The following is a 45490-nucleotide window of genomic DNA, read 5'->3' on the forward strand; positions in this document are numbered from 1 at the left end:
CAGATCACCTGGTCGTGCCGGAGCCGTTCGATGTCGGCGGGCGACAGGCCGAGCAGCGATGCGAGCACCGCGTCGGTATGCTCGCCGAGCAGCGGCGGCGCGCGGCGGTATTCGACCGGCGTCGCCGATAGACGCATCGGGCTGGCGACTTGCGGCACGTCGCCGATCGCCGGGTGCGACATGTCGACGCGCAGGCCGCGCGCCTGCACCTGCGGGTCGGCGAAGACGTCGGCAAGGGTGTTGATCGGTCCGCAGGGCACACCGACGGCTTCCAGGCAACGGATCCACTCGTCGGTTGGCCGGCGGATCGTCAGTTTGTTGAGCAGCGGAATCAGCGTTGCACGGTTCTCCACGCGCGCCTTGTTCGTGGCGAAACGCGTGTCGCGGGCGAGCGCCGAATCGCCGGCCGCTTCGCAGAAGCGCGCGAACTGGCCGTCGTTGCCGATCGCGAGGATCATGTGGCCGTCGTCGGTGGGGAAATCCTGGTAGGGCACGATGTTCGGGTGGGCATTGCCCAGCCGCCCGGGCGCGACCCCGGTCGTCAGGTAATTCATCGCCTGGTTGGCAAGACAGGCCACCTGAACGTCGAGCAGCGCGAGGTCGATGTACTGGCCCTCGCCGCTTTTTTCGCGCCAGGCCAGTGCGGCTTGCACGGCGTTGGCCGCGTACAGGCCGGTGAGGATGTCGGTCAGCGCGACGCCGACCTTGATCGGCCCGCCGCCGGGTTCCGTGTCGGGCCGCCCGGTCAGGCTCATCAGGCCGCCGAGGCCCTGGATCAGGAAATCGTAGCCGGCGCGCGCCGCATACGGGCCGTCCTGGCCGAAACCGGTGATCGAACAGTACACGATGCGCGGATTCACCGCCTTCAGCGACGCATAGTCGAGGCCGTAGCGCGCGAGGCCGCCCTGCTTGAAATTCTCGACCACGACGTCACAGTCCTTCACCAGCTCGCGCAGCAGCTGCTGGCCTGCGGCCTGCGTCATGTCGACGGTGATCGAGCGCTTGTTGCGGTTCGCGCACAGGTAATACGCGGCGACATCGGTGTCGGCGCCGCGCTCGTCCTTGAGGAAGGGCGGGCCCCAGTGGCGCGTGTCGTCGCCCTCCCCCGGACGCTCGACCTTGATGACGTCGGCGCCGAGGTCGGCGAGGATCTGGCTGGCCCACGGGCCGGCCAGAATCCGCGACAGGTCGAGCACCCGGATATGCGACAAGGCGCCCGACATGGTGAGGCTCAGTTCGAGAAGGCGGCGATATCGGTGATCGCGCGGCCGAGGATCAACGCATGCACGTCGTGCGTGCCCTCGTACGTATTGACCACCTCGAGGTTCACCAGGTGACGCGCGACGCAGAACTCGTCCGAGATGCCGTTGCCGCCCAGCATGTCGCGCGCCATGCGCGCGATGTCGAGCGACTTGCCGCAGGAGTTGCGCTTCATGATCGACGTGATCTCGACCGCCGCCGTCCCCTCGTCCTTCATGCGGCCCAGGCGCAGGCAGCCCTGCAGGCCGAGCGTGATCTCGGTCAGCATGTCGGCGAGCTTCTTCTGGATCAGCTGGTTGGCGGCGAGCGGACGGCCGAACTGCTTGCGGTCGAGCGTGTATTGGCGCGCCGTCTCGTAGCACGCTTCGGCGGCACCCAACGCGCCCCAGGCGATGCCGTAACGTGCCGAGTTCAGGCAGGTGAACGGTCCCTTCAGGCCGCGCACCGTCGGGAAGGCATTCTCTTCCGGGCAGAACACCTCGTCCATGACGATCTCGCCGGTGATCGACGCACGCAGGCCGACCTTGCCGTGGATCGCCGGTGCCGACAGACCCTTCCAGCCTTTCTCGAGCACGAAGCCGCGAATCTGGCCTTCGTCGTCCTTCGCCCAGACGACGAAGACGTCGGCGATCGGGCTGTTGGTGATCCACATCTTCGCACCCGACAGGCTGTAGCCGCCGTCGACCTTCCGTGCGCGCGTGACCATGCTGCCGGGGTCGGAGCCGTGGTTCGGCTCGGTCAGGCCGAAGCAGCCGACCCATTCGCCGGTCGCGAGTTTCGGCAGGTATTTCCGCTTCGTGGCCTCGTTGCCGAATTCGTTGATCGGCACCATCACCAGCGAGGACTGCACGCTCATCATCGAACGGTAGCCGGAATCGACGCGCTCGACTTCGCGCGCGATCAGGCCGTAGCACACGTAATTCATGCCGGAACCGCCGTATTCCTCGGGGATCGTCGCACCGAGCAGGCCCAGTTCGCCCATCTCGTTGAAGATCGCGCGGTCGGTCTTCTCGTGGCGGAAAGCTTCCTGCACGCGCGGCAGCAGGCGTTCCTGGCTGTAGGCGCGGGCAGTGTCGCGCACCAGGCGCTCGGTGTCGGTGAGTTGGCTGTCCAGGTGCAGCGGATCGGCCCAGTCGAAGGTCACGCGGTTTGTTGCCATGTCGAATCTCCTCGGTACAGCGAATTGTGGGTTGCCGATGGGCCGTGTCCGGCGCTGCCGTCCGGCTTCTTGCGTGACTTCACTCTAGTCAATCGCCGGAACGTAGACAAACGAAAAATCCGCGGTACCTTGTGCGAAAAGCGCACTCCGTATCACACGTAGCGAACTCAAGGGGCTAAGATCGGATGTGCAGACCGCTGCGGCGGCGGGGCTTGTGCTGGTGAAACCCGGTACAGCCCGACCATGGTGTCCGCAGCTCATGCATTTTTCGCATTCTTTGGGAGACATCGATGCGGCGCAAGATTCCCAGCACGGCGGCGCTGCTCGCGTTCGAGCGGGCCGCGCGGCACGAGAGCTTCACGCGCGCGGCCGAAGAGCTGGCGCTGACGCAGAGCGCGGTGTGCCGCCAGATCGCGGCGCTGGAGGACTTCCTCGGGCTGCGGCTGTTCCGCCGCACCAAGCGCGGCGTCACGCTGACCGAGGCAGGGCTGTCGTACAGCCGCCAGATCAGCGCGCGGCTCGACGCGATGGAACGCGACACCTTGTCGGTAATGGCGCATCACGGCCGCGGCGCGACAATCGAGCTGGCCGTGATGCCGACCTTCGCGACGCGCTGGCTGTTGCCGCGGCTCGGCGGTTTTCTCGCGGGCCATCCCGACGTGACCGTGAACATGACCAATCGCACGCGGCCCTTCCTGTTCGCGGACACCGAATTCGATGCCGCGGTGTACTTCGGCGATGCCGGCTGGCCCGGTACCGAGGCGCACTTCCTGATGCGCGAAAACACCGTGCCGGTGTGCAGCCCGCGCATGCTCGGGGACCGTGCTGGCCTGACGGCGCAGGAAATCGCCGCACTGCCGCTATTGCAGCAGACGACGCGGCCCTACGCGTGGCGTCAGTGGTTCGGCTCGCTCGACCTGCACATCGCGCACGACATGACCGGCACCCGCTACGAGCTGTTCTCGATGCTCGCACAGGCGGCCATGCAGGACATGGGCGTCGCGCTGATCCCGCCTTTCCTGATCCAGGAAGAGCTCGACAGCGGCCGCCTGGTGATCCCGCTGCGGCACACCTACCTGAGCGACAAGGCCTATTACCTGATCATCCCCGAACGCAAGGCCGAAACCGCCTCGCTCGCCGCGTTCAGCGAGTGGCTGCTGGGCGTTGCGGCGGAATACCGCGTCGTTGCCGGGCTGGAGTGAAGGCGGGCGGCCCGCCGTGTCAGGCCAGGATCGTGTCGCCGCAGACCCGATCGCGGCCGGTCTGCTTGGCGCGGTACATCAGATCGTCGGCGCGTTTGAGCAGCGCGTCGGTGTCTTCGTCGGGGCGCAGCGTGACAACGCCGACACTCGCAGTCACGACGCCCGCGACCGGCGTCGGGCAGTCGCGCAGTGCCTGCAACAGGCGCTCGGCGAGCCCCGCCGCATCCGCGGCCGAGGTATCCGGACACAGCACCATGAATTCCTCGCCGCCCCAGCGTGCCAGCACGTCGGTACGGCGGATCGCCTCGCGCACCGTGTTCGCGGTGGCCGCCAGCACCTGATCGCCGGCGTCGTGGCCCCAGGTGTCGTTGATGCTCTTGAAGTTGTCGAGGTCGTACATGATCACCGACAGCGGATCGCCGTAGCGCCGCGTACGATCCACCTCGCGCTCGAGCACGCGATGCAGGTAGCCGCGGTTGTGGCAGCCGGTGAGGGGGTCGGTGGTGGCGAGGCGCACCAGTTCCTGTTCGTTGCGCTTGCGCTCGGTGATGTCGCGGTTGACGCCGATCATGCGTGCCGACCGGTTTGCATTGCCCGGCACCAGCACGGCATGCGCATCGATATGACGGACTTCGTGGCCGTGGCGCAGGATGCGGAAGCTGGTCTCGAAGTCGCACCGTGTGCGCAGCGTTTCGTCGATCAGTGACTGCAGGTGTGGCAGATCGTCCGGGTGGATGTGCGCGGTGATATCCTCGAAACGGCCGTGGAACTGGTCCTGGGTCAGTCCGAAAATTTCGTACATGGTGCCGTCCCACACCACTTTGCCGGTTTCCGGTTCGTATTCCCAGATGCCGATATGCGCGGTACGGGTGGCCAGCGTCAGGCGCTGCGTCAGATGGCGGACTTCCGCTTCGGCGGTCTTGCGCGTCGTGATGTCCAGCATCAGGCCGCGCAGCAGCCTGGGTTCGCCGTTTTCGGCGACGACGGTGACAATGTCCTCGAGCCAGACGACGCGGCCGTCGGCGGCCATGAAGCGGTACTCGAAGCGATGGGGCTCCAGCCGGCCGGTGCATGAGATGCAGTATTGCGGCGCCCATTCGCGGTCCTCGGGATGCAGGTGTGCGACCCAGAAGCCCGGCTCCTGCCAGTTCGCGACCGGAAAGCCGAGCAGGCTTTCGGCCTTGAGGCTGACGAAGGAGAACACGAAGGTGTGCGCATCGGACTCCCAGACGATGCCGTCGGTGGTGTTGACCAGGTCGAGAAAGCGCTGGTGGTTGTGCCGCGCCTCCGCTTCGCTCGCGCGGTGGGCGGCGGTTTCGTCCGCCAGCTTGGCGGTACGCTCGGCAACGCGCTCCTCCAGCGTGGCAGTGAGCGTCTTCAGGCTGTCCCACTGGCGACGGTACTGGTGCAGGTAGACGAGCAGCATCAGACTGACCAGGGCCCACACCGCGGCGTGGCTCGCGATCTGGTCGCGCCGTGCGGCGGCGAGGCGCGCAACGAAGTCGCCGGCCGGAATCGACACGCTGATGCCGCCGCGCACGTCGCCCACGCGGTAGCCCTGTTTCTTATGGCAGTCCATGCACTCGTCGCGCACCAGCAGCGGCGCCATGTAGCGGATCAGCGGACTGCCGTCGATGAGGATCTCGCTGCGTTCCTTCTCGGCCTGCCGATCAAATGCCTCGAGCGCCCGGGTTTCCCACGCGTCCGCCGCGTTGCCCGGATTGATCGGCCGCAGGCTCGTGATATGGATGCGGATGCCGGTTTCCGCGGCAATGACCCCGGCCATCTGGCGCGTCATGTAGGCAGGATTGACGGTGGTCAGGTGAATGCCCGAGGTGGTGACCGGGTCGCGTTCGGGCAGTTCGAGGTAGGGGTTGGGGCGAGTCGTTTCGCTCTGGCGGACCAGCACGCCGCCGGCGCGCGAGTTCCACAGGCGTGTCGCCTCGACCATGCGAAAGATGTCGCGCCCCTGCTGCCGTGCCGTCTCGAAGGCGGCCTGCCCGGTATTCTGGAGTACCAGGACGAGCGACAGCAGGATCAGCCCGGTCCATGCGCCCAGGGGTAGCAGCCAATACAGACGATCGGGGAGGCGCAGCATGGCAACGGGACCCGCGCGATGGGTACCCGGTCATTCTAGTCCCCGTTCGATCAAGCTGTCATTGGCGCGGCCGGGCTGATACTACCCGTATCGGGTCGTTCCTCGATGTTGCCGGCCTGCGGGCAGCTCAGGCACGTGCGCCGCCAGCCAGGTAGGGCATGTAATCCTTGTCGGTGCCGCAGATGTGGTGGATCAGCCATTCACCATACAGGAAGGGCATCATCCGCTGCAGGGCGTCGGCGTCGCCGTTTTCGAACACCTGCTCGAATTCCTGCACCTTGCGCAGCATCGAATTGTGTTCGGCCTGGTGTTCCACGATGCGCTCTTCGGGATAACCGGCGGCGGCAATGCGGTCTTCCTCGTAGGCAAAGTGCGCCGTCACGTAGTTGGCCAGATGATCGAACACCGCACGCGCTTCGGCGATCGCCGGCCCCTCGGCCCCCTGCAGCTGATCTGCCAGTTCGTTGATGATCGCAATCAATTCGGCATGTTGCGTGTCGATCACCGGATCACCGACCGAATACTCCGGTTTCCATTCGAATCTGCTCATGTCTGGTGTCCTCAGTGGCGATGCCACAGGCCGCGGATGACGACCACCGAACCACGATGGCTGGAAAATGGCACCATGCCCTCGATGCGGAACTGCTCCTGCGTCGTGTCGCGTTGCAGCGGCGTCAGCATCGGCATGCCGTTGGGCTTGACGAAGGAAAATACCAGCGGACAGGCGGTATTGGCGGTGCGCTTCTTCACGACCGCCACGTCGCCGTTCGCCAGCCGCACGGTCGCGCCGGGCGGGAACACGCCGATCTCCTTGATCATCATGCTGATCAAGCGGTTATCGGTCTTCTCGCCCTGCTCGAGCATCAGCTTGCGCATCGCTTCGGTGGACACCATCGCCTTGCGGTAAGGCCGGTCACGCACCATCGCGCTATAGATGTCGGCAATCGCCAATACGCGAGTTTGCAGCTTGATGGCATCGCCCGAGCTGCCGTCGGGGTAGCCGGTACCGTCGAGGCGTTCGTGATGATGGCGCACCGGATCCAGCCACGCCGTCTCGCGCACGCCCAGCGTGGTCAGGATCGATTCGCTGTCGATGGGATGGCGGGTGATGCGCTCGCGCTGCTGCGAGGTGAGCGGATTGACCTGCTGGTCGAGGATATCCTGGATGTCGAGCAGGCCGATGTCGTGCGTCAGCCCGGCCTTGATCAGCGGCAGGCGCGATTCGTCCGGCACGCCGAGTTTCTTGCCGATCAGCTCGCACAGCATCGCCGCCTGCAGGTGGTGGACCACCGCATAGGACGTGTCGTAGTCCAGGTGCAGGTTGGCCAGCGCCGAGTCGGTGTCGTGCGTGCAGGCTTCCTGGATGGTCAGCGCGATGCCCTCGATGCGCGGCACGAAGTCGTCGCCGAGGCCGCCGCTCTTGTACAGGTCAAACGTGCGTTTCAGGCGGATCTTGAGCAGGTCGAACATCTCGAAGGAGCTGTGCTCCTCATTGACCGCTGCCACCGGCAGGGTGGGGTGAGCCGGTCGTGCGTGTTTCGCGTCGCCCGCGGCAAAGCACCCGTTGGCGATCAGGACATCGCGTTGTTTGGCCGTATTGATGACGAAACCGGCCTGCAGCAGCAACATCCCGGTGCTGTCATAGACCGCAAAGGGCAGAGGTTCGCCCAGGCGGATGTCCTTCGGCGAGACACGTTGGTAATTGCCCTGAGGCCGTTCTGTCATGTTGTCGGCGTGGTAGCTCGAAGTCGTTCGGATGAGTCGGTCAGCATACCCGAAGGCGGCCGGCATAGGCCGGTTCCGTCACCCGGATTGCCGCGGGATCCCGATTGCAAGGCGCAATGGCTTAGCACTTTCGTAATAGTGCCACAGCTCTCCGGTGCCGGCCGAGAGATTCGACACGGCCGGCTCGCGCAGCGGCGGCAGGGCCGTGTGCTGCCCGAACCGGCAACTGCGCCTGTCGACGGCAGGACGGAAGCGTTCTACACGCTGGACTGGGCTACCGCAAAGCGTGTCTATATCGGCATGTTCCGGCACATGTCGGATGCCACGGAACGTGAAAACTCGAACCCTTGATTCAAAATGAGTTTTTTAAGTTGTGTGGCACAGGACTTCGGGTGGGGTGTTGCAATTCGTGAAAAGATCGTGCAACCGTGCCACGAAAAATGGAAAAATCGGGTGTCCGTGGTGATCAAGCGCGGGCGTGGTTTTCCGGCTCCACGGAAAGGCGTAGGCCAACTGTCTTGAGGACGGCGAGTAAGGTCTTCAGTGTTGGATTGCCCTTGGGCGACAGCGCGCGATAGAGGGATTCCCGGCTGATGCCGGCTTCTGCGGCTACCGTGCCAAGGCCTCCATACGCTTCGGCCACAGTGCGCAGTGCGAGCAGTCCACCGGCTCGATCGTTGGGATAATCGAGCGATTCATCGCCGCTTTCAGCCAGCCCTTCGTTGCGATCAACTGCGCGGCGATCCCGCACGACCTGATCGAATCGGAACTCTTCGGCGTGCAGAAGGGCGCCTACACGGGTGCGCAGCATTCTCGCCCGGGGCGCTTCGAGCGCGCCAACGGCGGAACGCTGTTCCTCGACGAAGTGGGCGACCTGTCGCCCGCCGCACAGGTGAAGCTGCTGCGCGTCCTGCAGACCGGCGAGATCGAACGGCTGGGCGACGACCAGACGCGCAAGGTGAACGTGCGCCTCGTTGCCGCGACCAACGTGAACCTGCAACAGGCCATTGCCGAAAGACGGTTCCGCGCCGACCTCTATTACCGGCTCGCAACCTATCCCGTCACAATTCCGCCGCTACGCGAGCGCAGGCGGACATCCCGCTGCTGGCCGCGGCCCTGGTCGAAAAATACGCGCCGACCTACCACAAGAAGATCGAAGGCATCACCGACCGCGCCATGCAGGTGCTCGCGCAACCGGGCGAATTGGCTGACCTGAGCGAGTTGGTGGGCGCGTTGGGATAGGGATCGTGGGCATTGCCTGCAGCCGCCGATGATACTAAAACGGTGGAAAGGCTTCGCTTCTGCGCGGAGCGGCAGTTGTCTTCGACCTCATCGACAAGAGGGGCGGCGGAAATGAGCAATGCCAACCGAGAGCTGGTCAAGTTGTGGTTCGAGCAGGTGTGGAACAAGGGCGACGAGAGCGTGATCGACCGGCTGATGTCACCGACCGCGACGGTCTACGGGCTGGGTGCTGCCCACGGAGAGCCGGTCAGCGGTCCCGAAGGATTCAAGACCTTCTTCCGGGCCTTCCGCACGGCCTTCCCTGACATCAGGATCCGCATCATGCGCACGATCTGCGAGGGCGACATGGTGGCCTGCCACTGCGCCGTCACGGCGACACACACCGGGGGAGACCTCGGAGTGGCCCCGTCCAACGCGCCGATCGAGATCTACGGCGTTTCGATCGCGCGAATCGAGAATGGGCAGATCCAGGAAGGCTGGAACTGCTACGACTTCTTGTCCCTCTATCAGCAGATCGGCCTGCTTCCCAAGCTGGCTGCGAAGCCAGGGGAATCGCCGCCGCTCGCGTGACTGGCTACTTCCGCCGGAACGGCAGGAATTGCGAAAACTGCCGCTGCTGGAAGCTCGTCTGCGGCCGGCAGGCGCTGCGTCTCGGCGACCGCGTGGGCGGATAAAATTGTGGTCTGTCCCTTGGTCTGTCCCCTATTTCCCGAGTTCGGCCAGAGAAGCGGCCGTCGGCTTTCAGGACCGCTTCCGCTGCGGATCGCCAGCTGGAGGCGGCCTGCAGCACCGGTCTGTTATCAGACTTGGTGTCACTCAACGACGCTTGACGTGTCTGAACAGTAGGCCCGTGGGGGACTCTCGGCGTGCCTTGTCTTCAGCCGAGATCTGCTTAAACTTCGTCTTGATGTCCTTGAGATTAGGGAGACCAGCAACGCCGAGAACGCCAGAGATTGCGCCTAAGGTCACGTTGCCCGTCAATGCAGCCGCGACGGCCACTGCACCAGTCGCTGCACATGCGCCTACGTCAATGCCGTAGAGCGAGAGTTTCTTCTGCCGCGCTTCCATCAGCGCTTGCTGGTGCTTGCGGAACGCAGAGTCCAGGTTGTCCACAACTTGATCGGCTGTCCGGAAGTAGTTGTCGGGATTAATGCCGATCAGGTTCGAGACGCCGTGCCCGAGCAATTCACGCAATTCATCAGCCAAGCCGCGCTTGCGGATCTCCAGCACGGTTTCGGCAGGGACGTTGCCAAGCCATTCGAGATTGTTGTGTGCCTCAGACGCTAATGCGCGCACCACGTGCATGCTATGGCGATTGGTCAGGTCGTCTTCGCGAGGCGTTCCCTGATATTCCAGCAGCCAGGTAAAGTGCAACCAAGAGGTCTCAGCGTTGATGAATGGCGATCCACCGAAGTGGTTGGCAGCCTGCTGTGCCCCCATTGCCTGCGGCATTCTCCCGATGCTTGAAGCGAAGACATGGAAGCCTGCGTTCGGCTCATCCATCCCTCTAAGAAGATGGGAATTTTCCTTGAGCGACATCGAAAGCTGCTGAACAGGGTCTTTCCCCCACTCCGTGTCGAAGATCAGGCGGTCGGGACGCTTCAGCTCCTTCATCACCTGATCCACCGTCTTGAGATGGACACAGAATTTCTGCAGCTCTTCAACGCTTTCAAAGGTTCGGTCGAAGAGATATTTGGCGTGGGCGCATATGGCAGGAGTCGCCCGAAGGATCAACCCTTTGCGATCTTCATCGTCAGCATCATCAGTATTGGGGACGATCATCGCAATCGGAGGGTCAACATCGGCAAGAGCGATGTCTCTGTACGTCATCGCAGTGAGGATGTGCTTGATGATCACCTTGACTATCTGCTTGGAGGGCGCAGCCTTCAAGATCGTGCCCAGCCGGGTAATGGGACAGGGCAGGATGATCGTGTCGACATAGAGCCCTGCAGTTGAAACGGCGTTCTCCCAGTGAGCAGGAAAAATGTCCCCGGCGAAGACAGCCTTGAGCTGTCGGCCATCTTGAAGATGATAGCCAGCCGCTTCGCCAACTGAAGACCAGAACTCCCGAACGGCATCGACCATCTCTGGCAACGCCTCGGAAAGGTTCTGCATCATGTCATCGTGCCGCGAGGTGACTTCGGCTGCTGCCGACGGTGTTGCCTGGGCCTTCTTCATCTGATCGTAAAGCCAGCCGAATTCCCGAAAAAGGAAGGCGAAATACTCTTCTTGGACTTGGACCAAGCTCAAAGACTTCTTGGCATCTTCGCGCTGCTTCATCGCGACCAACGCAAGAGTGGATGCGCGGATGCGACCATCGAGGGACGTGGGGTCGACCTTGCCATCGGGTCGAAGCCGAATGGCTTCGTAGCTACGACGGAATCCGTCTGCCAGTTCTTGATTGGCGAATCGAATCTTGCCCGCTTCCAACTGTTCCTTCAGGAGAAAGACTCGGTCTGTAAGGTCTTGAACTTCTTCTTCGGTGTATGTTCTGGACGACATGGGTCTCCCTAGTTGTTTGGCGATTGTTGGAACAAGGAGTGGTTCGCCCCCTTGACAAACCGCTCCGAGTCCATTGTTGCCCTCTAATAGTGTCCAAACCTGCCGTCCAAGCGCCGAATGCCTGAACGGCAGAAAACTTCGTGACGTGGAACGGACGGGCCGTTGCCAGCATGTCGAAATGAAAAATGCCCGCATGCGGGCATTTTTCATTTTCTGTGACACTACTTTTTCACTTACTTGGCAAAGTTTTCACGTTTCGTGACATTCGACAACCTCAAACGTCGATATTCCGCGCATACAACGCGTTGCCCTCGATGAAAGCGCGGCGCGGTTCGACGTTGTCGCCCATCAGCGTGGTGAAGATCTCGTCGGCGGCGATGGCGTCGTCGATCTGCACTTTCAGCAGACGGCGGACGGCCGGGTCCATCGTCGTTTCCCACAGCTGTTCCGGGTTCATTTCGCCCAGACCCTTGTAGCGCTGCTTGGTGAGGCCGCGCTCGACTTCGCTGAGCAGCCAGCGGATCGCTTCGGAGAAGCGCGTGACGGGCTGGCTCTTTTCGCCGCGGCGGATCTCCGCGCCTTCGCCGATGAGGTCGGCGATCGCGGCGCTGGCGGTGCGGATGCTGCGGTAGTCGCCGGCAACGACGAAGTCTTCGTCCATCCAGCCGAACTTGAGGTTGCCGTGGTGCATGCGCTCGATGGTGAGACGCCAGGATTCGGATTCGTCGTGATACTCGGGGCGAATCTGCACGTCACCCGGCAGGTGCGGCTGAATGCGCGCGGCGGTGGCGCTCGCGGCGCTTTCGTCTTCGAGTTTGACCTCGATGTCGTGGGCGAGCATCGCGTGCAGCACGGCGGGGTCGATGTAGCCGGCGAGGCGGTTGATGACCGCCTCGGCGAGCAGGTAGCTGCGTGCGAGGCCGCCCAGCGCTTCGTCGCCGATCGGTGTCGCGCCGGCGCGCGGCAGCAGCGTGGCGCCCTCGAGGGCGAGCTTCAACAGGTGCTGGTTGAGCGCGTTCTCGTCCTTGATATACATCTCGTTCTTGCCGTGCTTGATCTTGTACAGCGGCGGCTGCGCGATGTAGATGTGGCCGCGCTCGACCAGTTCGGGCATCTGGCGGTAGAAGAAGGTCAGCAGCAGCGTGCGGATGTGCGCGCCGTCCACGTCCGCGTCGGTCATGATGATGATGCGGTGGTAGCGCAGCTTCTCCGGCTTATAGTCTTCCTTGCCGATGCCGGTGCCGAGCGCGGTGATCATCGTCGCGATCTCCTGGCTCTGCAGCAGCTTGTCGAAGCGCGCCTTCTCGACGTTGAGGATCTTGCCCTTGAGCGGCAGGATCGCCTGGAACTTGCGGTCACGGCCCTGCTTGGCGGAGCCGCCGGCGGAGTCACCCTCGACGAGGTAGATCTCGCACAGCGCGGGGTCCTTCTCCTGGCAGTCGGCGAGCTTGCCGGGCAGGCCGACGCCGTCGAGCAGGCCCTTGCGGCGCGTCATCTCGCGCGCCTTGCGGGCGGCGTCACGGGCGCGCGCGGCCTCGACGATCTTGGCGCAGATGGTCTTGGCGTCGAGCGGGTTTTCCTGCAGGAAGTCGGTCAGCTTGTTGGCGACGACTTCCTCGACGGCCGGGCGCGCTTCGCTGGAGACCAGCTTCATCTTGGTCTGGCTGGCGAACTTCGGATCCGGCATCTTCACCGACAGCACGCAGGCGAGGCCTTCGCGCATGTCGTCGCCGGTAATCTCGACCTTGGCCTTCTTGGCGATCTCGTGTTCTTCGATGTACTTGTTGATGACGCGGGTCATTGCCGCGCGCAGGCCGGTGAGGTGGGTGCCGCCATCCGATTGCGGGATGTTGTTGGTGAAGCACAGCACCTGTTCGGCGTAGGAGTCGTTCCACTGCATCGCGACTTCGACCGACAGTTCGGCGTCGTGGCCACCGCCGGTCGGGATGCGGGTGTTGCCTTCGGCGTAGAACACCGTCGGGTGCAGCACCGTCTTCGAGCGATTCACGTATTCGACGAAGCCTTTCACGCCGCCGGCGAAGGCGAAGTTCTCTTCCTTGCCGAAACGCTGGTCGACGAGGCGGATCTTGACGCCGTTGTTGAGAAAGGACAGTTCGCGCAGGCGCTTGGCGAGGATGTCGTAGTGGAACTCGATGTTGCCGAAGATCTCCTCGTCGGCGAGGAAATGCACCTCGGTGCCGCGCTTGGTGGTTTCGCCGGTGACGCGCAGCGGGCTGACCTCGACGCCGTTGACGACTTCGATCAGGCGGTCCTGCGGCACGCCACGATGGAACTCGAGCTGGTGCTTGCGGCCGTCGCGGCGCACCGTCAGGCGCAGCCACTTCGACAGCGCATTGACGCAGGACACGCCGACGCCGTGCAGGCCGCCCGACACCTTGTAGCTGTTCTGGTTGAACTTGCCGCCAGCGTGCAGCACGCACATCACGATCTCGGCCGCCGAGCGCTTGGGCTCGTGCTTGTCGTCCATCTTCACGCCGACCGGAATGCCGCGGCCGTTGTCGGTGACGGAGATCGAGTTGTCGGGGTGGATGGTGATGACGATGTCGTCGCAATGACCGGCCAGCGCCTCGTCGATGGCGTTATCCACGACCTCGAACACCATGTGGTGCAGGCCGGTGCCGTCGGACGTGTCGCCGATATACATGCCGGGACGCTTGCGCACGGCCTCCAGACCTTCGAGCTGCTGGATGCTGTCTTCGTCATAGGCGCCGGAGCCGGCGGGCAGGGGCTGGTTTTGCGGTTCGGACATCGTCAATCTCTAGTGATTCATCAAAGAACGCGCCCCGGGGTGCCCCGGGGCGAAAGACGTGCTTCCGGCGGGATGCCGTGCGGCGTCAAATGCGCATGGGCATCACGACATACTTGAAGGTGTCGTTGCCCGGCAGGGTCACCAGCGCGCTGGAGTTGCCGTCGTTGAAGCGCCACTCGATCTTGTCTTCGGCGACGTTGTTGAGCACGTCCAGCAGATAGGTGACGTTGAAGCCGATATCAAGCGGATCGCCGTGGTAATCGACTTCCAGCTCTTCCTGGGCTTCTTCCTGTTCGGCGTTGGTACTGGCGATTTTCAGCGTGCCGTCGCCGAGCACCAGGCGCACGCCGCGGAACTTGTCGTTGGTCAGGATCGCCACGCGCGACAGCGTGGCGAGCAGCGGCGCACGCTCGAAAGTCAGCATCTTCGGGTGATTCTGCGGGATCACGCGCTCGTAGTCGGGGAACTTGCCGTCAATCAGTTTCGACACCAGCTCGATCGGGCCGAAGCGGAACACGATCTGGTTGCCGGCGAGGATCACTTCCAGCGGGTCTTCGCTGTCGGAAAGCTGGCGCGCGAGTTCCATCACCGTCTTGCGCGGCAGGATCACTTCGGTGCGCGGCAGTTCGCTTTCCAGCGGGCTGGAGGCGAAGGCGAGGCGGTGGCCGTCGGTCGCGACCATGCGCAGCTCGTTGCCGGCGACGATCAGCAGCAGGCCGTTGAGGTAGTAGCGGATGTCCTGCTGCGCCATCGCGTAGGCGACTTGTGCGAGCTGACGCTTGAAGGTCTTCTGGCTCACGGTGAAGCGCGTCGCGTCGCCGTCGGGCAGATTCATGCGCGGGTAGTCGGCGGCGGGCAGGGTCTGCAGCGCGAAGCGGCTGCGGCCGGCCTTGACGGTGAGGCGCTTGTCGTCGAGGGTCACATTCACATCGCCCGCCGGCGGCAGCGCGCGCAGGATGTCCTGCAGCTTGCGCGCGGCGACGGTGATCGACGCGTCCTCGCCGCCGATATGGCCGGCCGTGGTGGTGCGGATCTGGATCTCGATGTCGGTGGCGAGCAGGGTGAGCTGGTCGCCGCGCTTCTCGATCAGCACGTTCGACAGGATCGGCAGGGTGTGGCGTTTTTCGACGATGCCGGCGACCGACTGCAGCGGGGCGAGGAGCGCGTCGCGGGTGGTGGTGAGCAGAAGCATGGCGTCTTGTCTTCCGGTTTGAGTTATTCAGGTTGTCCGGGTTTGGCGCGGTGGGCGCCCGGCGACGGTCGGTGACTCATCCGCGCAGCACCTGCGTGAGTACGTGGACGTCGTGGTTCAACTGGTGGTCGCCGAGGCGCAGTTCGGCGATCGTGCGGCAGGCGTGCAGCACAGTGGTGTGGTCGCGTCCGCCGAAGGCCTCGCCGATCGCCGGCAGCGACATCGGGGTGAGGTCCTTGGCGAGCCACATCGCCACCTGGCGCGGCCGCGCGATGACGCGCGTGCGCTTCTTCGAGTGCATGTCGGCGACCTTGATCTTGTAGTAGTCGGCGACCGTCTTCTGGATGTGCTCGATGGTCAGCTGGCGGTTGTGCGCGTTGAGCAGGTCCTTGAGCGCGTCCTTGGCGACTTCGAGCGTGATGCCGCGGCCGTGGAAGCGCGCGAAGGCGACGACCTTGTTCAGCGCCCCTTCGAGTTCGCGCACGTTGGAGCGCAGGTTCTTGGCGATCAGGAAGGCGACGTCGTCGTGCAGATCGACGCGCAGCGCCTCGGCCTTCTTCTGCAGGATCGCGACGCGCATCTCGAGCTCGGGCGGCTCGATCTGCACGGTGAGGCCCCAGTCGAAGCGCGAGATCAGGCGGTCTTCGAGGCCCTGGATGTCCTTCGGATAGGTGTCGCAGGTGATGACGATCTGCTTGCGCGCCTCGGTCAGCGCGTTGAACGCGTGGAAGAACTCTTCCTGCGTGCGGTTCTTGTTGTTGAAGAACTGGATGTCGTCGATCAGCAGCAAGTCGAGCGAGCGGTAGTAGCGCTTGAACGCGTCGAAGCTCTTCTGCTGATAGGCGCGCACGACGTCGGCGTAGTAGTCCTCGACGTGCACGTAGCGGATCACCGCGCGCGGGTTGTGCTTGTACACCGCGTTGCCGATCGCATGCACGAGGTGGGTCTTGCCGAGGCCGACGCCGCCATAGACGAACAGCGGGTTGTACGAGGTGCCCGGGTTCTGTGCGACCTGCATCGCGGCGGCGCGCGCGAGGTCGTTGGCGCGTCCGGTGACCAGGGTGTCGAAGGTGAAATCCGGGTTCAGGCGCGTTTTTTCATAGGCCAGTTCGGACGCCGTCGCGGCCGGCTCGGGCTGGGGGACGCGCGTGATGATTGCCGGTGCGGCCGGTGTATTGGCGGCCGGCGTGGTGCTGGCAATGCTGGACGCCGTCGCGGCGGCCGGGGTCGTGGGCGCGGTGCTGCGGGCGTTGCTGGTGGCGGGCAACACCAGTTCCAGCGCCATCGGCCCGCCATGGAATTCTTCGCCGAGTTCGCCGATGCGCCGCAGGTAACGCTCACGCACCCACTGCATGACGAAACGGCTGGGCGCGAGCAGGCGCAGCGACGGCTCCGGTGCGGCGTTCTCGGGATCGGCCTGCAGCGGTTTGATCCAGGTGTTGAACTGCTGCTGCGGCAGCTCGCTTTCCAGGCGCGACAGGCAAAAGGACCAGAAGTCTTGGCTCACGGGTTGAACGGATGATGCTTGCGACACGATTTTCAAAACGCGCCTTTCTCCAGGAATGACCAAGGCGGCGAACCGGATACGGCGGCTTGATATTGATTCAGGGTTGCTTTGGCCGCTGGCTGACGGCAACGGGGTTTGCGGTGACCACCGGTTGCATGTCGGGCGAAAGCCGAAGCGATGGATTCTACCCGTGGGGGTGAAAGTTATCCACAGCTTGAGCTAAAAATTGTGCTTGACAAACAGAGTATTATCCCATTAAATCCTCGGTTTGACCCAAACACTGGCCAACCGAAATGAAACGCACCTATCAGCCGTCCGTCGTTCGTCGCAAGCGCACCCATGGTTTCCTGGTCCGCATGAAGACCCGTGGCGGTCGCGCCGTGATCCGCGCCCGTCGTGCCAAGGGCCGTCACCGTCTCGCCGTCTGAGGTGATCAGCCCGTTGGGCGTTGACCAGCGGTTCCTCAGCGCCTACAGATTACGAAAAACGGATGAGTATTCATCCGTTTTTGCTTTTCGGCGGGCGCTCAAGGGACGGTTCCTGATCGCCCATTATCGCCCCAACGAGCTCGGCACTGCGCGCCTCGGCGTGGTGGTGGCGAAGAAGCTGGCGAAACGCGCCAATGTGCGCAATCTCGTGAAACGCATCGTGCGCGAACAGTTCCGCAAAATTCGTGCGGCACTTCCTCCTCATGACCTGATCGTGCGCCTGCACGCGCCCGTCGGTCAGGCGACGCGGGCGATGATCAACGACGATGTGGCGCAATTGTTTGAACGGTTGCGTGCATGTTGAAGGCGCTGCTCCTTGGCATGCTGGGCGTGTACCGCTATGCCGTGAGCCCGTTGCTGGGGCGCAATTGCCGCTTTCATCCGAGTTGCTCCGAGTATGCTGTCGAAGCCGTCGAGCGCCACGGTGCGATGCGTGGCGGCTGGCTGGCGTTCAAGCGGGTGGGCCGTTGCCACCCATTCCATCCCGGCGGGTATGATCCCGTTCCCTGAACCTTCCCAGAACATACAACAATCCGATGGATCAGCGTCGTCTCATACTCTTCCTCATCTTCTCCTTCGCCGTCCTCATGCTGTGGGAGGGCTGGCAGAAGCAGCATCAACCTGCCCCGGTCGCGACCGTGTCTGCGCCGGCTGCCGGCGGCGCCCCGGGTGTCGTGCCGACCCCCAGTGCCGGTGCGGCCGCTGTCGCAGCCTTGCCGGACGCGCAGGGTGCGGCCGCTAGCGCACCGCGCGTGGTGGTGCGCACCGACGTGCTGGTCGCCGAAGTGTCGGCCGAGGGCGGCAGCATCGTCCGTCTCGAGCTGACCCGGCACAAGTCGAAGGCCGACGCGACGCGCAGCTTCGTGCTGTTCGACGACGGTGTCGAGCATCTCTATGCCGCACAGTCGGGCCTGATCGGCGATGGCCTGCCGAGCCACAAGACGATGTTCACGCTGCCTGCGGGCGAGCAGGTGCTCAAGGACGGCCAGGACAGCCTGACCGTGCGCCTCGAGGCGCCGGAACAGAATGGCGTGAAGGTCACGAAGCTGATGACCTTCCATCGCGGCAACTATCTCGTTGACGTCGCCTACGAGATCAACAACGCCAGCGCCAGCCCGCTTTCGCCGCATGCCTATTATCAGCTGACGCGTGATGGCAAGCCGGCCGAGCAGGTCGAAGCTTTCGGCGTGAATACCTTCAACGGCCCGGCCTTCTACACCGAGGCCGAGAAGTTCCAGAAGGTGACGTTCGAGGAGATCGACAACGGCAAGGCCAAGTTTGCGAAGAAGGCCAGCGATGGCTGGACGGCGCTGGTGCAGCACTATTTTGTCAGCGCCTGGCTGCCGCAGGGCGACGTCGAGCGCGAGTTCTTCGCGCGCAAGGTCGGCAGCGACCTGTACTCGTCGGGTGTGATCCTGCCGGTTGCGTCGATTGCACCGGGGGCATCGGGCACGATCTCGGCGCGCCTGTATGCGGGTCCGCAGGAGCAGGACAAGCTCGAGGGCATCGCCAAGGGTCTCGATCTGGTCGTCGACTACGGCTGGCTGACGGTGATCGCCGCGCCGCTGTTCTGGGTGCTGTCATGGTTCCACAACCTGACCGGCAACTGGGGCTGGGCGATCATCCTGGTGACGATTGCGATCAAGCTGGTGTTCTTCCCGCTGTCCGCGGCAAGCTACAAGTCGATGGCCAAGATGCGCGTGCTCGGGCCGCGCATGCAGCGCCTGAAGGAGCTGTACGGCAACGACAAGGTGAAGATGCAGCAGGAAATGATGGAGATGTACCGCAAGGAGAAGATCAACCCGCTGGGGGGTTGCCTGCCGATCCTGGTGCAGATTCCGGTGTTCATTTCGCTGTACTGGGTACTGCTGGGTAGCGTGGAGATGCGGCACGCACCATGGCTGGGCTGGATCCAGGATCTGTCGGCGCAGGATCCGTTCTACATCCTGCCGGTCATCATGGGCGCAACGATGCTGATCCAGACCAAGCTCAACCCGACGCCGCCGGACCCCATCCAGGCCAAGGTGATGCTGGCGATGCCGATTGTGTTCACCTTCATGTTCCTGTGGTTCCCGTCCGGTCTGGTGCTGTACTGGGTGGTCAACAACACGCTGTCGATTGCCCAACAGTGGCAGATTACGAGGATGATCGAAGGTGGAAAGTCCGGCGCCAAGCCTGCCTGATACCATCGCCGCCGTTGCGACCGCTCCCGGTCGCGGCGGCATCGGCGTGATCCGCGTGTCGGGTGCAGCGCTCGCGCCAATGGCGTACGCGCTTACCGGCAAGCCTCCCGAACCCCGCACTGCGGGGTTCGTGCGTTTCCTCGACGTCGATGACAAGGTCATTGACGAGGGAATCCTGCTGTATTTTCCGGCACCGCGTTCCTTCACGGGCGAGGACGTGCTGGAGCTGCAGGGGCATGGCGGGCCGGTGGTGATGCAAATGCTGCTCGCGCGCTGTGTCGAACTCGGCGCGCGGCTGGCGCAGCCCGGCGAATTTTCGCGGCGCGCCTTTCTCAACGGCAAGATGGATCTGGCCCAGGCCGAGGCGGTCGCGGACCTGATTGAAGCGTCGACGGTGGCCGCGGCGCGCTCGGCGGTACGTTCGCTGTCGGGGGCGTTTTCCGACGAGATGCACCGGTTGACCGATGCACTGATCGATCTGCGCATGCTGGTCGAGGCGACCCTCGATTTTCCCGAGGAGGAGCTCGAGTTCCTCGAGAAGGCGCGGGCGATGGAGCGGCTGGAGGCGATCCGCGCGCAACTGGCCGATGTGCTCGACCGCGCGCGCCAGGGGGCTTTGCTGCGCACCGGCATGAATGTCGTGCTGGTTGGTCAGCCTAACGTCGGCAAGTCCAGTCTGCTCAACTGCCTCGCGGGAGAGGAGCGGGCGATCGTGACGGACATCGCCGGGACAACACGCGATGCGGTGCGTGAGACGATCGCCATCGAAGGCATCCCGATTCACGTCATCGACACGGCAGGTCTGCGCGACACTAGCGATCCGGTCGAGCGGATCGGTGTCGAGCGCACCTGGCGCGAAATCGCGCGCGCAGATGTGATCCTGCGCCTCGTCGACGCGCGCGAGGGTGTGCAGGCGCGGGACCGGACGATCGATGCAGCCTTGCCGGCGGGCGTTGAGCGTATCACCGTGCACAACAAGATCGACCTGTGCGGGGTCGATCCGGCGCGCAGCGAAGAGAACGGGGCCGTGTCGGTATTCCTGTCGGCGCAACAGGGGGCCGGCGTCGACCTGCTGCGCCGCGAACTGCTGCGCATCGCCGGCTGGCACGCGCATGGCGAGGATGTGGTGCTCGCACGCGAACGTCATCTCGTTGCGCTGCGTGCTGCGCTTGGACACGTGGAAGCGGCGCGCGAACAGGGGGCGGCGCTGGAACTGTTCGCCGAGGAACTGCGTCGTGCGCAGGAGAGTATCGGTGAGGTGACTGGCGAATTCACGGCCGATGATCTGCTGGGCGTGATCTTCTCGCGCTTCTGTATCGGCAAGTGAGTATCGGACGAAGCACGCGGTTCCGCGCGTGGCGTCGCTGAGCGGCGTACGTCCGGCGCGACGCGGCGCCCCAAGCATTTGTGTGTTTCACGTGAAACTTTTCTTCGATGCCTGATATCGATTCGCTGTTCTTCGTCCTTGGTCTGGCGGCATTTTTCGCGGGCCTGGTCGACGCCGTGGTCGGGGGTGGCGGCCTGATCCAGATCCCCGCCTTGTTCGCGGCATTCCCGACGACGACGCCCGCGACCTTGTTCGGTACCAATAAACTGGCGAGCGTCGTGGGGACGAGCAGTGCCGCCATCCAGTATGGGCGGCGCGTCGCGATCCCCTGGCGTGTCGCCCTGCCGGGTGCGGCGGCTGCGTTCGTCGGTTCGTGGTTCGGTGCCAAGGCAGTCGCGTATCTGCCGCCCGAAGTACTGAAGCCGCTGATCCTCGCGCTGCTGATCACGGTGGCGATCTACACTTTCTGGCGTAAAGACTTCGGCACCGGTGCCGGCAAGGCGATTTCCGGCACTCGCCCGCTCGTGCTTGCCATTGTGATTGGCGCGGGCATGGGTTTTTACGACGGTTTCTTCGGCCCCGGCACCGGGAGCTTTCTGATCTTCCTGTTTGTCCGATGTCTCGGGATGGATTTTCTGCGCGCTTCAGTGACGGCGAAGATCCTCAACGTCGCGACGAATGTCGCGGCGATTGCGTTCTTTGCGTTCAATGTCGAAATTCTGTGGCGTATTGCCGCGGTGATGGCACTGTGCAATCTGTCCGGAGCGGTGGTCGGGTCGCGTCTCGCCTTGCGTCATGGTGCGGGCTTCGTCCGCAAGATGTTCCTGTTTGTGGTGTGCGCACTGATCACCAAGATGCTCTACGATCTGATTGCCTCGGCGGTCTGATGCGTGATCTTGGCCGGGGATGTTTCACGTGAAACTTTCCATTGCGGATGCTCGTGATGACTGATGAGATCAATCCGGTAGCGATTCCGGCCAATGCCCTGGTCGAGCAGTTGAACGCGTACTACGGATTCTTCTGCCGTGGTGGCCATCTGCTTGAATCGGGGGCCTCGCCCTTCCAGCGCTATGAAGTGTGGGACACGCCGACCTTCGGCAAACTGTTCCGTCTTGACGGCCGTTTCATGAGTTCGGAAGGCGACGAATTCTACTATCACGAGAATCTTGTCCATGTTCCCGCCATCACCCACGCGGCACTGCGTCACGCGCTGGTGATTGGCGGTGGAGACGGAGGCTCGGCAAAGGAGCTGCTGAAGTACCGCGACATCGAACGGGTCGTGATCGTCGAGCTCGACGCGGCCGTCATCGAGCTTGCGCGACGCCATCTGGGCGCCGTCCATCATGGCGCGCTCGATGATGCGCGCACGACGATCCGTGTTGAGAACGGACTGGATTATGTGTGCCGCCAGGCCCGGCCCGGTGGCGAACGCTTCGACTTGATCGTGCTCGATCTGACGGACCCGGTCGGGCCGGCGGCGGCATTGTATGAGCGTGCGTTTCTGGAGAATTGCCGGACGCTGCTGGGGCGGCAGGGCGCGCTGACTTTGCATCTCGGTTCCCCCGTCTTCCAGTCGGCCCAGGTGCGCACGCTGATGCACGGCCTGCGCGCCGTTTTTCCCACGGTGCGCCCCTATTTTCTCTACATTCCCCTGTATGCCAGCCTGTGGGGATTTGCCTGCGCCTCCGAGCGGATCGATCCCTTCGACATAGATGCGGATGAGATCGACAAACGCCTGCTACAACGGGGAATCGGCCCGCTCCGGTATTACAATGGCGCCATACACAAAGCGCAATTCGCGCTGCCGAATTATCTGCGCGCCATGCTCGAGTGAATCGCAGCGGAAGCGCGCGCATCCCAGCGACGACTTCTTACGTGACTCGATCCCAACGACCATCCAATGGCGCCGCCGCGCTTCCGCCGGATAGCCTCGCCTTCGCCTTCAGCCGTGCGGCGACCCTGGTCGAATCCGTGATCGGGGGTGCCAACCTGACCGACGCCTTCGAGGCGATGCTCCTGGCGCATCCGCAGTGGCCCGACGCGACGCGCGGCGCAGTGCGCGATCTTGCCTGGGGTACGCTGCGCGATTACGGTCGCGGCGATGCCCTGTTGCACCAGCTGCTGCACAAGCCGCTGCCGGAAGCGATCCATGCCTTGTTGCTGGTCGCCATGTACCGGCTCGACAGCCGTCCGGAGCAGGCTCATACGGCGGTGAACCAGGCGGTCGAAGTCGCCGCGGCGCTGTTGCCGGCGCTCAAGGGGGTCGTCAATGGCGTGTTGCGCAATCGTCTGCGCAACGCCGCTGCGCTCGATGCCGAGATCGCGGGGGACGAGGCGGCGCGATACCGCCACCCGGCGTGGTGGGTGGAGCGCCTGCGGACCTCGTTTCCGGATGCCTGGGAGGCGGCGCTTGCCGCCGGCAACCAGCGGCCGCCGATGGGTCTGCGCGTGAATCGCCTGCGTGCGTCGCTAGAGTCGGTTGCCGGGGAACTCGATCAGGCGGGGCTGGCTTTCCGTAGCCTCGTCAATGAGGCACTGGTGCTGGAGCGGCCGGTTGCGGTTGCCGGCTTGCCGGGTTTTGCCGAAGGCCGGGTGTCGGTCCAGGATGCCGGTGCGCAGTGGGCCGCGCGCTGGCTGGACCTCGCGGCCGGCCAGCGGGTGCTGGATGCGTGCGCGGCGCCGGGCGGCAAGTCGGCGCACATCCTCGAAACCGCGGCGGTAAACCTGCTTGCGCTGGAACTGGACGCCACCCGCACCCGACGCATCGAGGAAAACTTCCGCCGCCTGGGCGTGTCTGCCCAGGTGCGCACCGCGGACTGCCGCAAGCGGGCGGCCTGGTGGGACGGCGAGCCCTTCGATCGCATCCTCGCCGACGTGCCGTGTTCGGCGTCCGGCGTCGCGCGCCGCCATCCGGACATCAAGTGGTTGCGCCGGCCCGAGGACATCGCGCGTTTCGCCGCGCAGCAGGCGGAGATCCTCGATGCGCTGTGGCCGACACTCGCGGCCGGTGGCAAGCTGCTGTACGTGACGTGTTCGCTGTTCGACGAGGAAAATGGCATGCAGATCGAGCGCTTCTGCAGCTGCCATCCCGATGCGCTGCGGCTGCCGATCGACGGCCAAGTGGAATGTCAGCTACTGCCCAATGCGGACCATGACGGCTTTTACTACGCGCTCGTCGGCAAGCATCGCTAGGCGCATGCGCGCCGGCCTGGCCGCGATGGCGCTATGCCTGCTGGTCCCGCTGACCGCGCTGGCGGAGGGGCGCATCGGCTACGCCGAAATCGTGCCGAGCGAGGAGGGTTACGTCGTCAATGCCGACATCGACATCGAACTCAACCCGCGTCTCGTCGATGCCGTGTCACGCGGCGTCTCGCTGTACTTCACCGCGCAGTTTCTCGTCGAGCGCTCGCGCTGGTACTGGCTCGACGAAGTGGTGGCGGAGCGTGCGCTGAATTTCCGCGTGTCGTACAACGCGATCACCCGCAGCTACCGTCTGTCGGTGGGCAATTTTCATCAGAGCTTCGAGACCCTGGAGTCGGCCGTGCGCACCATGCTGCGTATCCGCAACTGGCAGATCGTGCCCGTGGCGGATCTGCAGAGCGGCACGTCCTACCATGCGGCGCTGCGTTTTCAGCTCGACACCAGCCTGTTGCCGAAGCCCTTCCAGGTGACCGCCATCGGCAGCCGTGACTGGAATCTGGCGACCGACTGGCTGCGCTGGACCTTTCTCGCGGGTGCTGTCCAATGAAGCGCGCGCTGCTCGTCGTCGTCGCCGCCATCGCCGGCATCTCGCTGTTCCTGCTCGCCTCGGCGAGCGCCAACACCGACCTGTTCGCCGACAGTTACCCGTACCTGCTGGCGATCAACGGTGCGATCGCCGTCGCATTGCTGGGCTTGGTCGCGTTCCAGCTGCGCAGCCTGTGGCGCGAGTATCGCGCACGCCAGTTCGGCTCGCGCCTGAAGTACCGCCTGATGCTGATGTTCGCCTTGATGGCGCTGGTGCCGGGTGTCGTGGTGTATGCCGTTTCGCTACAGTTCGTGGTGCGCAGCATCGAGTCATGGTTCGACGTGCGCGTCGATTCGGCGCTGGAAGGGGGTATCGCGCTCGGCCAGAATGCGCTCGATTATCTCGTCACGCAGGTCAGCGACAAGGCGCGTGACATGGCGCTGGACCTGGAAGGCGCCGACCCGATTTCGCCGACGCTGCTGAACCGCCTGCGCGAGCAGGCCGGGGTGGGTACCGTGACCGTAATCGGCCCGAGCGGGCAGGTGATGGTGACGGTGTCGGATGGCCTCGCCGGCTTCATGCCGGATCTGCCAAGCATGGCGCAGTTGCGCGAGGCGCGCCAGACGCAGCGCTATCACGTGGTCGATACCCGTCCCGGGGAGGGCTTGGCAATACGCGTGGTGGTGCCCATTCCGTCGCGCCTGCTCAGCCTCGAAACGCATTATCTGCAGCTGACGCAGCCGGTGCCGGAGACTTTCGTGCGCCATGCCGAGGCGGTGCAGGAGGCGTACCGCGAATATCAACAGCTGACGCTGAGCCGCACCGGCTTGAACCGCATCTATACCCTGACGCTGACGCTGGCCCTGCTGCTCGCGCTGCTTGCAGCGGTGGCGGTGGCCTTCGTGCTGTCGCGGCGCCTGGCGGCCCCCTTGCTGATTCTCGCCGAGGGGACGCAGGCGGTGGCGCAGGGCGACTTCAGCCCGCGCCAGGCGCTGCCGGCACGCGACGAGCTCGGCGTGCTGACCCAGTCCTTCAACCGCATGACGCGCCAGCTGGTCGAAGCGCGCGATCTGGCCGAGCGCAACAGCGCAGCGGTGGAGGGGGCGCGTGCCTATCTCGAAAGCGTGCTGGCGAACCTGTCGACGGGGGTGCTTGCGTTCGCCGCAGATGGTAAGCTGCGCGCCGCCAATGCCGGAGCGATGGCGATCCTGCATGACGAGCTGGAAGGCTTCGAGGATTTGTCGTTGGCGGAGTGGCCGCGTCACCATAGCTTCCGGGACGCGCTGCTGAAGGGCTTCGCCGACAACGAGGGCGACTGGCACGAGCAGTTCGAGCTGGGCCCCGATGCGGGCCTGCCGCAGACGCTGCTGATCCATGGCGCGCGCCTGCCGCAGGCTTCCGGCGGCGGCCTGGTGGTGGTGTTCGACGACATCTCGCGCCTGATCGCGGCGCAGCGCACCGCGGCGTGGGCCGAGGTGGCGCGGCGGCTGGCGCATGAGATCAAGAATCCGCTGACGCCGATCCAGCTTTCGGCCGAACGCCTGGCCTACAAGCTGGCTGACCGGCTCGATGCGGAAGGACGCGAGATTCTTGAGCGCGCGACGCGTACCATCGTCAATCAGGTCGAGTCGATGAAGAATCTGGTGAACGATTTTCGCGACTATGCGAAGCTGCCGAGTCCGGTGTTCGGTCGTCTCGACCTGAATGCGCTGATCGGCGAGGTGCTGAATCTCTACGAGAGCTCGCCCGTGCTGATCCGCGCGGAGCTTGCACGCAATCTGCCGCCGGTCGCGGGTGACGCCAGCCAGATACGCCAGGTGATCCACAACCTGCTGCAGAATGCCGAGGATGCATTGTTCGGACAGGAGCACGGGGTGGTCATCCTGTCGACTAGACTGGAGGGCGACCGCGTGGCGCTGTTGCTGCGCGACAACGGCCCGGGGTTTCCGGCGCCGGTTCTGACGCGAGCGTTCGAACCGTATTTCACGACCAAGAGCCGGGGCACCGGCCTGGGTCTGGCGATGGTCAAGAAGATCATCGACGAACATGGCGGCGACATCCGCCTGCTGAACGGCGATTCCGGTGGCGCCGAGGTCCGCATCCGCTTGCGCCTCGCGACCGCCGAACTGTGATTAGTGATACATGGCAAACATACTTATCGTTGACGACGAAGTCGGCATCCGCGAACTCCTCTACGAGATCCTCAGCGACGAGGGGCACGACGTCGTGGTGGCCGAGAACGCCACTGCGGCACGCGCGGTGCGCAATGCGCAGCGCCCCGACTTGGTGCTGCTCGACATCTGGATGCCGGACACCGACGGCATCACGCTGCTGAAGGAATGGTCGGCGAACGGCCAGCTCAACATGCCGGTCGTGATGATGTCCGGGCACGGAACGATCGACACCGCGGTCGAGGCGACGCGCATCGGCGCGATCGACTACCTCGAAAAGCCGATCGGCCTGCAGAAGCTGCTGTCGGCGGTCAAGCGCGGGCTGCAGCGGCCGGCCGCGCCCGGTGCGCCGACGCCGCTGACCCTGGCGGCGTTCACGCGTTCGGTGCCGCTGCGCGAATTGCAGCGCCTGGTGCAGCAGGTGGTGGTGAACTCGCGCGTGTTGTTGCTGCGGGTCGGCAGCGGCAGCCTGGCGGAGCTGGCGGCGCGCAGTTTCCAGTCGAAGGCGTCGCCGTGGCTGGATCTGTCGAGCGTGTCGACGCCGCTTGACCTGACCCAGCTGCAGGCCTGCCAGGGCGGGGTGCTGTTCGTCGCCGAGCTGTCGCGTCTGTCGCGCACGCAGCAGAAAAATCTCGCTTTCGCGCTGGAGCGCCTCGATCGCTACGACCTGCGAATGGTGGTGGCAACCGACCACACGCAGGAAACGCTGGTGCGTGACGGCTGGGAGGAGTCGCTGGTGCTGCGGCTGTTCGAGGTCAGTCTGGCGCCGCCGTCGATTGCCGATGTGCGCGACGATCTGCCGGAGATCGCCGCACAGCTCCTGCTGCATCTGGTCGAGGCGGGAGAGGTGCCGCGTCGCCAGTTCTCCACGGCGGCACTCAACGCCTTGCGCGCGCAGCCATGGCCGGGCGGCTACGCCGAGCTGCGGGCTGCGGTGAAGTCCCTGGCGCTGGGTACGCTGGACGAGGAAATCAGCCTGACGGACGTGCGCCGGCTGCTGATTCCGTCCACCGAGGGGGTCGTCGCGGTGTCGCTCGATCAGCCGCTGCGCGAGGCACGCGAGGCCTTCGAGCGCCTGTACTTCGAGCACCACCTGCGCCTCGAAGGCAGCAACATGACGCGTCTCGCGGAGCGCAGCGGGCTGGAGCGCACGCATCTGTACCGCAAGCTCAAGCAGCTCGGGCTGCAGGGTGGTCGCAAGAGCGAAGAAGCCTGAAGCACCAGCGTTCTGACGCCACTCCGGGTAGCGTAGAATCCCCGTTTCTCCACCGTTTCGGGACGTCTGTCAGGTGAAAATCATCATCCTCGGTGCAGGCCAGGTCGGCGCCTCGGTGGCCGAGAATCTGGTGTCGGAAGCGAATGACATCACGCTGATCGACACCAGCGCGGATCACCTCGAGGTGCTGCGCGACCGGCTGGAGCTGCGCACCGTGTGCGGCAATGCCGCATCGCCGTCGGTGCTGCGCGACGCCGGCGCGGACGACGCCGACCTGCTGATCGCGGTCACCCAGTCGGACCAGACCAATCTGTGCGCGTGCCGCGTCGCCAAGACCTTGTTCAACCTGCCGACGCGCATTGCGCGGCTGCGGTCGACCGATTTTGTCGATTATCCCGAACTGCTCGACGACAGCAATTTTGCGGTGGATTTCTCGATCTGCCCGGAGCAGATCGTCACCGATTACGTCAAGCGCCTGATCGCCTTCCCGGAGGCGCTGCAGGTAATGGAATTCGCCGATGGCGTGCTGAGCCTGATCTGCGTGCGCGCCTTCGAGGGCGGACCGCTGGTGGGGCATCCACTGAAGGCGCTGCGCTATCACATGCCGAACGTGGAGGTGCGCATCGCGGCGATCTACCGTGAGGGCGAGCCGCTGATTCCGGAAGGCGATACGATGGTCCTGGCCGGCGACGAGGTGTTCTGCCTTGCCGCGACGGTGCATATCCGCCAGGTGATGCGCGAGTTGCGCCGCTCCGACCGGCCGACGCGCCGCATCCTCATCGCCGGTGGCGGCAACATCGGCCTGCGGCTCGCACGCAGCATCGAGGAAGATTACAACGTCAAGGTGATCGAGGTCGACAAGCACCGTGCGGATCTGCTGGCGACGCAGTTGCGTCGCGCGCTGGTGTTGCGCGGCGACACCACCGACGAGAAGCTGCTCGAGAACGAGGGCATCGACGAGACCGACCTGTTCGTTGCGCTGACCAACGACGACGAAGACAACATCATGTCGGCGTCGCTCGCCAAGCGCATGGGCGCGCGGCGCACGCTGGCGCTGATCAACCGCAAGAGCTATGTCGACCTGGTGCAGGGCGGGCCGATCGACATTGCGATCTCGCCGGCGCAGACCTCGATCGGGTCGCTGCTTGCGCATGTGCGCCAGGGCGACGTCGTCGCCGTGCACAGTCTGCGCCGTGGTGCCGCCGAGGCGCTGGAGATCATCGCGCATGGCAACCACAAGGAATCGAAGGTGGTGGGGCGCGCAGTGGAGGCGATTGCGCTGCCGAAGGGTGCGACCATCGGCGCGATCGTGCGCGAGGAGCGCCGCCCCGACGGCAAGGTGTTGCGGCGCATGGTGGTGATGCCGCACCACGATACGGTGGTCGAGAGTGGCGACCATGTGATCGTGTTCTGTACGCACAAGAAGCTCGTGCGTCAGGTCGAGAAGCTCTTCCAGGTCGGGTTCACTTTCCTGTGAGCCGCTTCACCAGCTACCACCCGCCGCTCAACGCGCTGGGCCTGATCGTGATGATCTTCGGCCTGTTGATGCTGTTTCCGCTGGCCGTGTCCTTCTTCCTCGGCGACGGGGCCACCACGGCCTTCGACAACGCGGTGCTGATCACGCTGGCGGCCGGCGCCGCACTGTGGGCGCTGACGCGCGGCCGGCGGCGCGATTTGCACGCCCGTGACGGTTTCCTGCTGGTGGCGCTGACGTGGATCGTGATGCCGGTGTTCGGTGCCTTGCCGCTGCTCGACTTCATCCCCGGCCTGTCCGTCACGGACGCGTATTTCGAGGCGGTATCGGGCCTGACGGCGACCGGCGCGACGGTCCTCACGGGACTCGACGAGCTGCCGATCTCGATCAACCTGTGGCGCACCTTCATGCACTGGATCGGCGGCATGGGCGTGATCGTGCTGGTGGTGGCGATCCTGCCGCTGCTGGGCATCGGCGGACGCCAGCTGATGAAGGCCGAAGTGCCGACGCCGATGAAGGAGCAGAGCCTGACGCCGCGCATCGCCGAGACCGCGAAAGGCTTGTGGCTGACGTATTCGCTGCTGACCGTGGCGTGCGCGCTCAGCCTGTGGATTGCCGGGCTGGATGGCTGGGAAGCGCTGATTCACGCCTTCACCGTGACCGGACTGGGTGGATTTTCGAGCAAGGACGCATCGCTCGGGCACTTCGACAGCGTGCCGGTGGATCTCATCGTGATGGGCTTCGCGCTGCTGTCGGGATTGAACTTCGCGACCCATTACCTCGCACTGGCGCGGCGCAGTCTGCGACCCTATCTGGCGGACCCCGAGCTGCCGTTCTACTTCGCCATGCTGGCGCTGAGTATTGTCGTGCTGACGACCTTCCTGACGCAGTTCGATGCGCACGGCGATGTTTTCAGCACGCTGCGCTACGTCGGCTTCCACGTCGTGTCGATCTCCACCTCGCTCGGCCTTGCGACTTTCGATTACACGCTGTGGCCGATGTTTGCGCAGATCTGGGTGTTGTTCCTCGGCAGTTTCATCGCCTGTTCGGGCTCCGCCGGGGGCGGCATCAAGATGATGCGCGCGATGATCCTGTACAAGCAGGTGTACCGCGAGATCGTGCGCTCGCTGCACCCGCAGGCGGTGCATCCGGTGCGCATCCGCGACAAGCCGGTGTCGGACGACATCCTGCACGCGGTGCTGGGCTTCAGTTTCATGTACATGGTCAGCATCGTGTCGCTGACCCTGCTGCTGTCGGCCACCGGGCTGGACATCATCACGGCGTTCTCGGGCGTGGTGGCCTGTCTCAACAACACCGGCCCCGGCCTCGGCGCGGTCGGACCGGCATCGAACTACCAGGGCCTGAGCGATTTCCAGAGCTGGGTGCTGGCCTTCACGATGATCCTCGGGCGTCTCGAGATCTTCACCTTGCTGGTGGTGATGACGCCGGTGTTCTGGCGGCGCTGAGCCGCACGATGCGGTGACGCGCGGCGCACTGCCTTGGTGCCGCCGCCTCGTGCCGTGCGTCATAGCGGGGCGCAATGCCCTCTGCTGCGGCCCCGCGGGCGGCCGCAATTTACGCCTTAGTCATTGAATTTGCGGCAATTTTACGATCTGGTACAGGCCTTGCGAAAGAAATTGTGACAACGCACCGCGCGTTGCACCACTTTCCAACAGGGGGATCTGTCGATGAATCGTCGCAATTTCGTCAAAGCGCTCACGCTTTCCGCTTCCATTGCTGCGATCGGCCTGCCGGTCGGCGCGCATGCGGCCGAAACGATCAAGGTCGGCATCCTGCATTCGCTGTCGGGCACGATGGCGATTTCTGAAACGGCGCTGAAGAACGTCGCGCTGATGACCATCGAGGAGATCAACGCGGCCGGCGGCGTAATGGGCAAGAAGCTCGAGCCGGTGGTGGTCGACCCGGCGTCGAACTGGCCGCTGTTCGCCGAGAAGGCGCGCCAGCTGGTCGCCCAGGACAAGGTCGCGGCGGTATTCGGGTGCTGGACCTCGGTGTCGCGCAAGTCCGTGAACCCGGTGTTCAAGGAACTCAACGGCCTGCTGTTCTACCCGGTGCAATACGAGGGTGAGGAACTGGAGAAGAACGTCTTCTACACCGGCGCGGCACCCAACCAGCAGGCGATTCCCGCGGTCGAGTACCTGATGAGCGCCGAAGGCGGCGGCGCCAAGCGCTTCGTGCTGCTGGGCACCGACTACGTTTATCCGCGCACCACGAACAAGATCCTGCGCGCCTTCCTGAAGAGCAAGGGGGTGGCCGAGGCCGACATCATGGAGGACTACACCCCCTTCGGCCATGCGGACTACCAGACGATCATCGCGAAGATCAAGAAGTTCGCCGCCGAGGGCAAGAAGACCGCCGTGATCTCGACGATCAACGGCGACTCGAACGTGCCCTTCTACAAGGAATTGGGCAACGCCGGACTGAAGGCGACCGACGTGCCGGTGGTGGCGTTCTCGGTTGGCGAGGAGGAGTTGCGCGGCGTCGACACCAAGCCGCTGGTCGGCCACCTCGCGGCGTGGAACTACTTCATGACGCTGAAGAACCCCGAGAACGACGCGTTCGCGAAGAAGTACAAGGACTGGGCGAAGAAGAACGGCGTGCCGAACGCCGACACCGTGGTCACCAACGACCCGATGGAGGCGACCTACGTCGGCCTCTACATGTGGAAGCAGGCGGTCGAGAAGGCCAAGTCGACCGACACCGACAAGGTCATCGCGGCGATCGGCGGCCAGACCTTCAAGGCGCCGTCGGGCTTCACGCTGACCATGGACAAGACCAACCACCACCTGCACAAGCCGGTGTACATCGGCGAAGTACGCGGCGACGGCCAGTTCGACGTGGTGTGGAAGACCAAGGAGCCGATTCGCGCCCAGCCGTGGAGCCCGTTCATCGCCGGCAACGAGGGCAAGCAGAAGCTGTAAGCCGGAGCAGAACAAAAAAGTGGAGGAGACCTTTCGGGCCAGCGGCTGGCATGGCCCGGGGCGGATTCTGCGGTCCGCCCGTTGTAGCGCGAGCCATCTCTCCTTGTTGTATGTTCGGGCCGGCTGCGGCCGGCCCGCCTTTTCCGAATTCCTCGCCCGGTGCGACGCCGGGTGAATGATGCGACGGAGCCGGCGATGCACCGACTGCCTGCACTTCAAATTTTGCTGCGTGGCGTGTTGCTGTTGACGCTGCTTGTCGGGCCGGCGCGCGCCGCGCTCGACGAAGGCATGGTGGCGGGCTTCGCTGGCGACTTCCAGAGCCGCCTCGACACCATCGAGGCCCTGGGCGTGGCCGGCGGCGCGGAGGGTGGCAACGAGGCGCGCCGCGTGCTCGACGCGCTCGAAGCCGGTGCGCTTGGTGTAGCCGGCGGCAGGGTGGTGATCGTGCATGGCGACACGGTTGCCGCGGCGGCCACCGGGGAAGCGCTCGATATCGCGCCCGCGGCGGTCGAGCCCGTGACCGTGAATAACCGCGTGCGCCGCGCGCTCGCCACCGCAAGGGCGGCGCTGGCGCTGTCGTCGGCGGATCGCGGCGAGCGCCTCGCAGCGGCGCGCACGCTCGCCGACAACACCGGCGAAACGCTGCTGCCGGTATTCGAGCGGGCGCTGGCGAGCGAAGCCGACGACGAGATCCGCGGCGTGCTCGGCCGCGCTGCCGCGCGCGTGTATCTCGCTTCGGGCGATGCCGCCAGGCGCCTGAAAGCCGCCGAGATGCTCGGCGAATCGTCCGATCCGGCGGTGAAGAACCTGCTCGCGGCGCTGCTGGCAAAGAACGGCAACGACTGGTCCGAGCCGAGCGCCGAAGTGCGTGCCGCCGCCGAGGCCTCGATCCGCGCCATCGACCGCCGCGTCGCCACCGCCGAGGCCGTCGGCACGCTGTTCTCCGGCCTGTCGCTGGGCTCGATCCTGCTGCTCGCGGCGCTGGGTCTCGCGATCACCTACGGCGTCATGGGTGTCATCAATATGGCGCACGGCGAACTGCTGATGGTGGGCGCGTACGCGACTTTCGTCGTGCAGGGTGTCTTCCGCAATCACTTCCCGGCCTACGTCGATTGGTACGTCGTCGCCGCGATCCCGGTCGCCTTCCTGTCCGCCGCGCTGGTCGGTGTCGCGATGGAGCGCCTGGTGCTGCGCCACCTCTACGGCCGTCCGCTGGAAAGCCTGCTCGCGACCTGGGGCCTGTCGCTGGTGCTGATCCAGGCCGCGCGCGTGAGCTTCGGCCCGCAGAACCTCGAACTCGCGAACCCGACGTGGATGTCGGGCGGCATCGAGATGGCGGCTGGTGTGGTGTTGCCGTGGAACCGCATCGTCATCGTCGGCTTCGCGGTGTTCGTGCTGCTCTTGATCTGGCTGATGATGCAGAAGACCCGCCTGGGCATGTTCGTGCGCGCGGTCACGCAGAACCGTCCGATGGCGGGCTGTGTCGGCGTGCCCACCGCGCGCGTCGATACGCTGGCGTTCGCGATCGGCTCGGGCGTGGCCGGTCTCGGCGGCCTCGCGCTGTCGCAGATCGCCAACGTCGGTCCGGCGATGGGCACCGGCTACATCGTGGATGCCTTCATGGTCGTGGTGCTCGGTGGCGTCGGCCAGCTTGCCGGCGCGGTGTGGGCGGCGCTGGGGCTCGGGATCGTCGGCAAATTCCTCGAAGGCTGGGCCGGCGCGGTGATCGCGAAGATCCTCGTGCTGGTGTTCATCATCATCTTCATCCAGAAGCGGCCGCAGGGGATTTTTGCGCTGAAGGGAAGGTTTGCGGACAACTGATACGTTGGGGGGCAGGTGTTGGCGGCCAGGGGTGTCTGCTCCGTGGCTGCGGAACTCGCCCTTCGGGCAGACAGTCCTCGCCCCTCCGCAGACACCCCTGGCCGCCAACACCGCGAACGTTGTGTGCACGGCCCAAAAGGAAACAGCGTCGATCGGGGCATTTGCGGCGCGGGCGAGGACTGTCTGAGCGAGTGTAACGAGCGAGTTCCGCAGCCCGCAGAGCAAATACCCCGGGCGGCGCAAGCGAAGGCACGGCCCGTTGGGGCTTGGCGAATTGAAACAAGAAGGAGGCGCCACAAATGCGCACCCCGTTCACCATAAGACTGATCCAGAGCATGCCGCGAACCGGCTGGATCGCCCTCGCGCTCTTCGCCGCGATCACCTGGATCGGGGTGCCCGTCGCCCACCTGGCGCTGCCCGAGGGCCACCCGCTGTACCTGTCGGCCTACACCGTCAGCCTGCTCGGCAAGATCCTGTGCTACATGGTCGTTGCCGTCGCAATGGACCTCATCTGGGGCTACGCCGGCATTCTCAGCCTCGGCCACGGCCTCTTCTTCGCCCTCGGCGGCTACGCCTTCGGCATGTATCTGATGCGCCAGATCGGCCGCGACGGCAGCTACCAGAGCGATCTGCCCGACTTCATGGTGTTCCTCGACTGGAAGGAACTGCCCTGGTACTGGGCCGGTTCCGACTCCTTCCTGTGGTCCGCCCTCCTCGTCATGGCGCTGCCCGGCCTCATCGCCTTCATCTTCGGCTACTTCGCCTTCCGCTCGCGCATCAAGGGCGTGTACTTCTCCATCATCACCCAGGCGCTGACCTACGCCGCGATGCTGCTGTTCTTCCGCAACGAAACCGGCTTCGGCGGCAACAACGGCTTCACCGACTTCAAACGCATCCTCGGCCACAGCATCACCTCGCCCGAGATGCGCGTGACGCTCTTTGCCCTGTCCGCGGCACTCCTCGTCGCCTGCCTGATCCTCGGCCGCTACCTCGTCACCTCGCGCTTCGGCCGCGTGCTCGCCGCGATTCGCGATGCCGAGAGTCGCGTCATGTTCATCGGCTACAACCCGCTGCACTACAAACTCTTCATGTGGACCCTGTCGGCGGTGCTGTGCGGCATCGCCGGCGCGCTGTACGTGCCCCAGGTGGGCATCATCAACCCGTCCGAAATGAGCCCCGCCAACTCCATCGAAATCGCCGTATGGGTCGCCGTAGGCGGGCGCGGCACGCTCGTCGGTGCGGTGCTCGGCGCCGGCATCGTCAACCTCGCGAAAAGCTGGTTTACCGTGTCCTTCCCCGAATACTGGCCCTTTTTCCTCGGCTTCCTGTTCATCGCGGTCACGCTGTACCTGCCTGACGGCGTCGTCGGCCTGTGGCGCAAGTTGCGCACCCGCAAGGCCGAGCTGCCCCCTGCGGCGCCGGTGTCGGCGAGGGGGGCGACGACGGCGACACTACCCGCCGATGCGCGCCCGGGTGTGCAGCCCGACGCCACGGTGATGGAATCCGGCGCGCCCAGCATTGCCGCAGCCAAAGGAGCGACCGCATGAACGCCGTCTCCACCGACCTCGACCGCGCCGCGGCGGACGCTTTCGCGACGCGCGAAAACCTGCGCGAACAATGGGAGGGCGAGGCCTCGACGAGCCATCTGGTGCAGCAGGGCGAGCTGGATCTGTCGCACAACGTCATCCTGTATCTGGACGACATCACGGTGAGTTTCGACGGCTTCCGTGCGCTCAACAAGTTGTCGCTGGAAATCGACGCCGGCGAGCTGCGCTGCATCATCGGCCCGAACGGCGCCGGCAAGACGACGATGATGGACGTCATCACCGGCAAGACGCGGCCCGATTCGGGCAAGGCCTTCTTCGGCCAGACGATCGACCTGACGCGCCTCACGGAGCCGCAGATCGCGCACGCGGGCATCGGCCGCAAGTTCCAGAAGCCGACGATCTTCGAGCAGCACACGGCGTTCGAGAATCTGGAGCTGGCGATGAAGGCGGACAAGCGCGTGCGCCGCACGCTGTTCGCGGCCTTGTTCGGCGACGAACGTGATCGTATCAGTGAGGTGTTGCGTCAGATCCGTCTCGACAAGGAGGCCGACCGGCAGGCGGGGCTGTTGTCGCACGGCCAGAAGCAGTGGCTGGAGATCGGCATGCTGCTGATGCAGGAGCCGCGCCTGTTGCTGCTGGACGAGCCAGTAGCGGGCATGACGGACGACGAGACGGAGCGCACGGCGGAGTTGTTCGTGAGTCTTGCCGGCAAGCATTCGCTGGTGGTGGTGGAGCACGACATGGCCTTTGTCGAGGCCTTGGGCGGCAAGGTGACGGTGTTGTGCGAAGGATCGGTGCTGGCGGAAGGGGATCTGGCGACGGTGCAGGAGGATCCGCGGGTGATCGAGGTGTATCTGGGCCGCTGAGAAAGAAGGAATGAAGCGGCCTTCGATAACGAACATCGCAAGCCGGACATTGGGGGTGTTCCCGCAGCGGCGAGGACTGTCTGAGCGGAGGCGCGGAAGCGCGCCGTCCCGCGAGTTCCGCAGCCGCGGAGGGAATACCCCCTGTGGCCGGCGGTTAGCAGCAAGACCCCAATCGCTCACGGAATTTGGTGCGATTGTGAAAGCGGTGCTGGGAGATCGTGGGAGTAATCGCCGGCTGTGGCGGGTAATTGCTCCAGGGCTGCGGAACTCGCGCAGCAGCGCGCTTCCGCGCTTGCGCTCAGACAGTCCTCGCCCTTCCGCAAACACCCGCCACATCCGGCTTGGCGGCGGAGGCTTGGTGGGCGCGTATTTTGGAAAGGAATGGAACATGCTGAAAGTCGACAACCTGAACCAATACTATGGCGGTAGCCACATCCTGCGCGGCCTCTCTTTCGAAGTGCCGCTCGGCAAGGTCACCACGCTGCTCGGGCGCAATGGCGTCGGCAAGACCACGCTGCTCAAGACCCTGATGGGACTCGTGCCCGCTGCCAGCGGCAAGGTCACCTTCGGCGACGAGGACATCACCCGCGCCCCCTCGCATGCCCGTGTGCGTGCCGGCATCGGCTTCGTGCCGCAAGGGCGCGAAATCTTCCCAAGGCTCACCGTCGAAGAAAACCTGCTCATGGGCCTCGCCACGCGGCCGCGCGGCACCCCGATGCCCGCGCGCATCTTTGACATGTTCCCGGTGCTCAAGCAGATGCTCGGCCGACGTGGCGGTGACCTCTCCGGCGGCCAGCAACAACAGCTCGCCATCGGCCGTGCGCTCGCCTTCGGACCGAAACTGCTCATCCTCGACGAACCCACCGAAGGTATCCAGCCCTCGATCATCAAGGACATCGAGCGCGCCATCCGCAGCCTCGCCGAAACCGGCGAGATGGCGATTTTGCTCGTCGAACAGTATTACGACTTCGCCCGCTCGCTCGCCGACCACTACCTCGTCATGGAACGTGGCGAGATCGTGATGCGCGGGGCGGGCGCCAACATGGAGGCCGATGGCGTGCGCGAGGCCCTGGCGGTGTAAGACCGGAAATTCCGTTCGCCGCCCGGCACCTCGTCTGCAACATTCGCGCGCATCTGGGACACCGTCCAGTCAGCCCCGCCCGGTCGTGAACGGCTGCGGTCGCGCTTCAGTCTCGCCATTGCCGGCGCGTTCGAACTCGGCGATCACCTGAGCGCCCAGCAACAGCAGCGTTGCTGCAACCTCCAGGCTCAGCAGCACCGCGATGGTTGTCGTCAGCGAGCCGTAAACGGTGCTGATCTGCGACAGCGTGGCGAAGTACCACACCAGCGCATGGCGCGACAGCTCCCACAGCAGGGCCGCGGTGACTGCACCGATCAGCGCGTGCTGCAGCGACAGCCGGCCCACCGGCATCACCAGGTACACGGACGTCAGCACGAAGATTTCGCCCGCGAGACCCAGCAGATAGAGCAGCACACCGGACACGCCGCCGAGTGACCAGCTGCGCCCGAGGAATTCCACCTGTTCCTCGCCCATCGCCTGAATGCTGCCTGCCACCAGCGTCACCAGCAGCAACCCGAACGCGAGCGACACGATGTAGACATACGGGATCACCGCAGAAACGAGAAAATGGCGCCGCCTGATCGCCACCCGGTGGTGGAAGATCACCGACATCGCGTTTTCCAGCACGGTGAAGGCCAGCGAGCTGAAGAACAGCATCGTGGCCAGCAAGACCCAGCCGATGACTTCACGGTGCGCGAGGAAATTCGCCAGTTCCGCGAGGATCGCTCGCGAGTGCCCCGGCATCAGCCATTCGAGGTAGCGCCCGAGGGTCCGCAGCAACTCGTTTTCATCGATGATGTGCGACAGCCCGATCACGGTCAGGATCAGCAGCGGCACCGTCGACAGCAAGGCGTAATAGGCGATCGCGCCGGCCAGCAGCAGGCCCTGGTTGGCGCGAAACGCCTTCAGTGTCCGCAGGACGAACGCGCCCGGGTGCTTGAGGACTTCAGCGGTGTGGCCGGTCAGCATGGTTGCATGGATGCGGAATCCCGCATGGTTTGTCGGAAGGCAGCGTCAGACTACACCGATGCGCGGGCGACGGCACCGGCGCAGTTCATCGTCGATACGGTCGCCGGCGCCGTCATGATCGACCGCGCCGTAACGCGCCCTTGCGCAAACGATCATCCCCATGCACGATGGACTGTTCGCCTTCTCCGATACCCGAAGGCGCCTGCGCGGCGAGTTCGTTCCTGCATGCACCCACCTCCTGATTCGTCCCGCTTCATGCCCGTCGCTTCGCGTGCCGGCCAGTGGCTTGCCGCCTTGGGCATCGCCACGCTGGTCGGCTGTGCGAGCGAAGTGCGCCTGCCCGAGCCCCCGCCGGCACGCCCCGCCGAGGTCCGCTCGAAGATCGCAAACTTGCTGCCCGCCAGTACCGCCGATCGCTCGGGCTGGGCCGTGGATATCTACGCGGCGTTCGCGGCGCAGGGGATCACGCCGAACCAGTCGAACATCTGCGCCGTGCTTGCCGTCACCGAACAGGAGTCGACCTTTCGCGCCGACCCGCCGGTCGCCAACCTCGCGCGCATTGCCTGGGAGGAGATCGACCGTCGCGCCGAGCGCCTGGGCGTGCCCAAGCTTGCCGCGCGCGTAGCCCTGCAACTGTCGTCCTCCACCGGCAAGAGCTATAGCGAGCGCATCGATGCGGTGAAAACCGAGCGGGAACTGAGCGAAATATTCGAGGACTTCATCGGCATGGTGCCGATGGGGCAGCGCCTGTTCGGCGGCTTGAATCCGGTGCGGACCGGTGGCGCAATGCAGGTCAGCATCGCCTTTGCCGAAGAGTACGCGAGGGAGCACACCTACCCCTACGCCGTGGCCGGTTCGATCCGCCACGAAGTGTTCACGCGCCGTGGCGGCCTGTATTTCGGCATCGCGCATCTGCTCGATTACCCGGCATCCTACGACAAGCAGCTCTACCGCTTTGCCGACTTCAATGCCGGCCGCTACGCGAGCCGCAACGCCGCGTTCCAGAGCGCGGTGAGCGTGGCGTCGGGCATACCGCTCGACCTCGATGGCGATCTGGTGCGCCACGGCGACGATGATGAGACCCGGCCTGGCAGCACGGAGCTTGCGGTGCGCTCGCTCGGCAAGCGCCTCGACCTGGATCAGCGGGCGATCCGCGGTGCGCTCGAACAGGGCGATAGCGCCGATTTCGAGCGCAGCACGCTCTACCAGCGCGTGTTCGACCTGGCGGACAGGATCGAGCGCCGCCCCCTGCCGCGCGCGGTGGTGCCGCGCATCGCGCTGAAGGGGCCCAAGATCAGCCGCAAGCTCACCACCGAATGGTTCGCCAAGCGGGTCGACGAGCGGCATCAGCGATGCCTCGCGCGCTGAACTGGGTGCTGCGCGTGGAGTCGCTGAGGCGCCTGTCACGGTCCGACGGAGGCGTTAGCGCAGCCCGAAAAACGACAAGATCACTAACACGATGACGATCAGACCGACGATGTAAACGATGCTGTTCATGAGATTTACCTCGATGTGAGTTAAGCGACCGGATCGCCGTTACCGCGCGATTCACCCGTCACCGATTCCACAGTACCCGTGTCGGTCGGCCGGTTCCGTACGTCAGCGCGCACAGCAGCGTATAAATTCCGCGGGCGCCTTCCGGGCACGAATTCGTGACATTCGAAAAAATCCCCATGCGTTCGGTAACGAACGGAGTTGCGCCGCCATTGCGATCAGATTAGAGGGGCAAGCACGCGCATCCGATTTTTACACGTCACCTGGAGATCCCGATGGATAACCCGAACCTCACGCACGCCTCAGCGACCGATCAGCAGGGATGGAAAAACGAGGAATACCACGGCAGGCAAATACATGTCTGCGCGAATCCTTGCGCCGAGCAAAACGAAACGCTTGCCGGCCATGGACAGCAAGGGGGTTTCATGGTGAACATCACGGCGCCGGGCGCCGGACCCATGTCTGATACCGTCGCTCGCGCCCAGTCAGATCCGGAACTCTTCTATTCCACGCAAGCCATCGCTGAAGAAATGGGCTTCATCAAAGGCCGGGAACTCATTGACGGGATCTGACTGCCGGCTGCGCACCATGCCTGGAAAAAACCTGGGCGCGCACTAAAGTCTCGGTGTGATGGTGCGCCATTCAGTCGCAAGCAGGCAGGCGCCGGAGGGGGGCCTTTGGCTGGCTGACGGTCCTGCATGCACGGCGAAAGTGAGCAATACACAAGGCTGCACGTATGTCAGAAACGCCCCCGCTTGAGCGGCACCACGTTCCACGCGATTTCTCGGACCGGATTGCGCTGGCCTTCACCAAGGCGATGCGCTTCTTCGCCGACACGGTCTTCGCCCGTCGCTACGGCCATCGTGCGGTGGTGCTGGAAACGGTTGCTGCCGTGCCCGGCATGGTGGGCGGCGCGCTGCAGCATCTGCGTGCGCTGCGCCGGATGGAAGGCGACCGCGGCTGGATCCGCACGCTTCTGGACGAAGCGGACAACGAACGCATTCACCTGATGACCTTCATTCATGTTGCCCAGCCGACGCGGTTCGAGCGTCTGCTGATCGTGATCGCGCAGGGCGTCTTCTTTAACTTCTACTTCCTGCTGTACCTGATCTCGCCACGGACCGCGCATCGCGTCGTCGGTTATTTCGAGGAGGAGGCGGTCTACAGTTACACCGAGTATCTGGCTGGCGTGGACAACGGCACCTACGCCAACATCCCGGCGCCGAAGATCGCGATCGATTACTGGAATCTCGCCCAGGACGCGCGCCTGCGCGAGGTCATCGTCGCGGTGCGTGCCGATGAACTCCATCACCGCGATGTCAATCACGCCTTTGCCGACGAGCTGAGCTGAGCCGACCCGGCGTCGGCATGCAGGAGCGACGCCGGGCGCAGGATGGTGAGCGCCGCTCGATCCTGTCCTGTGTTCCATCGCTCTTCCATCGCTCGCGCCTGGCCTGAGGATTGCTACATGACGTGCATGAATGCCGTCGTCGACGCCCTTCCTGGCCTTGAGCCCACGTTTTCGCCGCAGCCCGGCGCATCCGGATGGTGCGCCGAGCTCGGGCTCCAGTTCGCACGCCGGGGCGCTCGCACTGTTCTTGTGCGTCGGCACCATTTTGGGCCGCTGCGCGTGCAGAAGGCGCTGTACCCGGAAGGCGAGGGCGTGTGCCACGGCATCGTGCTGCATCCGCCGGCCGGCATCGCCGGGGGCGACTCGCTGGTGATCGACGTCAAGGTGGATGAGGGGGCGCACGCCTTGCTGACGACGCCGGGTGCCGGCAAGTGGTATCGCAGCGCCGGGCCGTCCGCAGGGCTGACGCAGCGCATCGCGGTGGCCGACGGCGCCGTGTGCGAGTGGTTGCCGCAGGAGACCATCGTCTTCGATGGCGCTTTGGGCACCCTCGGCACGGACGTGACGCTGCAGGGCGATGCGCGCTTCATTGGTGCCGAGATGCTGTGTTTCGGCCGTACCGGCGCGGGTGAGCGTTTCACCCGCGGCGAACTGGCGCTGCAAACGCGCATCTGCCGCGACGGGCGCCCTGTGTGGCTGGAGCGCGGGCGGATCGGTGGCGGCAGCGCGCTGCTGGATTCGCCGGTGGGGCTGGCGGGCCAGCCTGTCGTCGGCACCTTGCTGGTGGCGGCGCCGGCCTGCGACACGGCTTTGCGTGATGTCTGCCGCGACATCGTGCCGAGCGTCGGCGAGGGCGCGGTGACCTTGTTACCGGGCTTGCTGGTGGCGCGTTATCTGGGTCCGGCGTGCGAACCGGGGCGGCAGTGGTTCACGCGGCTGTGGGGTGCGGTTCGGCCGGTGGTGACGGGCTTGCCGATGTGCGTGCCGCGCATATGGAATACCTGAGGGAATACCTGAACGAGGACAGGACGAGATGGAACTGACCCCACGCGAGAAGGACAAGCTGCTGCTGTTTACCGCGGGTCTGCTCGCCGAGCGCCGGCGCGCGCGCGGCCTGATGCTGAACTACCCGGAGGCGGTCGCGCTGATCTCGTGCGCGATCCTCGAAGGCGCACGTGACGGGCGCACGGTGGCCGAGCTGATGAGCGAGGGTACGACGATCCTGACCCGCGAAGAGGTCATGGAGGGCGTACCGGAGATGATCCCGGAGATCCAGGTCGAGGCGACTTTTCCGGACGGCACGAAGCTCGTGACCGTGCATAACCCGATCGTGTGAGGGGCGTGGGATGTCGTCCATTGTTGCTGCCCGCGCCTTGACGGGTGGGAATTTGCTCCGTCGGGCTGCGGAACTCGCGTGCGGCGCGCTTCCGCGCCTGCGCTCAGACAGTCCTCGCCCGCTCCGCAAACTCCCACCCGTCAAGGCGCTACGCGGCGCCACGACCGACAATTTTTGGGAGAAAGATTAATGATTCCCGGTGAATTTCTCGTCGCCGATGGCGACATCGGACTCAACGCCGGCCGCGTGACGCTGACGCTGGCGGTCACCAATACCGGCGACCGGCCGATCCAGGTCGGCTCGCATTACCACTTCGCCGAAACCAATGCCGCGCTCGCCTTCGACCGCGCCGCGGCGCGCGGCTTCCGGCTGAACATCGCCGCCGGCACGGCGGTGCGTTTCGAGCCGGGGCAGTCGCGCACCGTCGAGCTCGTCGTGCTGGCGGGCGAGCGCAAGGTCTTCGGCTTCAACGGCGACGTGATGGGGGCGTTATGACCGTGAAGATATCGCGCCGCGCCTACGCGGAAATGTTCGGGCCCACGACCGGCGACCGCGTACGGCTCGCGGACACGGAACTGTGGATCGAGGTCGAGCGCGACTTCACGATCTACGGCGAGGAAGTGAAGTTCGGCGGCGGCAAGGTGATCCGCGACGGCATGGGGCAGGGCCAGAAGGTGTCGGCGGAGGTCGCGGACACGGTGATCACGAACGCGCTGATCGTCGACCATTGGGGCATCGTCAAGGCCGACGTCGCGATCAAGGACGGGCGTATTGCCGCCATCGGCAAGTCGGGCAACCCGGACATCCAGCCGGGCGTGACGATCGCGATCGGCGCCGGCACCGAGATCATCGCCGGCGAGGGCATGATCCTGACCGCCGGCGGCATCGACAGCCACATCCACTGGATCTGCCCGCAGCAGATCGAGGAGGCGCTGATGAGCGGCGTGACGACGATGCTGGGCGGCGGCACGGGACCGGCGACCGGCACTTTCGCGACGACTTGCACGCCGGGCCCGTGGCACATTCACCGCATGCTGCAGGCCGCCGACGCGTTTCCGATGAACCTGGGCTTCTTCGGCAAGGGCAACGCGAGCCTGCCGGAGCCGCTGCGCGAGCAGGTCGCAGCGGGTGCGATCGGGCTCAAGCTGCATGAGGACTGGGGCACGACGCCGGCGGCGATCGACAACTGCCTGACGGTCGCCGACGAACAGGACGTGCAGGTCGCGATCCACACCGACACGCTCAACGAGTCGGGCTTCGTCGAGACCACGCTGGCGGCCTTCAAGGGCCGCACGATCCACACCTTCCACACCGAAGGGGCGGGCGGCGGTCATGCGCCGGACATCATCCGCGCGGTGAGCCAGGCGAACGTGCTGCCCTCGTCGACGAACCCGACGCGGCCGTACACCGTGAATACCATCGACGAGCATCTCGACATGCTGATGGTGTGCCACCACCTCGACCCGGCGATCGCCGAGGACGTCGCCTTCGCCGAGTCGCGCATCCGCCGCGAGACGATCGCCGCCGAGGACATCCTGCACGACAGCGGCGCGTTCTCGATGATGTCGTCGGATTCGCAGGCGATGGGTCGCGTCGGCGAGGTCGTGATCCGCACCTGGCAGACCGCGCACAAGATGAAGGTGCAGCGCGGACCGTTGCCGGAGGATGCGTCGCGCGGTGACGGCAAGGCGGACAACTTCCGCGTCAAGCGCTACCTCGCCAAATACACGATCAACCCGGCGATCACGCACGGCATCTCGCATGTCGTGGGATCGGTCGAGGCCGGCAAGCTGGCCGATCTGGTGTTGTGGAAGCCGGCCTTCTTCGGCGTGAAACCCTCGCTGATCCTCAAGGGCGGCATGATTGCGGCGGCCGCGATGGGCGACCCCAACGCGTCGATTCCGACGCCGCAGCCGGTGCATTACCGGCCGATGTTCGGGGCCTTCGGTGGCGGGCTGAAGACGTCCGTGACCTTCGTGTCGCAGGCGGCGCTGGCGAATCCGGCGGTCGCGGCGCTGAAGCTCGCGAAGCGGCTCGAAGCGGTGCGCGACTGCCGCAAGGTGACGAAGGCCGACATGATCCACAACGCGGCGACGCCAGCGATCGACGTCGATCCCGAAACCTACATCGTGCGCGCCGATGGCGAGCTGCTCGTGTGCGAACCCGCGGACGTGCTGCCGATGGCGCAGCGCTACTTCCTGTTCTGAGAGATTCACGCGATGGCTGAAACCGATCCCCTGGTTCCCGACACGTCCGGCGCGGTGCGTCCGATGCTGCTGCTCGAGGCGCTGTACGATGGCCCCGAGGCCGCGAGCGAGCGTCTGGAGCTCGATTTTTCCTACCGCACGAAGAGCCGCCTGCGCGCGAAGCTCGCGTCCGGCGAGGAAGTCGGCCTGTTCCTGCCACGCGGGACGATCCTGCGTGGCGGGCAGAAGCTCGCCGGGCGCGACGGGCGCATCGTCGAGGTCGTCGCCGCGCCGGAGGACCTGCTCGAGGCGCGCTGCGCGAATCCGCTGGCGCTGGCGCGCGCGGCCTACCACCTCGGCAACCGTCACGTCGCGGTGGAGGTCGGGGCGGATGCGGCCGGCAGCTGGCTGCGCATTCAGGCGGACCATGTGCTCGAAGGCATGCTCGTCGGGCTCGGCGCGACGGTCACCGCGCTGCGTGCGCCCTTCGAGCCCGAGGCTGGCGCCTATGCGCATGGGCACCAGCATCCGGGGGACGGCAGCGGGGCGCGGATTCACATGATGGGCGGGCGCTGACCGTGCTGAAAACGCGGCGCGCCAAAAACCCGCACCCCGGCGGGGGGCTGCCGTGTTCAGGGCTGGGCGGGCGTGCCC

39 protein-coding genes and 1 pseudogene are annotated in these 45490 nt (G+C 65.0%); 29 read left to right on the forward strand and 11 right to left on the reverse strand.

Annotated elements, in window-relative coordinates; genetic code table 11:
- On the reverse strand, window positions 1-1223 hold a 1223-nt coding region (locus tag GPA25_RS18155; RefSeq protein WP_169261824.1), incomplete at its 3' end, for a CaiB/BaiF CoA transferase family protein.
- An 8-nt stretch (window positions 1224-1231) separates the two neighbouring features.
- Window positions 1232-2419, reverse strand: coding sequence for an acyl-CoA dehydrogenase (locus GPA25_RS18160; protein ID WP_169261825.1), 1188 nt, complete (start codon window positions 2417-2419; stop codon window positions 1232-1234).
- Window positions 2420-2709: 290 nt separating this feature from the next.
- On the opposite strand from GPA25_RS18160, the gene GPA25_RS18165 reads away from it, so the two are divergent.
- A complete protein-coding gene (locus GPA25_RS18165) occupies window positions 2710-3621 on the forward strand; it encodes a LysR family transcriptional regulator (RefSeq protein ID WP_169261826.1) in 912 nt (303 codons plus the stop codon).
- A gap of 19 nt (window positions 3622-3640) precedes the next feature.
- On the opposite strand, the gene GPA25_RS18170 is transcribed toward GPA25_RS18165, so the two are convergent.
- From GPA25_RS18170 to GPA25_RS18185, 4 genes are all read right to left on the reverse strand, one after another.
- Window positions 3641-5719: a diguanylate cyclase gene (locus tag GPA25_RS18170; protein WP_169261827.1), complete on the reverse strand. Its 2079-nt coding sequence runs from the start codon at window positions 5717-5719 to the stop codon at window positions 3641-3643.
- Between the two features lie 127 nt (window positions 5720-5846).
- Window positions 5847-6269: a bacteriohemerythrin gene (locus GPA25_RS18175; RefSeq protein ID WP_169261828.1), complete on the reverse strand. Its 423-nt coding sequence runs from the start codon at window positions 6267-6269 to the stop codon at window positions 5847-5849.
- An 11-nt stretch (window positions 6270-6280) separates the two neighbouring features.
- Window positions 6281-7444: an HD-GYP domain-containing protein gene (locus GPA25_RS18180; protein WP_169261829.1), complete on the reverse strand. Its 1164-nt coding sequence runs from the start codon at window positions 7442-7444 to the stop codon at window positions 6281-6283.
- Between the two features lie 466 nt (window positions 7445-7910).
- Complete coding sequence (locus tag GPA25_RS18185) at window positions 7911-8255, reverse strand: helix-turn-helix domain-containing transcriptional regulator (RefSeq protein WP_169261830.1); 345 nt, start codon at window positions 8253-8255, stop codon at window positions 7911-7913.
- On the opposite strand from GPA25_RS18185, the pseudogene GPA25_RS18190 reads away from it, so the two are divergent.
- Window positions 8157-8671: pseudogene (locus GPA25_RS18190) on the forward strand (sigma 54-interacting transcriptional regulator); the annotation flags it as partial. The gene GPA25_RS18185 and the pseudogene GPA25_RS18190 overlap by 99 nt on opposite strands.
- A gap of 126 nt (window positions 8672-8797) precedes the next feature.
- Window positions 8798-9256 (forward strand): ester cyclase, encoded by a 459-nt coding sequence (locus GPA25_RS18195; RefSeq protein ID WP_169261831.1) that lies wholly within the window; start codon window positions 8798-8800, stop codon window positions 9254-9256.
- 246 nt (window positions 9257-9502) lie between these two features.
- Here GPA25_RS18195 and GPA25_RS18200 read toward each other — a convergent pair whose 3' ends face one another.
- The 4 genes from GPA25_RS18200 to dnaA form a co-directional block, all read right to left on the reverse strand.
- Window positions 9503-11188 carry a hypothetical protein gene (locus tag GPA25_RS18200; protein WP_169261832.1) on the reverse strand — a complete coding sequence of 562 codons (1686 nt, stop codon included), beginning with the start codon at window positions 11186-11188 and terminating at the stop codon, window positions 9503-9505.
- A 274-nt stretch (window positions 11189-11462) separates the two neighbouring features.
- A complete protein-coding gene (gene gyrB / locus GPA25_RS18205; protein WP_169261833.1) occupies window positions 11463-13958 on the reverse strand; it encodes a DNA topoisomerase (ATP-hydrolyzing) subunit B in 2496 nt (831 codons plus the stop codon).
- Window positions 13959-14043: 85 nt separating this feature from the next.
- Window positions 14044-15150, reverse strand: coding sequence for a DNA polymerase III subunit beta (gene dnaN, locus GPA25_RS18210; protein WP_169261834.1), 1107 nt, complete (start codon window positions 15148-15150; stop codon window positions 14044-14046).
- 76 nt (window positions 15151-15226) lie between these two features.
- Window positions 15227-16657, reverse strand: a complete 1431-nt coding sequence (dnaA, locus tag GPA25_RS18215; RefSeq protein ID WP_169261835.1) for a chromosomal replication initiator protein DnaA — start codon at window positions 16655-16657, stop codon at window positions 15227-15229.
- A 293-nt stretch (window positions 16658-16950) separates the two neighbouring features.
- Between dnaA and rpmH the strand changes: the two genes are divergently transcribed.
- The 18 genes from rpmH (at window position 16951) to urtE (ending at window position 37500) form a co-directional block, all read left to right on the forward strand.
- Window positions 16951-17085 carry a 50S ribosomal protein L34 gene (gene rpmH / locus GPA25_RS18220; protein WP_002926183.1) on the forward strand — a complete coding sequence of 45 codons (135 nt, stop codon included), beginning with the start codon at window positions 16951-16953 and terminating at the stop codon, window positions 17083-17085.
- Window positions 17086-17098: 13 nt separating this feature from the next.
- Window positions 17099-17449 carry a ribonuclease P protein component gene (rnpA, locus tag GPA25_RS18225; protein WP_211163202.1) on the forward strand — a complete coding sequence of 117 codons (351 nt, stop codon included), beginning with the start codon at window positions 17099-17101 and terminating at the stop codon, window positions 17447-17449.
- Window positions 17443-17655 carry a membrane protein insertion efficiency factor YidD gene (gene yidD / locus GPA25_RS18230; protein ID WP_246265825.1) on the forward strand — a complete coding sequence of 71 codons (213 nt, stop codon included), beginning with the start codon at window positions 17443-17445 and terminating at the stop codon, window positions 17653-17655. Before rnpA ends, yidD begins: the two co-directional genes overlap by 7 nt.
- A 26-nt stretch (window positions 17656-17681) precedes the next feature.
- Entirely contained in the window at window positions 17682-19328 is a 1647-nt protein-coding gene (yidC, locus tag GPA25_RS18235) for a membrane protein insertase YidC (RefSeq protein WP_169261837.1), read from the forward strand.
- Complete coding sequence (gene mnmE / locus GPA25_RS18240) at window positions 19300-20655, forward strand: tRNA uridine-5-carboxymethylaminomethyl(34) synthesis GTPase MnmE (RefSeq protein ID WP_169261838.1); 1356 nt, start codon at window positions 19300-19302, stop codon at window positions 20653-20655. The genes yidC and mnmE overlap by 29 nt, the downstream gene beginning before the upstream one ends.
- Window positions 20656-20762: 107 nt before the next feature.
- A complete protein-coding gene (locus GPA25_RS18245) occupies window positions 20763-21542 on the forward strand; it encodes a sulfite exporter TauE/SafE family protein (RefSeq protein ID WP_169261839.1) in 780 nt (259 codons plus the stop codon).
- Between the two features lie 56 nt (window positions 21543-21598).
- Window positions 21599-22489 carry a polyamine aminopropyltransferase gene (speE, locus tag GPA25_RS18250; protein ID WP_169261840.1) on the forward strand — a complete coding sequence of 297 codons (891 nt, stop codon included), beginning with the start codon at window positions 21599-21601 and terminating at the stop codon, window positions 22487-22489.
- A 41-nt stretch (window positions 22490-22530) separates the two neighbouring features.
- Complete coding sequence (gene rsmB, locus GPA25_RS18255; protein ID WP_169261841.1) at window positions 22531-23847, forward strand: 16S rRNA (cytosine(967)-C(5))-methyltransferase RsmB; 1317 nt, start codon at window positions 22531-22533, stop codon at window positions 23845-23847.
- A gap of 4 nt (window positions 23848-23851) precedes the next feature.
- Window positions 23852-24403: a DUF4390 domain-containing protein gene (locus GPA25_RS18260; RefSeq protein WP_211163203.1), complete on the forward strand. Its 552-nt coding sequence runs from the start codon at window positions 23852-23854 to the stop codon at window positions 24401-24403.
- Window positions 24400-26514, forward strand: coding sequence for a sensor histidine kinase (locus GPA25_RS18265; RefSeq protein ID WP_169261843.1), 2115 nt, complete (start codon window positions 24400-24402; stop codon window positions 26512-26514). Before GPA25_RS18260 ends, GPA25_RS18265 begins: the two co-directional genes overlap by 4 nt.
- A 10-nt stretch (window positions 26515-26524) precedes the next feature.
- Entirely contained in the window at window positions 26525-27769 is a 1245-nt protein-coding gene (locus tag GPA25_RS24045) for a sigma-54-dependent transcriptional regulator (RefSeq protein ID WP_169261844.1), read from the forward strand.
- 73 nt (window positions 27770-27842) lie between these two features.
- A complete protein-coding gene (trkA, locus tag GPA25_RS18275; RefSeq protein WP_169261845.1) occupies window positions 27843-29246 on the forward strand; it encodes a Trk system potassium transporter TrkA in 1404 nt (467 codons plus the stop codon).
- 50 nt (window positions 29247-29296) lie between these two features.
- Complete coding sequence (locus GPA25_RS18280; RefSeq protein WP_169261858.1) at window positions 29297-30709, forward strand: TrkH family potassium uptake protein; 1413 nt, start codon at window positions 29297-29299, stop codon at window positions 30707-30709.
- Between the two features lie 222 nt (window positions 30710-30931).
- The gene (gene urtA, locus GPA25_RS18285) at window positions 30932-32185 is read left to right on the forward strand and encodes an urea ABC transporter substrate-binding protein (RefSeq protein ID WP_169261846.1); all 1254 of its coding nucleotides are present in this window, start codon (window positions 30932-30934) and stop codon (window positions 32183-32185) included.
- A 195-nt stretch (window positions 32186-32380) separates the two neighbouring features.
- On the forward strand, window positions 32381-34006 hold the full coding sequence (gene urtB, locus GPA25_RS18290) for an urea ABC transporter permease subunit UrtB (protein WP_169261847.1): 1626 nt from the start codon (window positions 32381-32383) through the stop codon (window positions 34004-34006).
- A 299-nt stretch (window positions 34007-34305) separates the two neighbouring features.
- The gene (gene urtC / locus GPA25_RS18295; RefSeq protein WP_246265826.1) at window positions 34306-35553 is read left to right on the forward strand and encodes an urea ABC transporter permease subunit UrtC; all 1248 of its coding nucleotides are present in this window, start codon (window positions 34306-34308) and stop codon (window positions 35551-35553) included.
- The gene (urtD, locus tag GPA25_RS18300) at window positions 35550-36419 is read left to right on the forward strand and encodes an urea ABC transporter ATP-binding protein UrtD (RefSeq protein ID WP_169261848.1); all 870 of its coding nucleotides are present in this window, start codon (window positions 35550-35552) and stop codon (window positions 36417-36419) included. The genes urtC and urtD overlap by 4 nt, the downstream gene beginning before the upstream one ends.
- 388 nt (window positions 36420-36807) lie before the next feature.
- Window positions 36808-37500, forward strand: a complete 693-nt coding sequence (gene urtE / locus GPA25_RS18305; protein ID WP_169261849.1) for an urea ABC transporter ATP-binding subunit UrtE — start codon at window positions 36808-36810, stop codon at window positions 37498-37500.
- Window positions 37501-37569: 69 nt separating this feature from the next.
- On the opposite strand, the gene GPA25_RS18310 is transcribed toward urtE, so the two are convergent.
- Window positions 37570-38469: a YihY/virulence factor BrkB family protein gene (locus GPA25_RS18310; protein ID WP_169261850.1), complete on the reverse strand. Its 900-nt coding sequence runs from the start codon at window positions 38467-38469 to the stop codon at window positions 37570-37572.
- 255 nt (window positions 38470-38724) lie between these two features.
- Between GPA25_RS18310 and GPA25_RS18315 the strand changes: the two genes are divergently transcribed.
- The 8 genes from GPA25_RS18315 (at window position 38725) to ureE (ending at window position 45412) form a co-directional block, all read left to right on the forward strand.
- On the forward strand, window positions 38725-39837 hold the full coding sequence (locus GPA25_RS18315; RefSeq protein WP_169261851.1) for a DUF1615 domain-containing protein: 1113 nt from the start codon (window positions 38725-38727) through the stop codon (window positions 39835-39837).
- Between the two features lie 401 nt (window positions 39838-40238).
- Window positions 40239-40535 (forward strand): hypothetical protein, encoded by a 297-nt coding sequence (locus GPA25_RS18320; RefSeq protein ID WP_169261852.1) that lies wholly within the window; start codon window positions 40239-40241, stop codon window positions 40533-40535.
- A 164-nt stretch (window positions 40536-40699) separates the two neighbouring features.
- Window positions 40700-41314 (forward strand): alternative oxidase, encoded by a 615-nt coding sequence (locus GPA25_RS18325; protein WP_169261853.1) that lies wholly within the window; start codon window positions 40700-40702, stop codon window positions 41312-41314.
- 126 nt (window positions 41315-41440) lie between these two features.
- Window positions 41441-42319: an urease accessory protein UreD gene (locus tag GPA25_RS18330; RefSeq protein WP_169261859.1), complete on the forward strand. Its 879-nt coding sequence runs from the start codon at window positions 41441-41443 to the stop codon at window positions 42317-42319.
- A gap of 28 nt (window positions 42320-42347) precedes the next feature.
- Window positions 42348-42650 carry an urease subunit gamma gene (gene ureA, locus GPA25_RS18335; protein WP_169261854.1) on the forward strand — a complete coding sequence of 101 codons (303 nt, stop codon included), beginning with the start codon at window positions 42348-42350 and terminating at the stop codon, window positions 42648-42650.
- A 189-nt stretch (window positions 42651-42839) separates the two neighbouring features.
- On the forward strand, window positions 42840-43145 hold the full coding sequence (locus GPA25_RS18340; RefSeq protein ID WP_169261855.1) for an urease subunit beta: 306 nt from the start codon (window positions 42840-42842) through the stop codon (window positions 43143-43145).
- The gene (ureC, locus tag GPA25_RS18345; protein WP_169261856.1) at window positions 43142-44857 is read left to right on the forward strand and encodes an urease subunit alpha; all 1716 of its coding nucleotides are present in this window, start codon (window positions 43142-43144) and stop codon (window positions 44855-44857) included. Before GPA25_RS18340 ends, ureC begins: the two co-directional genes overlap by 4 nt.
- Before the next feature lie 63 nt (window positions 44858-44920).
- Entirely contained in the window at window positions 44921-45412 is a 492-nt protein-coding gene (gene ureE, locus GPA25_RS18350; protein WP_169261860.1) for an urease accessory protein UreE, read from the forward strand.
- Window positions 45413-45490 lie beyond the last annotated feature (78 nt).

Origin of the sequence: Aromatoleum diolicum, assembly GCF_012910955.1 — a bacterium.
GTDB lineage: Bacteria > Pseudomonadota > Gammaproteobacteria > Burkholderiales > Rhodocyclaceae > Aromatoleum > Aromatoleum diolicum.

Excerpts from the sequence above, each read along its gene's own strand:
- GPA25_RS18160 (WP_169261825.1), bottom strand. The coding sequence starts at position 2,419 with ATGGCAACAAACCGCGTGACCTTCGACTGGGCCGATCCGCTGCACCTG.
- GPA25_RS18165 (WP_169261826.1), top strand. The coding sequence starts at position 2,710 with ATGCGGCGCAAGATTCCCAGCACGGCGGCGCTGCTCGCGTTCGAGCGG.
- GPA25_RS18170 (WP_169261827.1), bottom strand. The coding sequence starts at position 5,719 with ATGCTGCGCCTCCCCGATCGTCTGTATTGGCTGCTACCCCTGGGCGCA.
- GPA25_RS18175 (WP_169261828.1), bottom strand. The coding sequence starts at position 6,269 with ATGAGCAGATTCGAATGGAAACCGGAGTATTCGGTCGGTGATCCGGTG.
- GPA25_RS18180 (WP_169261829.1), bottom strand. The coding sequence starts at position 7,444 with ATGACAGAACGGCCTCAGGGCAATTACCAACGTGTCTCGCCGAAGGAC.
- GPA25_RS18185 (WP_169261830.1), bottom strand. The coding sequence starts at position 8,255 with ATGCTGCGCACCCGTGTAGGCGCCCTTCTGCACGCCGAAGAGTTCCGA.
- GPA25_RS18195 (WP_169261831.1), top strand. The coding sequence starts at position 8,798 with ATGAGCAATGCCAACCGAGAGCTGGTCAAGTTGTGGTTCGAGCAGGTG.
- GPA25_RS18200 (WP_169261832.1), bottom strand. The coding sequence starts at position 11,188 with ATGTCGTCCAGAACATACACCGAAGAAGAAGTTCAAGACCTTACAGAC.
- gyrB (WP_169261833.1), bottom strand. The coding sequence starts at position 13,958 with ATGTCCGAACCGCAAAACCAGCCCCTGCCCGCCGGCTCCGGCGCCTAT.
- dnaN (WP_169261834.1), bottom strand. The coding sequence starts at position 15,150 with ATGCTTCTGCTCACCACCACCCGCGACGCGCTCCTCGCCCCGCTGCAG.
- rpmH (WP_002926183.1), top strand. The coding sequence starts at position 16,951 with ATGAAACGCACCTATCAGCCGTCCGTCGTTCGTCGCAAGCGCACCCAT.
- yidD (WP_246265825.1), top strand. The coding sequence starts at position 17,443 with ATGTTGAAGGCGCTGCTCCTTGGCATGCTGGGCGTGTACCGCTATGCC.
- yidC (WP_169261837.1), top strand. The coding sequence starts at position 17,682 with ATGGATCAGCGTCGTCTCATACTCTTCCTCATCTTCTCCTTCGCCGTC.
- GPA25_RS18245 (WP_169261839.1), top strand. The coding sequence starts at position 20,763 with ATGCCTGATATCGATTCGCTGTTCTTCGTCCTTGGTCTGGCGGCATTT.
- speE (WP_169261840.1), top strand. The coding sequence starts at position 21,599 with ATGACTGATGAGATCAATCCGGTAGCGATTCCGGCCAATGCCCTGGTC.
- GPA25_RS18260 (WP_211163203.1), top strand. The coding sequence starts at position 23,852 with ATGCGCGCCGGCCTGGCCGCGATGGCGCTATGCCTGCTGGTCCCGCTG.
- GPA25_RS18265 (WP_169261843.1), top strand. The coding sequence starts at position 24,400 with ATGAAGCGCGCGCTGCTCGTCGTCGTCGCCGCCATCGCCGGCATCTCG.
- GPA25_RS24045 (WP_169261844.1), top strand. The coding sequence starts at position 26,525 with ATGGCAAACATACTTATCGTTGACGACGAAGTCGGCATCCGCGAACTC.
- GPA25_RS18280 (WP_169261858.1), top strand. The coding sequence starts at position 29,297 with ATGATCTTCGGCCTGTTGATGCTGTTTCCGCTGGCCGTGTCCTTCTTC.
- urtA (WP_169261846.1), top strand. The coding sequence starts at position 30,932 with ATGAATCGTCGCAATTTCGTCAAAGCGCTCACGCTTTCCGCTTCCATT.
- urtB (WP_169261847.1), top strand. The coding sequence starts at position 32,381 with ATGCACCGACTGCCTGCACTTCAAATTTTGCTGCGTGGCGTGTTGCTG.
- urtC (WP_246265826.1), top strand. The coding sequence starts at position 34,306 with ATGCGCACCCCGTTCACCATAAGACTGATCCAGAGCATGCCGCGAACC.
- urtD (WP_169261848.1), top strand. The coding sequence starts at position 35,550 with ATGAACGCCGTCTCCACCGACCTCGACCGCGCCGCGGCGGACGCTTTC.
- urtE (WP_169261849.1), top strand. The coding sequence starts at position 36,808 with ATGCTGAAAGTCGACAACCTGAACCAATACTATGGCGGTAGCCACATC.
- GPA25_RS18310 (WP_169261850.1), bottom strand. The coding sequence starts at position 38,469 with ATGCTGACCGGCCACACCGCTGAAGTCCTCAAGCACCCGGGCGCGTTC.
- GPA25_RS18315 (WP_169261851.1), top strand. The coding sequence starts at position 38,725 with ATGCCCGTCGCTTCGCGTGCCGGCCAGTGGCTTGCCGCCTTGGGCATC.
- GPA25_RS18320 (WP_169261852.1), top strand. The coding sequence starts at position 40,239 with ATGGATAACCCGAACCTCACGCACGCCTCAGCGACCGATCAGCAGGGA.
- GPA25_RS18325 (WP_169261853.1), top strand. The coding sequence starts at position 40,700 with ATGTCAGAAACGCCCCCGCTTGAGCGGCACCACGTTCCACGCGATTTC.
- GPA25_RS18330 (WP_169261859.1), top strand. The coding sequence starts at position 41,441 with ATGAATGCCGTCGTCGACGCCCTTCCTGGCCTTGAGCCCACGTTTTCG.
- ureA (WP_169261854.1), top strand. The coding sequence starts at position 42,348 with ATGGAACTGACCCCACGCGAGAAGGACAAGCTGCTGCTGTTTACCGCG.
- GPA25_RS18340 (WP_169261855.1), top strand. The coding sequence starts at position 42,840 with ATGATTCCCGGTGAATTTCTCGTCGCCGATGGCGACATCGGACTCAAC.
- ureC (WP_169261856.1), top strand. The coding sequence starts at position 43,142 with ATGACCGTGAAGATATCGCGCCGCGCCTACGCGGAAATGTTCGGGCCC.
- ureE (WP_169261860.1), top strand. The coding sequence starts at position 44,921 with ATGCTGCTGCTCGAGGCGCTGTACGATGGCCCCGAGGCCGCGAGCGAG.